Genomic DNA, 57,671 nt, shown 5'->3' on the forward strand with positions numbered 1-57,671 from the left:
TACGGTTCGATCAGGCCGGCCCGGATGGCGTAGCGGGTGAGTTCCAGGCGGTCTTTCAGGCCGAGCTTTTGCAGCAAGTTGGCGCGGTGGCGTTCGACGGTCTTGACGCTGATGAAGAGGATGTCGGCGATCTCCTGCGAGGTGTGGCCTTCGGCGACGAGTTTGAGGATCTCCTCTTCGCGGTCCGTGATGGCTTTGGCGGGGAGATTGGCGCCGTCCTTGGCACGGTCGAGGTAGTTGCGGATGAGGGCGTTGATTGCTCCGGGGTAGATGAAGGGCTCGTCGCGCATGGTGGCGCGGCAAGCTTCGACGAGGTCGCGGTCGGCGACGGATTTGAGGACGTATCCGGCGGCACCGGCTTTGAGGGCTTCGAAGAAGTACTGCTCGTTGTCGTACATGGTCAGGATGAGGATGCGCAGGTCTGGCTGGATGCGGGAGAGTTCGCGGGCTGCCTGCAGGCCGGTCAGGCGGGGCATGGCGATGTCGAGGATGGCCAGGTCGGGCTGTTCGGCGCGGGCCTTGTCAATGGCTTCGGCTCCGTCGCCGGCCTCGGCGACGACGGTCAGGTCGGGTTCATTGTCGAGGATGAGGCGTACGCCGCGGCGGACCAGGGCGTGGTCGTCGGCGAGCAGGATGCGGGTCTTCGTCGGCTGGGGCATGGTTACTCGCTCCCGTTGGGGACGGGCACGGTGAGGCGCACTTCGGTGCCTCCCTCGGGGCTGGGGCCGAGGGTGAGGTCGGCGCCGATGAGCAGGGCGCGTTCGCGCATGCCTCGGATGCCGGCGCCTTCGGGTGCTCCTTGGAGTCCTCGGCCGTCGTCCCGGATGCGCAGTTCGACCCCGGTGGGGGTGCGGCGGAGTGTGAGGTCCAGGTGTGTCGCGCGTGCGTGGCGGACGGTGTTGGTGAGGCTTTCCTGGGCGACGCGGTAGAGGACCAGTTCGACTTCTGCTCCGAGGGTGGGCAGGGGGGTCTCCAGCTGTCGCCGGGCGGTGAGTCCTGAGTGGGAGGGGATTTCAGTGGTCAAGGATTTGAGGGCGCTGACCAGACCGAGTTCTTCCAGGACGCCGGGGCGGAGTCTGCGGGCGATGCGGCGGATCTCGTTCAGGCTGTCGCGGGTGGTCTCCTGCACTTGGTGCAGTTCGGTCTGCAGGGACGCGGGGGCTTGGTCGGCTACGCGTTTGAGTTCGAGCAGGACTGCGGTGAGGGTCTGTCCGATCTCGTCGTGGAGTTCTTGTGCGATGCGGCGTCGTTCGGCTTCCTGTGCGGACAGGGCGCGGGCACTGCTGGTGGCCCGTTCGGCCTCCAGGCGGCCGAGCATGCTGTTGAACGTCTTGATCATCTCGGCGATCTCGCCGTGCCCGGCAGGTACCGGGCGGGGGCCGGGGCGCAGCAGGTCGATGGTGGCCATGGCGCGGGTGAGGCGTTGCAGGGGGGAAAGGCCGAGTCGGAGCAGAACGGCGTTGGCGATCAGCATCACGGCAAGCCCGGCGGTCAGGATCAGTGCTTCGGTCAGCAGTACCGGGGTGGAGACCGTGACGGGGCCGAGCAGGAGCAGGGCTGTCGCTGCGGTCAGCACCGCTGCGTTGAGCAGGAAGATCCGCCAGAACAATGGCACCGCGTACCGCCTCCGCTGAAGTCGTCTTTCGTCTCCACCACGGCCGCCCTCGCCCGGAGTGCCCGGGCGCAACCCCCGGTGACGCCAGAGGGCCTGGACGGCCGTCAGGAACAGCCTGGCGGTCGCGGGTGCGGGCGTCCATCGGTGACAGCCCCCATATGTGCGCCGGTGCACGGGCCGGCTGTGGGGGTTGGCCACCCGCCGAAATGGGTGCTGGCACTGATGGTGCCCTCGGCCGTGTGGAGGTGATCGTGGAATGGGCAGTGAACCGGATCCGGCGAGGAGGGGCCATGGCACACTCCGACGACGACGGGCCGCTGGCGGGACTCGGGAAGCAGATGGAGCGCAGTGATCCGCGGTTCGCCCATGCTCTGGACGCCGGGCGCCCGTGCCGCCCTCGGGAGTACCGTCGCGGACGGGCCTGGCTGACGCTGGCCGTCTCGCTCGCGATGTTGGTCACCGGCATGGTGCTGCCACATGGTCTGCTCATCGCGGCGGGCCTGGTCCTGGCGGGGATCGCGGGAAGCATGTTCGACCCGCCGCGGGACCACATCCGGCGTCACCGTCCGCACCCACTATGAGGCCCGCTGTCCCGCCCCGGTGAACACCGCACCGGGCGACGCCAGAGCCGTGTGTGTGTCGCTGCTGGCGCGGGACCGCACTCGTCGCAGGGGTCGTAGGTGCATCACATTGCTTGCAAACGTCCGGACATACCCAGGGAGAACGTATCCATCCGCACATGCCTGAACGATCGGCCTCCCCGTTTGCGAAGGTGGTGACCTGTGGGACACGCTGACACCCTGCTCGCCATGGGCGGCGCCTTTTTGGCCGCGGCCTTCCTGGCCCGTCTCGGCCGCCGCATCGGGCTGCCGACCATCCCGCTGTTCATGCTCGCGGGCATTCTGCTCGGCCCGCACACCCCCGGCCTGGTCCTGGTCGAGGACGCGCACGACTTCGAGATGCTGTCGGCGCTCGGGTTGGTGCTGCTGCTGTTCTATCTGGGCCTGGAATTCCACCTGGACGACCTCAAACGCGGCGGCAGGCGCCTGTTGGCCGCAGGGGGGATATACCTGCTGCTGAACGTCGGCGCAGGTCTCGGGTTCGGCATCGTCCTGGGGTGGGGTGCGCGGGAGGCTCTGGTTCTGGCGGGGGTCGTGGGTATCTCCTCGTCAGCGATCGTCACGAAGATCCTCATCGACCTGGGCCGCCTGGGCCGGCCGGAGACGCGCCTGATTCTGGGCGTCATCGTGGTGGAGGACATCTTTCTCGCCCTGTATCTCGCGGCACTCCAGCCGGTCATCAGCGGCGCCCACGGCCTTGCGGAAACGGTCCTGCAGACGGCCAAGGCATTCGGTTTCCTGCTGGTGCTCGCCGCGGCCGCCCGGTACGGCACCCGGCTGATCGGGCGCCTGATCGCGGTACGCGACAACGAGCTGCTGGTCATCAGCTTCCTGGGCGCTGCTGTCCTGGTGGCCGGTGTCTCCGAGGTTCTGGGTGTCGCCGACGCCATCGGTGCTTTCATGGTCGGCCTGATCCTCGCAGGTACCCCCTCCGGGCCGCGGATACGGGAACTGGTGCATCCTTTGCGGGATGCCTTCGCCGCGATCTTCTTTTTCGCTTTCGGGCTGGCCATCGATCCAGGGGACATCGCTTCCGTCGCCGCGCCCGTGGCTGCTGCCGCCGCCCTGACCATCGTCATGAACGTGGCCGCAGGGCTGTTTGCCGCGCGCCTGCACGGCTACGGCCCTGGGCCTGCCGCGGACATCGCCACTACGCTCCTGGCCCGTGGTGAGTTCGCGCTGATCCTTGGCGCCATGGCCGCCAGTGCAGGTCTCGACGGACGTCTCGCCCCGTTCATCGCCGGCTACGTTCTCGTCCTGGCCGTCCTCGGCCCCATCGTGGCAGGGCGCTCTCAACTGCTCGCTCGGGCTCTTCGGACCGTACGCGTCGTTCTGCCCAGCCGCCGGGCCCTTGCCCTGGCCGCAGCACGGGCCCCGTCGGCGGATGCGGCGCAAGAAGTAGCCGACGGCTCTGCGGTCCCCCCTCCTACCGGGCGACGTCAGGGCGGCTGCATCTCCGCCCGGCCAGCCGACGCCGCCGAAGCGGAACGGTAGCGCCGCGTATCCCCGGCCCGCTCCAGCCGAGGCTCTGCGACCGGACCGGACCGGACCGGACCGGACCGGACCTGGCCGCAGGGCGGCAGGCGGCATGGGGGTGGGCCGGGCTCCGTGCATCGGGCGGACACCCGTTACCCGTGCCTGTCCCGGGGTGTCGCCTACATGTTCGCCGGCCCTGGAAATGGGTGTCAGTGCGGATGGCGGCGGCCTGCGCGCCGCGTGACGATTGAGGCCAGGCCCTGCTCCTGGCGCCTACGGCGCCGGTTGATGGGGGGACGGCGTGCAGCGGAGAGGAGGCGGGGCGGGGAAGGACGGGCTGCTGCCATGAGCCCCGCCCAGAGGGGAAGCGCCCGTGGATGTCACTGCGTGGCTGGCCGTGGCGGTGTTCGCCGCCGTCTATATCCTGATCGCGACGGAGTGGGTGCACCGCGTCGCGGCGGCTCTCGGCGGCGCGGTGGTGATGCTGGTCATCGGAGCGACGGACGCCGAGCACGCGTTCTTCTCCGACGAGGCCGGTATCGACTGGAACGTCATATTCCTGCTGCTCGGCATGATGCTGATCGTCTCCGTCCTCAAGCGGACCGGCATCTTCGAGTTCATCGCGATCTGGGCGGCGAAACGGGCCCGGGGCAGACCGTACCGGCTGATGGTGCTGCTGACGGTGGCGACCGCGTTCCTGTCCGCCTGGCTCGACAACGTCACCACCGTCCTGCTGATCGCGCCGGTGACGATCCTGATGTGCACCCGGCTCGGGCTGCCCGTCGTCCCGTACCTCATCGCCGAAGTCATGGCTTGCAACATCGGCGGCGCGGCCACCCTGATCGGCGATCCACCCAACATCATGATCGGTTCGCGCGCCGACCTCTCCTTCAACGACTTTTTGATCCACATGACGCCGATCGCCGTGATACTGATGATCGTCTTCGTGCTGATGAGCCGGGTGCTGTTCCGGAGCGCGTTCCGCTACGACCCCGAGCGGGTCGATGCCGTCATGAAACTGCGGGAACGGGATGCGATCAAGGACGTCCGGCTGCTCATCGTCAGCGGTGTGGTGGTCGTGATCGTGATGGCCGGCTTCGTGCTGCACACCGCCCTCCATCTGGAGCCCTCCGTGGTGGCCATCAGCGGCGGACTGGTTCTCCTCGCCGTCTCCCGGCTGTCCCCCGCCGACGTCGTCAAGGACGTGGAATGGCAGACGCTGGCGTTCTTCACCGGGCTGTTCGTGATGGTCGGCGCGATGGTGCAGACCGGAGTGATCGGAGACCTCGGCCAAGTCGCTGCCCAGGCCACCGAGGGCGAACTGCTCGGCACCTCCATGGCCCTGATCTTCGGATCGGTCGTCCCCTCGGCCGTCATCGACAACATTCCGTTCGTGGCATCCGTCAGCCCGATCGTCTCCGAGATCGTCGCCTCGGCAGGCGGGACGGAAGAGGCCGGAGTGCTGTGGTGGTCCTTCGCGCTCGGCGCGGACCTGGGCGGCAACGCCACGATCATCGCCTCCTCGGCGAATGTCGTCGTCGTGGGCATCGCCGAGCGCAGCGGTCACCACATCTCGTTCTGGCAGTTCAGCCGCTATGGCCTGATCGTCACCGCCGTCACCGTCACCGTGTCGGCCCTGTATGTGTGGCTGCGCTACTTCGCCCTGGCCTAATCGTGATGGCCCGACAAAGAAGGAGGCGCCGATGCCACCCCGAACCCGTCGCCCCACCCGCCTGCCCCCGCCACACCCCGGCGCCGGTCCTGGGAAGGAGGGGCCGTGGCCCGCTTTTACGACGAACACCTGCGCGACCTCGAGGCACGGATGCAGCGTGACGACCCGCGCTTCGCCAAGGCTTTGGGATCTGGTCGACCGTGCCGTCCGCGCGAGTACCGGCACGGACGGGCCTGGCCGGTCCTGGCCATCGCCCTGGCATGCCTGGGCGTCGGTATGGCCCTTCCCCAGGGAATACTCATCGCAGTGGGCCTGGTCCTGGCCGGGGCCGCAGGACACCTGTTCGCCCCTCAGCGCGCACGGCCCCGAGGGAACGGTCCTCCCTCCACACGATGACAGCGGCCACCGGGCCACCGGAATCAGTACGGAGACACCCGGATGACCTTGCAGGAGCTGTACCTGACGCTGCTCATCGGCGGCACGGTACTGCTCGCCAGCATCGCCGCGGCCCGCACCGCCAACCGGATCGGCCTGCCCAGCCTGCTGCTGTTCCTGGCCGTGGGCGTCATCGTGGGGGAGGACGTGCTCGGCCTGGAGTTCGACGACGCCCAGCTCGCCCAGTCCCTGGGCACCGCGGGCCTGGCCGTCATCCTTGTCGAGGGTGGGCTGACCACCCAGTGGGCGGATGTACGGCGCCTGCTGGCGCCCGCCGGGGTACTCGCCACCGCAGGCGTGGCAATCTCGGTCGCCGTCACCGCCGCCGGAGCCCACCTGCTGCTCGGCATGGACTGGCACCTGGCGCTACTGCTCGGAGCGATCGTCTCCTCCACCGACGCCGCAGCCGTCTTCGCCGTCCTGCGAGCCCTGCCGCTCCCGCAGAAGGTCACCGGCCTGCTGGAAGCCGAGTCGGGTTTCAACGACGCGCCTACCATCATCCTGGTCCTGGTCTTCTCCACGGCCGCAGCCGACCTGCCCGACCCGGCGCACATCGCGGGCAACGTGCTCTACCAACTGGCCGTCGGCGCTGCCCTCGGCCTGCTCATCGGGCGCATCGGTGTCGCCGCGCTGCGGCACATCGCGCTGCCCGCCACCGGGCTGTACCCGCTGGCCACCGTGGGCTTCGGCATCATCGCCTTCGCCGCCGGCGGAGCCGCGAACGCCAGCGGCATCATCGCCGCCTACCTGTCCGGACTCGTCCTCGGAAACTCGAAGCTGCCGCACCGCGCCGCCACCCGCTCCTTCGCCGAAGGCACCGGTTGGCTCGCCCAGATCGGCCTCTTCGTCATGCTCGGCCTGCTCGTCGACCCCAGCGAACTGCCCTCCGCGGTCCTCCCGGCAATCGCCGTGGGCCTTGTCCTCCTATTGATCGCCCGCCCCGTCTCCGTCCTGGCCTGCCTGCTGCCATTTCGCACCTCCTGGCGCGAACAGGCGTTCATCTCCTGGGCCGGGCTGCGCGGCGCCGTGCCGATCGTGCTGGCCACCTTCCCCATCGTCGGAGGCGTGCCGGACAGCCGTGAACTGCTGAACATCGTCTTCGTCCTGGTCGTCATCTTTACCCTTGTCCAGGGCCCGAGCTTGCCCGCTGCCGCCCGATGGCTCGGTCTGGCCAGGACGGGCGCACTGCGCGATGTGCAGGTGGAGACGGCCCCCTTGGACGTCCTGGACGCCGACTTGCTCACCGCCGCCGTCCCCCAGGGCTCCCGACTCATCGGCGTGGCCGTCTTCGAACTCCGGCTGCCGCCCCCGACCGTGGTCACCTTGATCATCCGCGATGGCACCAGCATCGTTCCCCATCCCGACACCGTGCTCCGCGCAGGCGACGAACTGCTCCTGATCACCACCCCGGACACCCGGGACACCGCGGAACGGCGACTGCGTGCGATCGGCAGGCGCGGCAAACTGGCCCGCTGGCTCGGCGAACACGGAGACATCGAGTCGGCCGACCGGACCGGCACCACCTAACACCGGCTGTCCCGGGGCCGACCGGGTGGGGCAGTGGAGAATGCTGACCGTCACACAGCCAGCCCTCTCCAGTCGGCCGCCAGATGGAGAACCTCTCGCCCGAATACGCGATATTCCAGTGTGGCGCAGGTTCCTTCCGCTGACTCTGTTCCTGGTTTCCAGCGGCGCGAGTCTCCTACGGGCCGTCGACGTGCCCGAGATGGCCAACGTCGTCGCGTTTGCGCTGAATCTGGCCGTCATCATCGTGTCGCTGCGGGAGATCAGGTGGCGCCGACACCGGCGCACAGCTCACTTGCCGGCATGAGCGGATGCGTTGGTCGACAGCGGGGAGCCACCGCCAGAGTGCGATATTTCCCCGCCGAATTAAGTGCCGATCTGCACTACGTTACATTTGCACTTTTCCTCCTGGGCTAGAATCCTTTACTGAGCCATTACCCTCCATTGAGCGGGTGAGTGCTCATTTGGCGGGCTGACGACTGGCGGCCATCGGTGTCGGTGAGATGGGGGGGGCATGACATGGGTCGACGTATTCACGCCCTGGGCTGGCCCATCGCCAACCCGGCCTTCCGCTGTCCCGCATCACGTGCCCCCCGGGCGGTGCGCGTTGACAACGCCGCTCGCGACAGCGTGCCTGATGTCAGCAGCACCGGCTCCGGCCACCAGCGCCTCTGACGCGTAGGGGCTCCCGGACGCCTTCGCCTCCAAAACCCGGTTCCTGACGTCCCGTGTGCCCCGGGCCAGCCGGAGACCAGTGGCCTCGGCCGATCGCGATGAGCGATACCGAATTATTTCTGTGGGCAGGCGCTGATGCGCGCACGGCTACAGTCCCGCTCGATCCACCGAACCTGTCACCCGCACGTCCGTAACGCTTCCTTCTGGAGCACGTCATGGAGCACACAGCTCACGTCAGCAAGACCGCCCTGCCCGGGGTCGGCAGCCGCTACGACCTCGAGACCGATGCCGGTCAGCATCTCTCGGTCGTCGTGCACCAAGACGGGCGGCGCATCCTTGCCTTCCACGATCCCGAGGACGACGACAACTGCAAGGACTCAGCTCCCCTCGCGCCCCACGAGGCGACCGCGCTGGCCAAGCTACTCACCCCCGACCCCGTCGCCCACCTGCACCAGCACATCGAGATCGACCTGGTCACCGAGCACATCACCGTCACCAAGCGGTCGCCGTACGCCGGCCGCACCCTCGGCGCCACCCAGGCGCGCACCCGCACCGGCGCGTCCATCGTCGCCGTCCTGCGCCGCACCGCCGCCGTCCCGTCGCCCACACCCGATTTCCGCTTCGCCATCGGCGACACCCTGATTGTCGTCGGCACCCGTGAAGGCGTAGACGCCGTCGCCGAACTCATCACCGGAGGATAGAGGCCCGTGCACAACACCACTGCCATGCTCATCGAGCTCGGGGCAATCATCCTTGCCCTGGGGCTCCTCGGACGCCTCGCAGGACGTGTGGGCTTCTCCCCCATACCCCTCTACCTGCTCGCCGGACTGGCCTTCGGCCACGGCGGCATCCTGCCGCTGCAGGCGAGCGAGGAATTCACCGCCACCGGCGCCGAAATCGGCGTCATCCTCCTTCTGTTGCTGCTCGGCCTGGAGTACAGCGCCTCCGAACTCGTCACCAACCTCAAGACGCAATACCCCTCGGGCGCCGTCGACTTCGCCCTCAACGCCGCGCCAGGAGCCGCCGCCGCACTCATCCTGGGCTGGGGGCCGGTCGCCGCCGTCGCCCTGGCCGGCGTCACCTGGATCTCCTCCTCCGGCGTCATCGCCAAGGTCCTCGGTGACCTCGGCCGCCTCGGCAACCGCGAAACCCCTGTCGTCCTCGGCGTGCTGGTCATCGAGGACCTGGCCATGGCCGTCTACCTGCCCATCCTCACCGCCCTGCTCGCAGGGGTGAGCCTGGCCGGCGGCACCGTCACCCTGCTGATCTCGCTGGGCACCGTCGGCGCTGTCCTCTACCTCGCCCTGCGCCACGGCCGCCTGATCAGCCGCGCGGTCTCCTCCGACAACGCCGAAATGCTCCTCCTCGTCGTCCTCGGCCTGACCCTCCTGGTTGCGGGCGTCGCCCAGGAACTCCAGGTCTCCGCGGCCGTCGGCGCCTTCCTCGTCGGCATCGCGCTGTCCGGAGAGGTCGCCGAAGGCGCCAGCACCCTGCTCACGCCGCTGCGTGACCTGTTCGCCGCCGTCTTCTTCGTCTTCTTCGGCCTGAGCACCGACCCCGCCGACATTCCGCCCGTCCTCGTCCCTGCCCTGATCCTCGCCGTCGTCACCGCTCTCACGAAAATCGCCACCGGCTGGTACGCGGCACGCCGCGCCGGAATCAAGACCGCCGGACGCTGGCGCGCCGGAGGAACCCTCGTGGCCCGCGGCGAATTCTCCATCGTCATCGCCGGACTCGCCGTCGGCGTCGAGCCCCGCATCGGCCCCCTGGCCACCGCCTACGTCCTGATCCTCGTCATCATCGGCCCGCTCGCCGCCCGCTGGACCGAACCCCTCGCCCGCCGCCTCACCCACCGACCCACACCCCCGGCACCGGCCTCCGTCCCCGCAGCAGAACGCATGGACGCCGCACACACCAACAGCTGAGCAAGCCGCAGCAGAGGCGGCGCATGGCAGCGAACATGTCCCGCCCGTGACGACCGGCCGCGGTCCACGGTCTCGCTGGGTGAGTGACCGATCTGCAACGTGGGCCTGGACGGGCCACGGTCGCGATCGGCTCGCCCGGTGACCGTGGCCTCAAGGGGAGACACCTGGCAAGACCACCGGAGAAAGGGCTGTCAGCCCATCAAAGGATCGGGGGCACGTGGTAGCACAGGAGATACCCAAGGAATTTCTGGATGGCTATGGCCAGATCCTGGCCGATGCGTCCGCGACCGGCCGCCGTCTCAACCGAGATGAGCTGGGGGGTCACGCCGCGCGCTGGGTGCACACGCAGCCGAGGCCGGATACGGATGGCGTGCCCTGGTCCGCGAGCATCTCGCAGCCAGCCGAGCCGACTGGCCCTCCACAACCGACTTGGACAGCGTTCTCGGCGCCGTGGAACAGGCCATCGACGCCTTCGCGGAAGGCTATGAACAAGCGCAACGGCTGATCGTACGCCAGGAAGAGGCGGCCCGACGGGAGTTCATCAACGATCTCCTCCACGGGCGCGGAGACGCGGGGTGTCTCGCTGCCCGCTCCGAGCGGTTCGGGCTGCGCCTGTCCCGCGCTCACGCGGTCGCGGTGGCCGAAGGCCCGGCGAAGTACGACGAAACCGACCCCGTGCCCAGAAAGGTGGAGGCAAGCCTGTTCGCCCGCTTCGAAAGCCGCCGCATCCTGTTCACTGCTAAGGACGGCCGGATGGTGTGCATCACCCCGGCCGACCAGGACGACGTCCTCGTCTACTTCGCGAAGCAGGCGCACGCAGCGACCGACGGCGGACAGGTCGCCATCGGCCGGCCACGGCCGGGGGCGGGCGGCATCGGCCACAGCTACGAAGAAGCCCTCAACGCACTGGACGTCGCCCGCCGCACGGGCTTCGACGAGCCGCTGCTGCACGCCGCCGACCTGCTCGTCTTCCCCGTCCTGGCCCGTGACCGACAGGCACTGATGGACCTGGTGCACAGCACGCTCGGGCCGCTGGAGCAGGCCCGCGGCGGCCCACTACCGCTGATCAACACCTTGATCGCATATTTCGACGCCGGCTGCGTGGCCGCCGAAGCGGCCCGGACATTGTCGCTGAGCGTACGAGCACTGACCTACCGCCTGGAGCGCATCCGCACTCTCACCGGATCCGACCTCACGGACCCACTGCAGCGCTACACGGTGCAAACCGCCGTCATGGGTGCCCGGTTGCTCGACTGGCCGACCACCCGGCTCTGATCACGCTCACCGCATGCCCCACTCGCAGGACTGGTGGACCACCCCGGCCGCCGTACTGCCGCTGCCGCGACCATGGCGAGCATGTCCCAATAGCCCGCGAGACGCCCGACGAGCGATCAGTGCACCTGGCCCCGCCCACGCCGGGCGGCCACCCGCCAAGCCAGGTACAGGCCGCTCACCGGCCACGACACAATCAGCACGGCTAGGGTCAGCACACCGGCAGCCGGGTCCTGCTCAGTGTCCGCTCGCCATGCCCCACTGCGGAGCAGCACACGCGGCAGGCTCTTGGAGAAGCCGACCACGCCGCCGAGGTAGACCGCCGGCCTTGCGAGGGTGAGGATCACGCCCTGGCTGAGGATCACGGTCAGCCTTTCATCCGTATCGGTCAGGCTTTCCGGACCTGCCATCGACCCCTGAACGACGGCTTCCCGTGTTACCGGCAGTGGGTATGGACACGCACCCTCAGCAGGGCCGTTGCAACTCGACACGGCAACCGCTCCAAGCATCGACGTGTGCGCAGGGTACGCGGGGAGGGCGACGGCCGATGGGCGGTCCTGAGGACATCGCACGCCGCACAGAGGCACTGAAGCTCTGCCACATGTGGCCGCGGGAGTCCATGCAACCAACCCGCCTGCGCGGCGCGGCCCGACAGTGTGCCTGGTTGATCAGCGATGAGCGCTGGACTGTCAGGAAGCGCAGCAAGCCGAGGCGATCAGCGGAGCACTCTCGTGCACATATTCGAGCCCAGGCAGGCCAGCTGCGCTGAGCACCGGCACGGTCCCGAGCTCGGTGTGCGTGAGCTGCGCCGTGGGGTCGTCGAACAACGGCGACCGGCCCCTGGACGCCGATTGGCGCCGCGTCAGCGGGAGTGGCGAGGCGGCCCGCTGCTGGGAAGATTCCGCGCCGATGCCTGGCACCGTTGCCCTCACGCCCGCGCCAGCGGGGGTGACTCGGGCAACGCCTTGACCGCGGCGCGCACTTCGCCTCGGCCCCGCGCGAGCGGGGGTGATTCCTTGCTTGTTGTCGTGTCCGTCGAGGGCTCGGTCCGGCATCAGCGGAGTGATGCGGCCTGCCGCTCACTGGTTGCGCGCCGCCTGACTCTGGCTCACGCAAGGACGTACTTCCTCCTCCCCATTGATCGCCGAGGACAACCACTTTTGGCTCTGCGCAGCCGGGGTGCATCCATCAGCGCGGAGTGAGAGTCAGCACCCGCCGGATACGAAGCCGGCCACTGGCTGACAACCAACGAGAGCCCAGGTCACAGCCAACTTGTGAGGTCTGTGCCGAACCCGGAAGGGTTCAGCGCGAGACCTGGGCGCCGGGCGTCAGGGGTAGAAGACCAGGCGGGCTGTCTTGCGGGGTTGGGGGAAGTCGGGGTCGGTGGTCTCGGGGAGGTGGATCTCGGGGCCGAGAGTGAAGCCCGTGCGGCTCAAGCGGGTGAGGACCTTGTCATTGCGGGCGTCGGGTTCGCCGACGATGCGGTGGCGGTGGGGGGTTGAGAGGGCGTAGGTCAGGAGTACGGGGAACACGGAGCCGGTGAAGCCCGGTTCGGTGGCCGTGGGGGTGGGGCCGATGAGCAGGTGGATCCCGGTGTCGCCGGCCCGGACTGGGTAGCAGCGGCCTATGCGGTCGTCGGCCGGATCGTAGGTGTGGAACAGCGCGACGGGGGTGGCGTTCCGGCTGACCAGGTGGGCCTGGTGTGTGGGGTGGGCGTCCAGGTGCGTGTAGATGCGGTGGATTTGGGCGCGGCTCAGGTCGCGCATGCCCCAGAAGTGGGCCCGGGGCTGGGTGACCCAGTCGTAGATGAGGTCGATGTCCCGGGAGGGGTCCACTGGGTGGAGGCTGACGGTTCCGAAGCCGTCAACTGTCTGCTCGTGGACGGGGCTGGGGCGTGAGGTATCCATGGGGGCATCGTTGCGTGGGGGGATGGTGGGCCGGTCAACTGCGCTTCGAGCCGGGATCGCTAGCGTCGCGCTGAAGGCGGGGCCGATGACGGGCCCGCGGTTGCCGGCGTCGCTGCACTGGCCCTCTCGTCCGAGGAGCAGAACCTCCATGCATAATGCCCGCGTTCTGATCGACATGGGAGACGAAGCGGTCCGCCGCCTCGCCCGTCGCGGCTACACCCTGGACCTCGCCGCTCTCGAGGATCTCCAGTCGCGTCGCAACAAGAGCGTCCGGGCCGGTGACGAGCTGCGGTCCCGGGCCAAGCGTGTCGCCCGGGAAGTCCAGCAGGCCGCGAGGCGCGGTGCGGACATCGCGGAGCTCAAGGACACCGCGCGTACCGTCAAGGAGCAGGTCCGGGCCGTGGAGGCCGAGCAGGAGCGGCTTGGGCAGGAGCTGACCGAGCTGCTGCTGAGCATCCCGAACCTGCCGTCGGACGAGGCGCCGGACGGGGATTCGGAGAAGTTCGCGGTCGAGCAGCGCCGGGTCGGGGTGCCGCCCGTGTTCTCCTTCCGGCCGGCGGATCATGTCGACCTCGGTGAGGCCATGGGCATCCTGGACTTCGGCCGGGCGGCCAAGCTGTCGGGGAGCCGGTTCAGTGTGCTGCGGGGTGCCGGGGCGGTTGTGGAGCGGGCGCTGGCGACGCTGCTTTTGGACCTGCACACCGGGCGCCACGGTTACGTCGAGCACTCGGTGCCGTTCCTGGTCACCCGCAGGGCGATGACGGGCACCGGTCAGTTGCCTAAGTTCGAGGAGGATCTGTTTCGCACGGGTGTCGGCGACCGGGACCTGTTCCTGATCCCGACCGCGGAGGTTGCGCTCACCAATCTGTACGCGGACGAGATCATCCCGGCCGCCGAGCTGCCGGTCGCGCTGACGGCGCACACGCCCTGTTTCCGGTCGGAGGCGGGTTCGTACGGGCGTGACACGCGTGGTCTGATCCGCCAGCACCAGTTCTCGAAGGTGGAGCTGGTCCGGATCGTGGCACCGGAGCGGTCGCGGGCCGCGCTGGAGGAAATGGTCGGCCATGCGGAAGCGTGTCTGCGGGAGCTGGAGCTCTCCTACCGGGTCGTCACGCTCGCCGCGGGCGACACGGGTTTCTCCGCGCGGCTCACGTACGACATCGAGGTGTGGCTGCCCAGTCAGGAGACTTACCGGGAGATCTCCTCGGTGTCCGACTTCGGGACGTTCCAGGGGCGTCGCGCGGGTATCCGTACGCGTGACGAGAACGGAAAGCCCGTACCGGCCGCGACGGTCAACGGTTCGGGGCTGCCGATCGGACGGACGCTGGCCGCGGTGCTGGAGCAGCACCAGCAGGCCGACGGTTCGGTGCTGCTGCCCGCTGCTCTCGCCGCGTACGCCGGCTTTGGCCGGATCGCCCCGGACGGGACGTGCGCGCAGGCATAGGCGCACGGGTAGGGGCCGGTGCCCGTAGGCACCGGCCCGTGTCCGCCGGGGTTCAGCCGGTGGGCCGGAGCAGGGCGGAGCCGCCGTAGAAGGAGGAGACGCCTCCGTCGATGACGACGGCGGAGCCGGTCATGAACCGTGAGCCGTCGCTTGCCAGGTAGACCGCGAGGCCGACGAGTTCCTGCGGGGTGCCGAACCGGCCGGCCGGGACGACCGACAGGAACCGCTCGGACAGGTCGGTGTCCGTGACGAATCCGTGGGTGAGGTCGGTGTGCATCCAGCCGGCCGAGATGGCGTTGACGCGTACGCCGGCCGGGGCCCACTCGGCGGCGAGCGAGTGGGTCAGTGCGTTGACCGCCGCCTTGGACACCGCGTACGGCGCGTAGTTCGGCAGGCCGGCTTTGGCGGCGACCGAGGAGATGTTGATGATCGAGCCCTGGCCCCGTTCGACCATGGCGGTGCCGGCCGCCCGGCACACGTGCAGGACGGAGTCGAAGTTGAGCCGCATCTCGCGCTGCCATTGGTCTTGTGTCAGGTCCGTGAAGGGGCCCGCGCAGGTGATGCCGCCTGCGTTGTTCACCACGACGTCCAGCGGGCCCAGTTCCTTGACCGCCCGCTGGACGCTGTCGTCGATCTGCTCGGGATCCTCCACGTCGCACGTGAGCCTGACCGCTCGCCGGCCGAGCTTCTCGACCTCGGCGGCGACTTCGTCGAGCCCTTCGGCTCCGCGGGCGAGCAGTGCGACGTCGGCCCCTGCCATGGCGTATCCGATGGCGATCGCGCGGCCGAGGCCGCGCGACGCCCCCGTCACCAGGGCTGATTTGCCTGTGAGGCTGAACAGCGAGGAGGCCGAGCCCTGGCTCATCGAAGGAACTCCTCGATTTTGGACACGGTGTGCTTGAACTGCTCGAGCTGCGGCAGGTGACCGCCGTCGTCGACGAGCGCGAGGGTGCTGTCCTTGATGAGGCCGGCGAATTCGTCGGCGTAGACGGCGGGGGCGAGCCGGTCCTCGCGTCCCCACACCACCAGGGTCCGGGCCGCGACCCGGTGCAGTCGTGCCCGCAGGCCCCGGTCCGGGATCGGCCAGGTGAACTTGGCGGTGCAGCCCAGGGCCCAGACCATGCCCGCGGCGGCGGCCTGGGCGGCTTCGGGGTCCTCGGGGAACGCCAGGGCCGCCTGGGCCACTTCGCCCGCCGGGTCGTGGAAGAGCAGGTCGGGCAGCGCGGTGGGTGCCGCGGCTGCGAGGGCGGCGACCGGCGCGTCGTCCCGCCACAGGCCGAGGGGGGAGATCAGCACGAGCTTGCCGGGCAGGGCGGGGAAGTGTGCGGCCAGTTCCGCGGCCAGCATGCCGCCGAAGTCGTGCCCGACGACCACCGGGCTCCGAAGGCCCAGTTGCCGGGTCGCCTCCTCGAGGGCGAGCACCACGTCGGAGAGGTGGTCGATGGTGTGTACGGCGTCGGGGTCGCCGGGTGTCGTCCCCGGGAACTCGGGGGCGTACACGGTGTACTGCTCGGCGAGCCGGGCGACGAACGGGTCCCAGACCAGACCGGTCGAGCCGTGCAGGTACAGCAGCGGGGCGCCCTGGCCCGCTACCTTGAAGCGCAGCTTGAGCCGCCCGTCCCAGACCTCGACGGTCTCCTCGCGGAGCGTGCCCTGCGTGGAATCGGTGGTGGTCATGAGGCAACCGCCTTCCGTGCCGCGGCCGGTGTGCCGGTGGCGGGCAGGGGTGTGCCGCCCAGCCGCTCGGGCCACCAGTGGTGGCTGAATCCGTCGTCCTTCCACAGGGTGCGCAGGTGCGGCAGGACTTCGGTGGTGAACAGGTTGATGTTCTTGTGCACCAGTTCCTTCGGCATGGACCCGAATCCCAGCATCGCGTGCAGATTCCCGATGCCGTAGGTGCGGCAGTATTCGAAGAGCTGCTCGCGGACGGTGGCGGGGCTGCCCGCGATAACGGCGCCGGCGTCGGCGAGTTCGCGGAAACTGGCGGTGCGCATCCGGTCGAAGAGGCCGAAGTCGCCCGAGTCCTTCAGGAGTGCCTTCACGCCTTCGATGTGGATGCCGCCGGGCAGGGCGAGCTTTTCGGCGGGAATTCCGCCGAGGCCCTTGCGGTAGGCGTATTCGACGTGCGCACCGTATTCCTGTTCCGCGCGTGCGTCGGTTTCGCTGACTGCGATCGTCTGCAGGAAGCCCATGCGATACGGATTGCGCTCCAGGCCGAGTTCGTCGGCCAGGTCCCAGAAGCGGTCGAAGATGCGCTTTCCGGTGAGTTTGGCGCCGTTGAAGCCGAAGTAATTGAATCCGAATCCGCGCTCGAGGGTGAGCTGCATGGTCCGGGGGTTCCCGATTCCGGTGATCCAGACGGGGGGCTGCTCCTGGAGCGGCCGGGGCCAGATGTTCACCTGCGGGTACTGGCCGAACCGGCCGTTGAAGGCGAAGGGTTCGCGGTCGCGCCAGGCGCGCAGGACCAGCTCGAGGTTTTCGTTGAACCGCCCGCGGACCTCGATCGGGGGGATGCCGTTGTTGATGCTGGCGTCGTAGCTCAGGCCCACGGGGAAGCCGGCGAGGAGCCTGCCGCCGCTGATCACGTCGACCATTGCGTACTCTTCGGCCACGCGTACGGGCTCGCGCGACTTGCCCAGCGACCGTCCCATGGGGAAGATCGCGACGTCGAGGCCCTCGGCCTCGGTGGCGTACGCGAGGGTGCTGGCGACGAGGTTCGGGTTGGGCATCATGTCGTACGAGCTCTGCCCGTGCTCGGTGAGCGCGAGGCCGTCGAACCCCGCCCGTGCGCCGAACATGAGTTCGTCGAGATAGTCGCGCATCGACGTGTACACGCCCTGGTCGGTCGTCACACCGTAGGGAGTCGTACAGACGGAGTCGTGGTGCTTTTCGAAGTCCGGCGCGAGGTGCCGGTACGGCGCCTGCTCGAACAGAGTGACCTTCATCTACCCTCCAGCAAAACCGGGTTCACAAGCGGGACGGGCCGGGCGTCACAGCTGGGCCACCAGGACGACGGACTCGCCGCCGACGCTCCTGGTGGAGTGGCCCTTGCCCGTGATGTCCTCGACGAGGACGGTTCCGCCGGGCAGGAAGCGCCGCGCCTCGCCGTCGCTGACCGTCACCTCGAGCTCGCCCGAGACCAGCGTCATCACCTGGCGCCGGGGGGCGGGGTGGAAGTCGCCGAAGTAGCCGTCGGGGAGAAGCAGGTAGACGCTCGCCTTGGCTTCCACCGGGGTCGAGACGAACATCGAGGGAGCCGGCGGTGCGAAGTTGAGCTCCGCTGCCTCGGTCTTCTCGTCGGCGAAGTGGGACTCGCCCGCCTCGTCGGTGTACATCCGTGTGATGTCGATCTTGCGGGACTCGGTTCCCGGCATCGCTTTCTCCTTCTCAGAGGGCAGCTACTTGGGCCGCAACGCAACTGATGGGCCGGCAAGCCGGCCCATCAGGGCTGCGGAGAGGGCAGGATTCGAACCTGCGAGGGCCGAAGCCCTTCTTTGCCGAAACAAGGATCCGTTAGGCCACTACGGAAACCTCTCCAGGGCGGAGAGCGGAGAGGGCAGGATTCGAACCTGCGAGGGCCGAAGCCCTTCTTTGCCGAAACAAGGATCCGTTAGGCCACTACGGAAACCTCTCCAAGTGGGATCCGGCTGGTTGCTCCGGTTCCCGCTGTCCGCTGCCAGAACTATGGCAGGTGGTGCTGACACGAGGCTGATGGGCACCTGATGCCTTCCGGCGGCCGGCCCAATCGCTGTTCCGGATCTCTCCGTCAGCGCATTGTCAGCCGGGCATCAACTCCACTCTGCTTCAATCGACGCCGGTACCGGCATCTCAATACGCGACCGGCGGCGGAAGTAGGTGGGAGCAGATGACGGAATCGTTTACAAATCTACGGGAACTACCCAGGTCTGAACGGCTGGAAGCTCTTGAGGAAATAGTTGTCCGGGAGTTCAGGGACACGCTTTTGATGACCGACGACGAAGAGTTCCAGCTGTCGGAGAGCTTCTTCGACCTGGGGTTCACCTCGCTGCGGATCACCGAGGCGAAGCAGCGTCTCGAGGCGCGCCTGGATTGTTCGATCAGCTCCAACGTGCTGTTCAACAACCCGACCGCGCAGCAGTTGGTGGAGTACCTGATGAGCGATGTGCTCACCGATCTCTTCTCGGAGAGCGCGGACCGGGATGTCTGAACCTGGTGTGAACGACCACGACGAGCCCATCGCCGTCATCGGCATCGGTCTGCGTTTCCCCGGCGGGAACGACACCCTCGCCGGGTTCGAGGAGTTTCTGCGGGCCGGGCGCAGCGGCATCGGGCCGCTTCCCCGTGACCGCTGGGATGTCGACGCGTTCGTCTCCGAGGATCCCCGGGCGCCGGGGACGATCTCTGCGTCCGCGGGCGGATTCCTGGACCGGATCGACGAGTTCGACCCCCAGTTCTTCAACATCTCGCCCAAGCAGGCGCATTACATCGATCCCCAGCAGCGCATGCTGCTGGAGACCGCCTGGGACGCCCTGGAGGACGCGGGTGTCGATCCGGCGCTGACGCGTGACGGCGGCGTCTATGTCGGCGCCACGCCCTTCGACCAGGCGCTGGAGCTGGACTCCGTACCGTACGAGAAGCTCGACGGGGCGCTGGCCACCGGCATGGGGGCGTATCCGCTCTCCGGCCGGCTGTCGTACTTCCTGCGCTGGCGCGGCCCGAGCCTGACCACGGACACGGCGTGCGCGTCGTCGTTGACGGCGCTGCACATGGCTGTCGCCGGTCTGCGGGCCCAGGAGTGCGGTATCGCGCTGTGCGGGGGCGTCAACGCCCTGCACCACCCGCGGATCTTCGCGATCCTCTCGCAGGCTCAGATGCTCGCGCCGGACGGGCACTGCAAGACCTTCGACGAGGCCGCGGACGGGTACGCGCGGGCCGAGGGGTGCGGCGTCCTGGTGCTCAAGCGGCTGTCGGACGCCCGGCGTGACGGGGACACCGTGCTGACGCTGATCCGGTCCACCGCCATCGGCCACAACGGGGAGAGCGCGGGGCTGACCGCCCCCAACGGAACCTCGCAGGAATCGGTGATGCGCCGGGCGCTGGCCCGTGCCGGTCTGGAGCCGGGCGACGTCCAGTACGTGGAGGCGCACGGCACGGGAACCCCGCTGGGTGATCCGATCGAGATGGGGTCGATCAACGGGGTGTTCGGCGGTGCGCACCGCGACGGTCCGGGTCTGACGGTCGGCTCGGTCAAGTCGAACCTGGGGCACATGGAGCCGGTGGCCGGCCTGGGCGGCATCGTCAAGGTCGTTCTGCAGATGCGCAGCGGCCTGTTCTTCCCCCATCTGTACGAGACCCCGTCCGGGCGCATCCCGTGGGACACCTACCCGGTGAACATTCCCACGCAGTGCACCCCGTGGCAGGCGCCGGTCCGCCGGGCCATGGTCAACAGCTTCGGGGTGGCCGGTGCCATCGGCATCGCCGTGCTCGAACAGGCGCCGCCGCTGCCCGCCGCGGACGAGGTGTCCCAGGGGCCCCATGTGTTCACCCTGTCGGCGAAGAGCCGGACCGCGCTGAGCCTCCAGGTGGGACGCTACCGGCGCTTTCTCGCCGAGAATCCGGCGATCGGTGCGGCCGATCTGTGCCTGACCCGCAATGTGGGGCGCGCGCACTTCAACCACCGCCTGTCGGGTGTTGTTGGCGACAGCGGCGAGGCACTGGCGCTGCTGGAGCGCAAGGCGGCCCAACTGGCCGCGGGCGAGCGCACGTCGGGCGATCTGCGCAAGGTCGCGTTCCTGTTCACGGGCTCGGGTTCGCAGTACGTCGGGATGGGAGCGACGCTCTACCGCCGGTTCCCGGTCTTGCGTACGCACGTCGATGCGTGCGACGCCCTGTTCGCCCCGCATCTGGGCCGGTCCGTGCGCGACGTCATGCTGGGCACGGCCCCGGACGCCGAGGAGCGGCTCGCCGAGACGACGTACACCCATGCGGCGCTGTTCACGCTGGAATACTCGCTGGCCAAGCTGTGGCAGTCGTGGGGGATACGCCCCCAGGTGCTCATCGGGCACAGCGTCGGGGAGATCGCGGCGGCGACCGTGGCGGGCCTGTTCTCCCTGCGGGACGGCATCGCCTTCCTCGCGGCCCGGGCCCGGCTGATCCAGTCGGTCTCCGCGCCCGGCGCCATGGCCGCCGTCGCGGCGCCCGCCTCGGAGGTCGAGCCGCTGCTGGCCCATGTGGTGGATGTCGGGATCTGTGCGGTGAACTCCCCGCGCCAGTGCGTGATTTCCGGTGCGGCGGACGCGGTGGGCCGGCTCACCAAGGTTCTTGAGGGGCGCGGGGTGACGGTCACCGCGCTGCGGGTCTCCTCGGCGTTCCACTCCCCCCTGATGGAGGGGATCCTCGAGCCGCTGCGCGCGGTGCTCGGGGGCATCGAGTTCCACGAGCCGTCGGTCACCCTCGTGTCCTGTCTGACCGGCGAGGTCGCGGTGGGCAGCGAGCTGGCCACCGCCGACTACTGGGTGCGGCACGTGCGCGAGACGGTCGACTTCGAGGGTGGCATGCGCACGGTCGCCGCCCGGGGGCAGCACGCCTTCATCGAGATCGGGCCCTCCTCCGCCCTGGGTTCGCTGGCCAAGCAGTGCGTGCCGCAGGGCAAGCACCGCTGGCTCACCAGCCTGCGCCCGGCGGACACCGAGGGCAGGACGATCCAGCAGGCGCTGGCCGACGCGTACGCCGCGGGGCTGGCGGTGTCCTGGCCCGCGGTGCACGCCGGGGGGCCCGGGCGCCGGGTGCCGCTTCCCTCGTACGCCTTCGACCGCAAGCGCTACTGGATGCCCGACCAGGTCGGCAGGCACGGCACGGGGACGGCCCCCGCCACGCACCCGCTGCTGGGCACCGAAGTTCCCGTACCCGGACGAGGCGATGGTGTGCGGGAGTTCGTCACCCGGCTCGGCTCCCGCCGTCCCGCCTATCTCGCCGATCACACCTCCCGCGGCCGGCCCTTCGTTCCGGCGGGGGCCTACGCGGAGTCGGTCCTGGCGCTCATGGACGCGGTCCACGGCGACACCCGCAGGCCGATCGAGGACCTGCGCTTCCACGAGGCGCTGTTCCTGGGCGAGAACCCTGTGGAGGTGCGCACCCGTCTCATACCGCGGGCCGACGGCCGGGCATCGGTCGAGATCGTCAGCCGCACGGCGGCAGGCGCCCGGTTCGCCGAGCGGCTGCACGCCACCGCGGTGGTCGGGGCGCACGAGGGGCACGGGCCGGGGCTGAGCGAGCGGGGCCGGCAGTTGCGCGAGCGGGCCCTGGCGCCCGGCGCCCGGGGCCGGGTGCTCGGGGCCGGTGAGGTGCACGCGGCGTACGCGAAGGCCGGTCTGGAGTACGGCCCGCAGTTCACCCGGGTCCAGCAAGTGGTCCGCCACGGCACGGACCTGGCCCTGAGCGAACTGCACGGCGGGGACATCTCTGGCGCCGAGTTCATGCCGCCGCCGCTCTTCGACGCCGCCACGCACGGTCTGGCGGCCCTGACCGATGCCGAGCACACCTACATGTCGGTCGGTATCGCCTCGGTGCGGGTGTTCAAAAAGCCGCGCGCCGGGCTGCTGCGGGCCGTGCTGCGCATCAGGCCGGCGGACGACGGGGCGACCGCGTTCGCTGCCGACGCCCTGCTCCTGGAGGGCGAGGAGCCGGTCCTGGAGCTGGTGGGCATGGCCTTCAAGCGCCTGGCGGCGGCCACCGGCGGCGCACCGGCCGAGGCCGGGCACAGGAGGACCGGCGAGAGGACGACCGGCGAGAGCGAGAGGACGACCGGGCACAGGACGACCGAAGCGGCCGGGGCCGCCGGGCCACCCGCGTCGACGGCTGAGTTCGTCCGTACCGCCGTCGCACGCCTGTTGCGGATCGACGACGCCCAGGGCATCGATGCGGACACCGCCTTCCTCGATCTCGGTCTGGATTCGCTGGTGGCCACCGAGCTGCGTGTGCTTCTCGAAAGCGAGCTGCGCGTGCCGCTGCCGGCGTCGGTCGTCTTCGACCACCCCTCCATCGAGCAGCTCGTGGAGTTCCTGGAAAAGCGAAGTGTGAAGGAGCGGATATGAGCGGGACCATGGACCGGACGATCACCGCCAGGTCCGCCCGGCACGCACGCGAGAGGCCGGACGTCGTCGCGCTCGCCGTCGAGGGCAAGGAGGTGACGTACGCCCAGCTGCACCGCGAGAGCAACCGCTGCGCACACGCGCTGCTGCGGGCGGGGCTCGGCCCCGGCGCGCGGGTGGCGTATCTCGGCAAGGAGTCCGAGCACTACTACGAGCTCGCGATCGCCTGCGCGAAGAGCGGCACGGTCCTGGTGCCCGTCAACTGGCGGCTGACCAAGGGCGAGGTGGATCACGTACTGCGCGATTCCGGGGCCGAAATCCTCCTGGTGGAGCGGGAGTTTCTGCGGATCGCCGAACGGATGCGCGGCGAGCTGCCCACCCTGCGGACCATCGTGGAGATGGACACCGCCGCCGAGCGGGCCGCGGGATTCTTCAGCTGGAAGTCCGGTGCCCCGGACACCGATGTCGACCTCGTGGCGCTCCCCGAGGACCCGATCGCCCAGATGTACACGAGCGGCACCACCGGTCTGCCCAAGGGCGTGGTGCTCCCGCACAGATCGTTCTTCACCTTCATCGAGAACATGCAGCAGCACGGCGTGGACTGGATCGACTGGCGTCCCGAGGACCGCAGTCTGACCTGCTTCCCCGGTCTGCACGCGGGCGGCTACGCGTGGTTCATGCACTGCTTCAACGTGGGTGCCACCAGCGTCGTCCTGCGGATGTTCGTCGCCGAGGAGGTGGTGCGCCTCATCCGCGAGGAGGCGGTCACCACCGTGTGGGCGGCTCCGGCCATGCTCCAGATGATGCTGGACGAGAAGGACGCGAGCCTGGAGGGCTTCAGCTCCCTGCGCAAGATCGTCTACGGTGGCTCGCCGATCGACTACGAGCTGATGGTGCGCTGCATCGAGGAGTTCGGGTGCGAGCTCGTCCAGGCCTACGCGTCGGCGGAGACCGGCAGCTTCGTGACCTGTCTGACGGCGGCCGAGCACGTTCCCGGCAGCGCCCTGATGGCGTCCGCGGGCCGGGTGTGCCCCGGCAACGAGGTCAAGATCATCGATGATGACGGCAACACGCTGCCCACCGGGCGGATCGGGCGGATCTGCCTGCGCAGCCCCGCCCGGTTCACCGAGTACTTCAAGCAACCGGCGGCCACCGGCAAGATGATCGTGGGCGACTGGCTGCACATGGGGGACGCCGGGTACCTCGACGAGAACGGCTATCTGTTCCTGCGTGACCGGATCAACGACACCATCATCGTCGCGGGGCAGAACATCTACCCCGTCGAGATCGAGAACGCGATCCGCGAGCACCCCGGTGTCACCGATGTCGCCGTCTTCGGTGTGGCCGATGCCCGGTGGGGCGAGGCCGTGCGCGCCGCTGTGGTGCGCCGCGTTGGTCACCAGGAGCCGACCGAGCGGGAGCTGATGCTCTTCCTCAGAGGGCGGATCGCGGACTACAAGATCCCCAATGGGTACGCGTTCCTGGACTCCCTGCCGCGCAATCCGACCGGCAAGGTGCTGCGCCGGGTTCTGCGCGAGCAGTACGCCCCGCAGCCGGCCGGGGCCGGGCAGCGGTGACGCCGGGGGTGCGCGCGGGGCCGGCCGGGTGGCTTCGCCCCGCCGACCCCGATCCCGGGGCACAGGCGGCGCTGTTCTTGTTCCACTACTCCGGCGGCGGAGTGTCGATGTACAGCCGGTGGCCGTCCTTGGTGCCACCGAGCATCGCCTGCCGCCGGGTCCAGCTGCCGGGCCGTCAGGACCGCATCGGCGACCGGCCGTTCACCGCGATCGGCCCGCTCGTGGAGGCCCTGTGCGAGGTGCTCGCCCTGGACCTCGACGACCGGCCGTACGTCCTGTTCGGCCACTCCATGGGCGCGCTGCTGGCCTACCGTGTGGCTGTCGCGATGGAGCGGCGGGAGGCTGTCCCCTCCCCCGCGCTGCTGGGTGTCTCGGGCTGGGCGCCGGAGGGTTTCTCCATGCCCACCCGGGGCCTGGCCGAGGGCCCGGACGCGGGAATCGTCGAGCTGCTCCGGGAGCTGGGTTCGGTTCCCGACCATGCCCTCCAGTGGCCCGAACTGGCCTCGATGGTGGTGCCGGCGATGCGGGCCGACCTGGCCGTGTGCGCCGGCTACCGGGACGACGGCGCCACGGTCGGCTGTCCGCTCGTGGCCTACAGCGGCCGGGACGATCCGTACCTGGAGCCCGGCGCGATGCGGTCCTGGGAGGCGCGCGGCACCGCCTTCCTCGGAAACCGGGAGTTCCCCGGCGGGCATTTCTTCATCCATGACCAGGGCCCCGGCATCGCCGCGGACCTGGTGCAGCAACTGCACCGGGTCCAGTCGGCCTGACGGCCCTCGCACCAACCGGTACACCCAACCAGGAGGACATCATGCTGCCCAGCCCCAACAAGCTCGCGGAGCGCTACGTCGAACTCTGGAACCAGCCCACCGAGGAGCTGCGGCGAGAGGGTGTGAAGAAGCTCTACACGGAGGACGCCACGTACATCATGTACCGGCGCGACCCCTTCCACGGCCACGACGTCATCGCCGAGCAGATCACCTACACGTACAACATCTATTTCCCGCTCGGCTACCACTTCAAGTCGTCGTACAACGCCGTGGGGCACCACAACCTGGTGCGGTTCAACTGGGTGATGATCTCGGACGAGAGCGGCGAGGTGGAGATGGCCGGGCAGAACACCGTGGTGCTCGCCGAGGACGGCCGGATCCAGGCCGACTACCAGTTCCACGAGAAGATCCCGACCGCGTTCGTCTACAACGACGGCTTCGACGAGACGGGGCGGGTGACGCGGCCGGCCGACCCCATTGTTGTGCGTTCCTGACGACTCCCGGTGGCCACGCGCGCGTGGCCACCGGCCGTACTCCGACTGGAGATGTACTGTGCAGCGCCGAATACGCACTCTGCTCGCCGCCCTGTGTCTTGTTGCCCTGTCGCTGGTGTCTTTGCCGAGCGCATCGGCCGATGACGTTGCGTCGGGTGACACGATGGTGTTGCCGGGAGATGACTTCTACCCGGAGAGCATTCACTCCGCTGCGGACGGGACCCTGTTCGTCGGCAGTCTCGTCACCGGTGAAATCGTCCGGTTCCGGCCCGGCTCGAGGACGGCGGAGACATTTGTCCCGGCCGGCGTCAATGTCGGAACCGGAGGGATCCTGGTCGATGCGAAACGGGGCGTGCTGTGGGCCTGCGCCGTCGACCCGTCCTATCGCACGCCGTTCATGCTGCGCGCGTTCGGCCTCACCGACGGCGCCCTCAAGGCAAGCTACACCGTGCCGGGCCAGGGGATCTGCGCCGACATCACTCTCGCCCGCGGCGCCGTCTACGTCGCGGATGCCTCCAACCCGACCCTCACCCCCTACCGCGGGGCGCGGATGCTGCGGCTGACCACCCCCGACCCGCTGCGGGCGGCCGGCGGCACCCTCTCCGTGTGGTCACAGGACCCGAAGTTCACCGGCGACAGGGCCGCCCTGCAGATCGACGGAATCGCCTTCGACGGCAACGCCACGATCTACACCACCAACAACGACACCGGTGAGCTGCTGCGCGTGGGTATCGCGCCCGGCGGCTCGGCTCTGCCGGCGGTGGAAGTTGCTCTGAAGGACGGTCCTCTCGCGCTGCCCGACGGCATCCGCATGCTCACTGCCACCAGGCTTCTCGTCACCGAGCTGGGTACCAACCGCCTGCTGCGGGTCGATGTGACCACCGGGACCACGACCGTGGTCGCGGAGCGGTTGGGCGAACCCACGGCCGTGGCCGCCGGCTCGAAGCGCGGCACCTGGGTGTCCGAGGGGCAGGTGCTGCGTTTGCAGCAGAACATACCCCCGGTGCTGCCGTTCAGGATTCGCCGCGTATGAACCGGGTGGCACACACCCCATGAAAGCGGTGCGGGCGCGACCTCGTCGCGCCCGCACTGCTTTTGCCTCGCTGCCGGCTCTCGCGCCCGGATCTGCGGCCCGTGCGGGCATCGCAGCGGGGCGCGGATCGTCATCGCATGAGGACGAGCCGCGCCCCGTCGTCGTTGCCGGTGCCCCGGATGAGGACGGACTCCTCCAGCAGGACCGGGTCGTGTTCCAAAATGGCCTTCTCGTACCACCGCAGCATCGGGGACGGTTCGATGCCGAGCTCCTCGTCGAGGCGCCGCCGGAACTCCCGGTAGGTGCTGAGTGCGTCTATCTGGCGTCCCGAGCGGTAGAGGGCGACCATCAGCAGGCAGCAGAACTGCTCCTGCGCCGGGTTTTGGGCCGCCACCTCGGTCAGTTCGGAAATGATCCGGGCGTGCCCGCCCGTCCTCAGCTCGATGGCGTAGAGCAGTTCCAATGCGGACACCCGTGCCTCTTCGTACTTCGCCGTCGCGATCTGGCACAGGGGGCCGCCCACGACCGCGCCGAAAGCCGGTCCCCTCCACAGCGCGATGGCCTGCCGGAGGTCGGCGAGACTGCGGTGGGGGTCCTCACCGGCGTGCTTGCGGATGTTCTCGACGGAGTCCAGGAACACCTGGGCGTCCAGCTCGCCCGGCCGCAGGGTGAACTGGTAGCCGGAGACGGTGGTGGTGATGCGTGGTGCCGTGTCGGAGTCGACGCGTGCCAGGGTCCGGCGGAGCCGGCTGATCTGGGCCTGCAGGGCGTTGTGCATCTTCGTCGGTGGTGTGGTGCCCCAGAGCTCCTCGGCCAGGGATTCGATGGTGACCAGCCTGTTTCCGGTGGCCATGAACGACGCGAACAACAGTTGCTGGATGGCCCCCTTGGGCCGGGTGACATGGTTGTCGGTGCGGATCTCCAGGGGCCCGAGTACGAAGAAGTGCATGATCCCCCCGTGGGATGGGCTGGAACTGATTCGTGCCTGATGGACGCTATGCAGCGTGTGCTGCCCGGCTTGAGCATGACTAGATGATCAATGCCGGCAACCATGCTGCTCGAATGAGCAAGTGGCCCCCGAATGAGGAGAGTTGGCGTCGTGCGGGTCGTTACCGGGCTGTCTCGTGGCGGGGCTGCCGGGCGGACTTGAGCCCTTCGTGTACGAGCGGTGGCGGCGGCGGACGGGAGGTGCCCCGGGGCGGCTGCCCCCGGCGCACGGTGGGATCAGGCGGCAAGCGAAGGCTCCAGGCGGGCGGGGTCGAAGAGCCGGGCGGGGCGCAGCGCGCGCAGTTCCTGGCTCCACAGTTCATGGACGAGCAGGGCCCACACCGCGTCCGCTGCGGTCTGCGAGGGGTTCTTGAACTGGGCCGCGAGCAGGGACTGCACGGCGCCCGCGTCCAGCCGGCCCTCGCTGTCCAGCCGGCCCCGGGCGAGGGTGTCGCGGGCGAGTTCCATCAGCGCGGTGCCCGGCGCCAGCATCGTCGAGGCGGGTGAGGGGGCGGGCTGCCCGGCCCGGTGGACTATGGCTTCGCTCAGCAGGCCGAGACCGGCTTCGTGGAGCACCTCGCCGCCGGGCTTGCGCCGCACCGGCAGGCGCCGGGAGAACGCTGTCACCGAGGGCTGGAGGTACGGCATCCGGGCCTCGACGGCCCAGGCCGCGCTCAAGTGGTCGATGCGGCGCAGCTGGCAGGCGGGCAGCAGCCGGCCGGTCTCGAAGTCGAGGAGGGTTTCGAGCCGGTTGCCGGTGCTCGCGCGCAGCGAGCCGGCGAGGCGGTCGGCCGTGGCGCCGCGGGAGCGGAGGTAGTGCCGGTACTCGCGGGTGTACAGCGATTCCCGCAGCTGTCTCGGTACGGGGGCGAGTGCGTCGAGGTACGGGCCGATCCAGCCGTCGCCGTCCGGGGCCGCGGCGGCCCGGCGGACGCGGGCGGATCGGGCGAACAGTTCGTCGGCGCCCTCGGCGCTCAGTGCGACGGTGAACCCCGCGCCGCGGACCGCGCGAAAGAGCGCGTAGGTGCCGAGCGTGCCGGGGTCGGCGTGGGGCTGTCCGAGGTGCCAGACCGTGCGGGGCAGCAGTTCGGCGAGCTCCGCGGTGTCGATGACGACTTCGTGGTGCACCGCTTGGGTGCGCCGGGCGATGGCGCGTGCCAGGCCGCGTCCGGGGCCGGGCCGCTGCCCGTGGTGGGTGGCGTGGAAGCTGTGCAGGGGCGGGGCGCCGGTCTCTCTCAGCTGCCGGGCCGCGGTGGCGGTGAGCAGGCCGGCGCCGAGTCCGTCGGTGAACAGGGAGGCCACCGGGACGTCGGCGTGGGCGAGCCGGCGCATTTCGAGGCCCAGCACCGTGTCGACACCGGCCTCGCCGGTGACCTGTGAGGGCCGGGGCGGCGCGATCTGGCGGTGTGCGACGCGCAGGCCGCTGTGGCCCGCCGCGACCGCGGTGGCGGCCGGGGGCAGGGTCCTGATCCTCCGCAGGATCGTCCGGCCGTCGAGGGCGGCCCGGGTGCTCAGGTACTCGTCGAGCCCCGATTCGCGTTGTTCGGCGGGGACCTGGGAGAAGGCCAGCAGGCCGGGGAGTTCGGAGGCGAAGTGCACCTGCCCCGTCGGGGAGGTGTGGTGGTAGAGGGTCTTGATGCCCTGGTCGTCGGTGGCCAGGACCAGGCGGGGTTCGGTTCGCACATCGATCAGGGCGACGGCGAACATCCCTTCGAGGTGCTGGGCGAAGGACGTTCCGTACTCGGCGTACAGCGCCGGGAGCAGCGTGCCGTCGCACCGGTCGGCGAAGGCGTGGCCGCGGGCGCGCAGCCGGCGGCGCAGTTCGTGGTGGTTGTAGATCTCACCGTCGAAGACCGCGATGATTTTGGGCAGTTGGGGTGTCCGGTACGGCTGGCAGCCGCCCGTTGGGTCTGTCACCGCGAGTCTGTTGCAGCCCAGGGACCAGTTTTTGCCTTTGAGTACACCTATGCCGTCGCGCCCTCCGTGGACTTGGCGGCCGGAGACCGCGGCCAGTTCCGAACGGGCCGTCTGGGCAGCGAACGAACCGAAGATTCTGGACACGGGGCCACCTCCGTGGCCGTCGCTCGCCGTGGAAGAGCGACGGCTCGAGTCGAACCGGATCTTTTTGGTACGGGGGAACATGCCGCCGGGCCGCCCCGGTTTCGGGGCGGCCGGGCGTGCGGTCAGCGAGGTTCGCGGGCCGGCACGTCGCTGTGCCGCGGCCCTTCGGGCGGGGCGCTCGCAGCGGTGGCCGGGGACGGGGTGTCGAAGTCGGCGGGTGCGGCGGGGGGAAGGGCCTCGGGTTTGTCCGTACGGCTTCGGGGTCTGCTCCAGCGGTTCATCATCGGGGTCTCGACGGCGGTGTGCAGCAGCCAGGCGAGCCCGAGGCTGATGGCCAGGCAGGCCAGGATCAGGCCGGCCGCGGCCCAGGGCCCGAAGGTGACGCCGAAGCCGAGTTTGCTCCGGCCGTAGATGATGACCGGCCCGTGCACCAGGTAGAGGGCGAAGGACAGTTCACCCAGCCTGACCATGGTCCGGCTGCGGAAGGGGGACTTGTCCGCCGTCACGTCGGCGGCCGCGGCGGCGGGGATGAGCAGCGCGATCGGCACCAGGCACACCGCGACCGTCGCGTAGGCCCACGGGACGGCGGAGGAGGCGAGGTAGGCCGCGAGGGCCAGCAGGCCCGCGGGGAGCAGTGGGAGGTTGATCCAGCGGCCGGACAGCACGATGCGGGCCATCAGCATGCCGAGGACGAATTCCAGCATGCGCACCGGGGGGAGGGCGTAGACGAACCAGACCTGCCAGATCGAGGCGGGGAAGGGGAATTCTCCCGGTGCGGCGGCCATGTGCTCGCCGGGCAGGGCGAACTGTGCGACGACCGCCACGCCGACGACGGCCGAGACCACCGCGCCCGCCCACATCCACAGCCGGGCCGGGTCGATTTTCTGGAGCCGGCGGTACAGCAGCGGGAAGCAGAGGTAGAACAGGATCTCGCAGGAGAGCGACCAGCTCGGCGGGTTGATGCTGAAGATCGTGTCCGTGCGGGGTATCCACGTCTGGACCAGCAGGAGGTTGGGCAGCCACTGCTGCCAGCGTGCCGTGGCGCCGACGACCAGGACCATCATCACGACGAACATGACGATGTGGTTGGGGTACATCTTGACCGCCCGGCGCCGCCAGAACCGGCGGGGTGTGTCGGTGGGCCGGGCCGCCCAGGTCAGGACGAATCCGCTCAGTACGAAGAAGAACGACACGCCGACCCAGCCGGCCTGGCTGAAGGCCGTCTCGAACCATGTCGCGATGTCGCCGCGAAAGGGGCTCAGCGGCGGCGTGGTCTGGGAGGAGTGGAAGAGGAACACCAGCAGCGCGGCGACGAAGCGCATGCCGGTGAGCGACGGCAGCCGGGAGTGCGCCGCCTGTGCGGTGTCGAGCGGGAGGCGTGGAGCGCTACGGGTCATGATGGTCTTCCCTGGGGGATGCGTGGGAAGGAGCCGGCAGAGGCCGTCGCGTGGGCGAGGGCTTCGCGGATCTCCGTGACGGTGCGGTCGACGTCCGCGGCAGTGGTTCTCCAGGAGGTGACGGAGATGCGCATCGCGGCGCGTCCGCCCCAGGTCGTCGCGCCGAACCAGCAGACGCCGCCGGCCTGCAGGCGGGCGATCACCTCGCGGGTGACGGTGTCGTCGTCACCGAAGCGCACCAGCACCTGGTTGAGCACGACGTCGTTGACGATCTCGACGTGCTTCTCGGCGCCGAGCTGCTCGGCGAAGCGGCGGGCGTTGGCGCAGCACTGGTCGATCATGTCGGCCACTCCGGTGCGGCCCAGGCTGCGCAGCGCGGCCCAGACGGGCAGGCTGCGCGCCCGGCGGGAGAGCTCGGGAACCCACTCGATGGGGTCGCGCTCCCCCGGTGTTCCCGCCGGCAGGTAGTCGGCACGGGTGTGGAGCATGGAGGACTGGTGCGCCGCGGGGTGGGCCACGAAGACCAGCCCGCAGTCGTAGGGCACGTTCAGCCACTTGTGTGCGTCGGTCGCCCACGAGTCGGCGCGCTCGGCCCCGGCCACCAGGTGGCGCAGGGTGGGGCTGGCCGCTGCCCACAGGCCGAAGGCGCCGTCCACATGGACCCAGGCGCCGTGGCGGTGCGCGATGTCGCAGATCTCGCCGACGGGGTCGACGGCTCCGGAGTTCACGTCGCCGATCTGCGCGCAGACGATCGTGGGGCCTTGGCAGCCGGCGAGGACCCCGGCCAGCTCCTCGGTGCGCAGCCGGCCCTCGGCGTCCGCGGGTACCACGTGCAGTTGGTCGGTGCCGAAGCCGAGCTGGCGCAGGGCCAGGTCGATCGTCAGGTGGCGCTGTTCGCCGACGACCACATGGATCGTGGGGGCGCTTTGCAGTCCCCGGCGTTCGACGTCCCAGCCGATGTCGGCGAGGACCTTGTGGCGTGCCGAGGCGAGGGCGGTCACATGGGCCATGGCGCAGCCGGTCGGGAAGCCGACCGACACTCCGGCGGGCAGGCCCAGCAGGTCGATCAGCCAGCCTGCGGCGACGTGCTCCGCGGTGGCCACGGCGGGGCCGAGGTCGAAGATTCCGCTGTTCTGGTCCCAGGCGGTGGTGATCCAGTCTGCGGCGATGGAGACGGGCAGTGTGCCGCCGACGACGTAGCCGAAGTAGCGCGGGCCGGAACTGGCGACCACTCCGCCTTCGTCCGCCGCCCGGCTCAGCAGGTCGAGGGTCTCGGCGGGCGGGGTCGGCCCGGTGGGGAGCGGCCCGCCGAGCAGTTTCGTCAGCTCGGCCGCCCCGGCGGTGGCACCGACGCGGCGCTCGGCCAGACCCTCCAGGTAGCCCACGGCCCGCTCGGCCGCGTACGCCAGGAATTGCCTCTCCTCATCATTCATTTCACCGAAGGTAAGGCATATTGCTGACCGGCCACTGACGATGTTTTCTTTCCGTCCACCGGGTCTCCAGGGTCAGTTGAGTGTCAGTCCGGCGTCAGTCGAGTGCTGACATACTCGATTTCCGTCGGTGATCATCTCCTGTCCAACCCCTCAGGTACCGACCTCACAGTCCAAGGAGAGTGCGGCGTTGCGAGTCCTTAGTTCCGCGCGCGATGCGTGCGAGAAATTTCATCCGGGTCTATTGGCTGCGCTCGAGGCGATTGAGCTGGCGGAACGCGAGTCGGCCGACAGCCAGGTGGTGGAGATCTTCCGCTCCCATTCGGGCCCGGGGCTGCTCGTGCCGTCGGAGTTCGGCGGGCAGAACGCCGGCGCGCTCGACGCGATGCGCGCCCAGCGCGCCCTGGGGTCGCTGTCGCCGTCGCTCGGTGTGGCCACGGTCATGCACCACTTCACGGTGGCCATGCTGTTCAGTCTCGCGCGGACCGCCGACCGTCTGAGCCCCGCGCAGACCAAGCTCCTGGAGGCGATCGCGGCGGACAGCCTGCTGCTGTCGTCGGCCTGGGCCGAGGGGCGTACGGATCAGAACATCCTGCTGCCGTCGGTGGTCGCGGAGCGGGTCGGCGACGGCTTTCGGGTCAACGGTGAGAAGAAGCCGTGCAGTCTGTCCAGGTCGATGGACCTGCTGACCGCGAGTGTCGCGGTCACCGACGACGAGGGAAACGGCAGCCTGGCGCTGCTGCTGATGCCGGCCGACTCCCCCGGTATCACGGTCGAACCGTTCTGGTCCTCGCCCGTGCTGGCGGCGGCGCAGAGCGACCTGGTGCGGCTCAAGGACGTCGAGGTGCCGGAGAAGTACGTCATCAGCAGCACGCCGGAGGACCAGGCGCGGCTCGACGATCTGCAGACGGCGGGCTTCACCTGGTTCGAGCTGCTGGTGACGTCCGCGTACACCGGCGTGGCTGCGACGCTCGTCTCGCAGGTTTTCGCCGCGGGCCGGGGCACCGGGGGCGACCGGGCGGCTCTCGGGGTGAAGTTGCAGGCCGCCGTGGATCTGCAGGAGGGTGCTGCCCGCGCGATCGACTCGGGCACGACGGGCGACGAGGTGGTCGCGGCGGTCCTGGTGGCCCGTTACGCGACGCAGGACCTGCTGGCCGCCGCGGTGGACAGCGCGACGGAACTTCTCGGAGGCATGGCGTTCGTCCGCTCCCCCGATGTCGCCTATCTGGCCTCGGCGGTACGTGCGCTGGCGTTCCACCCGCCGTCCCGCGCGAGCCTGTCCACGGAATTGGTCGAATACTTCGAGGGAAATCCGCTGCGTCTGTCCTGACTGTCCATTCACCGGCCACGTAATGACCTACGGAGGAAATCGTGGACCAGAAGAACCCGTTCGAGACGCCGAATACGTTCCGACTGCACCGGGCGGAGTACCTCGTAGGATTCGCGCTGTCGATCGTCCTCATCGTCATCCACTTCGGTGAGATCCGCTGGCTTCCGTTCCTGGTGCTGTTCGCGTACATCGACCTCATCGGCTACATACCCGGCGCGATCGCTTTCCGCCGGAGCCCGGACGGACGTATTCCCAAGGTGTACTACGTCCTCTACAACACCATGCACAGTCTGATCACCCAGGCCGTGGTGGTGGGTTTGTGGCTGTGGCTGGTGGGACCCGAGTGGGCGCTGCTGGCCATTCCGTTCCATGTGCTCGGGGACCGGGGCCTGTTCGGGAACTTCCTCAAGCCGTTCGGGCTGCCCTTCGAGCCGGTCGCCGAGCCGCTCTACGAGCGGATCGTCACCAAGATGGAGCTGCAGGCCGGGGTCTTGGGCGCCCGGGAACGCGTGCCGGCGCCGGCCGCGCAGCACGGCCCGCCGGCCACGCCCCGGGGGGCCGAGCTTTGAGTCCCCGCTCCCCCGCGTCCGGCGGGTTCGCCACCGCAGGGAGCGGGCAGGCCACGGGTGCCGAGGCACGCAGGCACGCGCTGCGCCGCTTCGCTTCCGGGGTCACGGTGCTGACCGTCAACTACGAAGGGCTGCGCCACGGCACCACCGTGAGCGCCGTGGTGCCCATCTCCCGTGACCCGCTGGTCCTGGGCGTGTGTCTGCGGGCCTCGTCCGGCCTGACGGCTCTGGTCCGGCAAGGGGGCACATTTTCGGTCAATATCCTGTCCAGCGAACAGGCGGCTGTGGCACGCCAGTTCGCCGCTCCGGGCCGGGGCCACGGTGATGCCCAGTTCGCCGGGGTCGGCTGGAGCACGGACCGTCTCACCGGTGCACCGCTGATCGACGGCTGCCTGGCGCACCTGGCGTGCTCCTTCACCGGGTGCCAGCGGATCGGTGACCACGACCTCATCACCGCCGAGGTGCTCGCCGGACTCCCGGCGGCCGGCGACCCGTTGCTCACGTTCGCCGGGCAGCTGCGCCAGGAGGGGCCCTCGGCCCTCGGCGTCACCACCGCCTGAACCGCGACAACGCGACAACGCGACAACAAGGAGTGAACCGCGATGGCCGAACAGATACCTCTCGAGGCGGACTGGGAGAATGCCCCCGGGCTGCTCGACGGAGCCGGTTCGCTGGCCCTGACCGTGGATCAGTGCAATCTCGCGTACTGGTTCTCCGCCGTGGCCCAGGGAACTCTGCGGAACCGCCCGTTGGGGTACGACCCCTCGGTGAGCACCCCGGACTACATGCGGGAGCCCGGCCCGCTGCGCGAGGCGCTGCGGCTCGAGCTCGCGTACCGGGCGCTCGACGAGGAGGCCGCGACCCGGGTACTGGCCGACTACGTGTCCACCGCGCCCGGGATCCCGGAGCTGGAGTTCTTCTCGACCCAGCTGCTGGACGAGGCACGGCACCACATGATCTTCCGGGACCACCTGTTGAACCTGGGGGTGGCGAAGGACGAGCTGATGCCGTGGATCCGCGAGGTCGGGGCGGACTACGAGAAGCAGATCCTGCGCCCGATCAAGGAGTTCGCCCAGACCGTGACGCGGGACGAGGGCGACTTCATCGGCGGTGTCGTCGCGTTCGCCATCATCATCGAGGGCGTGCTCGCCGCTTCCACCGAGCTCAGCGAGCGCAAGTGGGGTGTGCTGGACCCGGTCGCCGGCGAGATCGCGCGCGGCGCGGCGATCGACGAGATCCGCCACCTGGCCGTCGGCAGCTCGCTCGTGCGCGAGCATCTGATCGCGCACCCCGAGGACCGGCCGCACATCATGGAGATCCTGCGCCGCGGCCGTGAGCTGTGGGGCGAGATCAACGACCGCGAGTTCGTCATGCACCGTGAGGAGCTCTTCCAGGAGGGCATGCTCCAGCACCGGGAGCTGCTGCGTGATTTCGAGCTCTTCCCGGGCCTCCTGCTGCTCGATACCACTCCGCAATCCCGCTGGGACCTCGCGGCGCGCTGGAATGACGAACTGGCCGAATCTCGTCTCAAGTACATGGGGATTCCGGAAGCAATCGATCTTCTGCGTGCACAGGCTCCGCGAATCCTGTAGACATCTCTCCGGCAGTTTTCACGGTCACATCGCGACCATCAGCCGCTGTTCAGTGTTCGAAAGAAAGTACTAGGAGGCACCAGTGACTCTGCAAATCGGCAACGTCTGCGTCGACACCAAAGACCTTAAGCGCGCTTCTGATTTCTGGCAGGCCGTGACGGGCTACAAGGTGTCGTCGAACGACGAGACGACCGTGTACTTCGAGGCTCCTCAGAGCGGAGCTGCGGGCCTGTCGGTGCAGCTGGTCCCGGAGCCCCGCAAGGACAAGAACCGCCTGCACATCGACTTCTTCACCGGTGACCTGGACGGCGAGGTCAAGCGCGTCAAGGATCTCGGTGCCACTGAGGTCGAGAAGTATGACGGCTGGGTTGTCCTGAGCGATCTCGACGGCAACCAGTTCTGTATCTGCGCTGCCTGAATCTGGCGGTGAGCATCACACGGCGGGCCGGAATGCCATACCGGCCCGCCGTTGCTTTTTTGTGAATTCAAGTGATACTCCACCGAAACTCGAGGAACGGTGGGGGTGCGTCGAGAGAACCGAGAACGAGGGCGTGCACGATGACGGAGCATGGATTCGCACTTTTCGACACGGCGCTCGGCCGGTGCGGGATCGCCTGGAGCGCAGACGGCGTCACCTGCGTACAGCTGCCGGAGGCCGAGGAGAGCCGGACCCTTCAGCGCCTGGCGGGCGCTGCTCCCGGCGGGGCGCAGTGCGCGCCGCCGCCCCGGGTGCGCCGTGCGATCGCCGGCATCGTGCGGCACCTGCTCGGCGGGCCGGGCGCGCTGGCGGCCGTCGAACTCGACATGTCGGGCGTGCCGCCCTTCCGCAGGCAGGTCTACGAGGCCGTGCGGACCATTGCTCCGGGCGAGACGCTCACCTACGGGGCCGTCGCGCAGCGGGTCGGCCGGCCGGGCGCCGCGCGCGCCGTGGGCCGGGCGCTGGGCCACAACCCCTTCGCGCTGCTCGTGCCGTGTCACCGGGTGGTGTCGGCGGGCGCCGGGCCCGGCGGGTTCTCGGCGAACGGGGGTGTGGCGACGAAGCCCGGGCTGCTCGCGATCGAGCGTGCCCGCCCGGGCGGCACGCCGGCGCGCTCCGGCGCCGGACCCGGGGCCGGGTCGGTGTTCGCCTTCGACGCGGCTGTGGCGGTCGCCTATGTACGGGCGTCGGATCCGGGGCTCGCCGGTCTCATCGACGAGGTCGGGCCGTTCGCCATGCCCCTCAACGCGGGGGCCACCGTCTTCGGGATGCTCGCGGAAGCGGTCGTCTACCAGCAGCTCACGACCAAGGCCGCGGCGACGATCTTCGGCCGGGTCCGTGCGCTGTTCGCGCAGACGAGCCAGGGGCTGCTGCCCGAGCAGGTGCTGAGCGCGTCCGACGAGCAGCTGCGCGGCGCCGGGCTCTCCCGGGCGAAGGCGGCGGCGCTGCGCGATCTCGCCGAGCGGGTGGACTCGGGCAGGCTCCCCGACCTGGAGGCGATCTTGGCGATGGACGACGAGGCGGTCGTCGAGTGCCTGACCTCGGTGCGGGGCATCGGCCGGTGGACGGCGCAGATGTTCCTGATGTTCCGGCTGGGCCGTGCGGATGTGCTGCCGCTGGGCGACTACGGCATCCGCAACGGCTTCGCGCTCGCGTTCGGCAGGACGGATCTGCCCGGGCCGGCCGAGATCGAGGAGCGCGCCGCCCTGTGGCGCCCGTACCGCACGGTGGCGTGCTGGTACCTGTGGCAAGCGGTGGAGCGCGCCAAGCGGGGGCCGTCGGCCTGAGCCGGCAGCCCCCGCACGCGGCGGGCGGGGACGCGGCCGCGCTCACCCGCCCGCGGGGCCGGGCTCCGCCGCGCCGAGCAGCGCTTCGAGCTCGGCGAGCGCCTCGTTGGCGGCGCGGCCCGCCGCCGCGTCGTCGGGCGCCGCGGCCACGGCCCCGAACAGTTCGAAGACCTGCTGGCCCGCGGACTCGATCCGGTCGGACATCGTGCTCCTCCTTGAGGCTGTGCATCGGGTGAGCGCTGTGCGGGGCGCCGTTGTCAGACGGCGTTGCACGCGCGGAAGATGTGCACCAGGGCGGGGATGCTCGCCCCGTTCTGGAAGGCGACGTACTCGGGCAGCACGAGGTCGGGGGCCCACTTCTCCTTGTAGGCGAGCTGGGTCTGGGCCGGGTACACGCCCTCGCCGTACTTCCACAGGTGGCCCATGAACCAGTGGAAGGCCCGGCTGTGCCCCGGCAGCTGCGGCGCCGCGTCCAGCGCGGTGAAGGGGGTGAATCCGAAGTGCAGCCAGCGCGCGCCCTCCGACATGAAGGTGTCGATGGCGGCCTTGTTGATCGCCTCCATCACCCCGGGCGGGGAGTCGGGGAGGCGACGGGTGAGGTCGTGGAGCCAGCCGGGCCTCGAACCGTAGACGGGTGAGTAGGTGATGTATCCGGTGAGCCTGCCGTCGAGCACACCGACGAACAAGCGGCGCAGCGGCTGGTAGGGACCGCCGTACTCGCCCACGAGGAACTCCAGCGGTTTGGCCGCCTCGCCCTTGGTCCCGAGCCAGCTCGTGTCCAGCTCCTGCATCCGGTCGTACCAGTCGCCCAGTGGCACCTCACTGATCTGCAGGCCGCTGCGCAGCGAGCGGGAGATTTTGTTGCGCAATTGCATGAACGCGGTGCCGCGCAGGTTGAACGATTGAAGGTCCCTGGCGAATGAAGAGCCCAGCTGATTGACCGTGAATCCCTGGTCGAGGTAGGGGCCGGCGTCGGCACCCTGAAGTTGCACGGACACGATCTCGCGCCCCTGCTCACGTGCGAAGGCGACGAAGTCCGCCAGCAGTCGCGACCGGGATCCGGCGGGCGCGAACACCCCTCCGAATTGCACCAGGAAACGCCCCGTCGCCCGGTAGACGATAACCCCGGGTGCATTCTCGGACTGGAAATAACTATTTCCGCTGTTGAGTGCGAGGAAAGCGCTCGGGTTATCCGCGACGGTATATTTCTGAATAGCTTCCAGTGCGATGTCGGCCTCTGTCGCGACTTCAGTCATTCTTGCCTCCATTCACGTCGGGCCATTGGTTCTTTCAGTTTTCCATTAGTTATCGCACAGCAGTTGAGGCATCTGCAAGGCTTTCCGCGTTCGAACATGGTCAGTTATTCGTCAGCGGCATGTCAGACACATTGATCTACCGTTGCTCCCGTGAGGCTCGAGCGTAAATAAAACGACGCCCGGGCAATCCTCGAGCGAAACTCTCCACAGAAGGCAGAAGTGCATGAGCCTGGGTACGGCTGATCATTCCTCTGCGCAGCCGGCAGACCTTGATCCGGCTTCGCTGGTCGCCACGGCACGTCGTATCGCGGACCCGGAGGAAAAGGTGCCCTTGCGTTTTCTGGACGACCTGGGGCGGCTGACCGGCTCCCTGGACACCGAGGCGCGGCTGCACACGCAGGGCCGGGTCCGCGCGCGGTCGGCGCTCGTGGCCTCGCTCGTCTCGCAGATCCGTCTCGCACGTCTGAGGGCCGCCGACCCGGGCATCGGCGACGTTGCTGTCCGCCCGGTGTTCATCACCGGTCTGCTGCGCACCGGGACCACGTTCCTGCAGCACTTGCTCGCCCAGCATCCGGACCTGCGCTCGCCCGCGCTGTGGGAGACGATGGCGCCGGCCTCCTCGAAGGAGCCCGGTGAACTGGTCGCCGCCTGTGAGGCGTACATCGACGAGTACTACCGGGCGGCGCCGGACTTCAGGTCGATCCATCTGCTGCGGGCCCGGCTGCCGGAGGAGTGCCACCGGCTGACGGCCAACTCCTTCCGCCACTCGATCTACGCGCTGCGCTACCGCGTCCCCTCGTACGCCCGCTGGCTGCGCGAGCAGTCCATGGCGCCGGCCTACGCCTTCCACAAGGAACAGCTCCAGTGCGTGCTGCGGCGGCGCGGCGGCAACCCGGTCCTGCTCAAGTGCCCCTCGCACCTGTGGCACCCCGACGACCTGGCCCGGGTCTACCCGGACGCCAAGGTGGTCCGGCTGCACCGCTCCCCGTCGGTGGCGGTGCCCAGCGTGTGCAGCCTCACCGCGACCGTGCGCGGCGCGCGCTCCGGCCAGGTGGACCGCGAGGAGATCGGCCGGTACTGGCTGGACTACGCGTCCCAGGCGCTCAACACCCTGCGGCGCGGCGGGGGTCCGGCCGCGGGCGGGCCGCTCGACCTGCGCTTCTCGGACGTCGTCAAGGACCCGCTGGGGGCCGCGGAGCGCGTGTGCGACTACATCGGCGTGCCGCTGACGGCCGAGGCCCGGCGGCGCATGACGGCCTTCATGGCCGCGGAGAACGACGCGACGACCGGCCCTCACGCCTATGCGCCGGAGGACTTCGGGCTCACCGGGCGGGCCATCGAGGAGCGGTTCGCGCCGTACCTGACGGAGTTCGGTTTCTGAAATGCGTACCGACACAGGAGGACACTGAAGTGACGACCGACCGCACCACACACGAACAGCGCGCCCGCGCCGACATCGAGGCCGTCAACCAGCACGCGGGCAGCAACCCGGTGCGCATCGGCATCGTCACCCCCCTGAACGAGCCCGGCGACGGCACCGCGGGCGAACTGGTGGTGCGCGGTGCGCGCCTGGGCGCGGAGTACGTCCGCGAGCACGGCGGCGTACGCGGGGGCAGGCAGGTCGAGTTCGTCCTCTACGACGACCAGGCCACCGCCGCCCAGGAGGGCATGGCCAGGTCCTCGGCCGCCCAGATGGTCAAGCTCGCCCTGGTCGACGACGTCGTGGCCGCTCTGGGGCAGTGGCACTTGCGGACGACTCCGTCGGTCGTCGACGTGGCGAGCCGCTACGACGTGCCGATCTTCGTCGAGAACGGGCACAGCCTCATCACCGCGCAGAAGCGGCGCAATGTCTTTCGTTCGTACTTCTCCATCGCCGACCGGGTGCCGGTGATGCTGGACTTCGCCGCCGCGGCCGGGATGCGGCGCATCGGGCTGATCGCCGCGGACACGGTCTTCGGCCAGCAGATGGCCGACACCCTGGTCGAGTACGGCACGCAGCGCCACAACATGGAGTTCCTGCGTTTCGACTTCGCCCAGGACGACACCACCGACTTCCGCGAGCAGCTGCGGGCCATCAAGGAGTTCGGCCCCGACCTCTTCATCAACGGCGCGGTGATCAAAACCAACTACATGATCGTCGAGCAGGCCATCGAGGTGGGCCTGCGGCCGCAGACCCCGATGATGGTCACCTTCGGCTTCCCGCTGCGCTCGGAGGACTTCTGGCGCCTGTCGGGCAAGGCCGGGGTCGGCACGATGTGGCCGGGCATGCGCTACCGCCCGTCCTGGGAGGGGCTGACCGACATCGGCCGCTGGTTCATCGACCGCTATGTGCAGCGCTACGGGACCTTCCCTCCGGACACCGCGCTGACGCATTTCACCGATGTCACCATCATCGCCGCCGCACTCGACGCGGCCCGCTCGGACAGCCGCGAGGATCTCCTGGACGCGCTGGAGGCGATGGAGTTCCCCACCTGGCAGGGGCGGCTGCGCTTCGAGCGAGGACCGGCGCACTGGCATCACAACGCCCCGGAGCTGGCCCTGCTGCAGTACCAGGAGTACGAGCAGAGCTTCGACGACTCGGCCATCATCCATCCGCCGCAGACCGCGACCGCCGCGTATCTGCCGCCGTCGGCGAGCTGAGCGGACCCAGGCCCGCCCCCGCCCCCACCCCCTTCTGCTACTTGCTGCCTGTTAGCTGCCGAGGAGACTCAGCGTGACGACATCCGTGACCACCGACCGCACGCAGGCCGTGCCCACCGTGGCGCGCACTGTGGCGGCCAGCCTGCGCGAGCACGGCGTCGACCGGGTGTTCTGCGTGGCGGGGGAGAGCTATCTGCCCGTTCTCGACGCCCTGTACGACATGCCGCAGATCGATGTGGTGACCTGCCGGCACGAGGGGTCGGCCGCGTTCATGGCGCTGGCCGACGCCAAGCTGGCCGGGCGGGCGGGTATCTGCCTGGTCAGCCGGGGGCCGGGGGCGGCGAACGCCGCCGTCGCGGTGCACGCCGCGGCGGAGGACGGCTCCGCGCTGGTCCTGCTGGTCGGCGGGGTGCCGACGTACGAGGCGGATCGCGAGCCGTTCCAGGACCTCGACCTCGGACGGCACTTGGGGGCCATGGCGAAGGCGGTGTGGACGCTGCGGGAACCGGGCGCCGCCGCGGAGTTCGTGGCCAGGGCCGTGCGCACGGCCGAATCCGGCACCCCCGGTGTGGTGGTCCTGGCCGTGCCCGAGGACGTGTGGCCGCTGCCCGACCCGGTCGGCGTCCCCTCACGGCGCACCGACCCGGGCCGGTCGGTTCCCGACGCGGACGCCGCCTCGCGGATCCAGGAGCTGCTGGGAGACGCCCGCCGGCCGCTGCTGCTCGCCGGTGCGCGTCTGGAGGGCGAACAGGGCCGTGCGCTGCTGCGCGCGGTGGCCGAGCGGCACCGTCTGCCGGTCGTGACGAGCAACAAGAACCAGCACCTGCTGTCCAACCGGCACCCGTCCTACGCCGGCCATCTGCACAACTCCACCCAGGCCGGCCAGCTCGCCGCCCTGGACCGGGCCGACCTGGTGCTGGCGGTCGGCACCCGGCTCGACAACGTCACCACCAGGCGCCGCCGCTTCCCGGCGGCGCCCGAACCGCACCAGCCGCTGGTGCACATCCACCCGGACGCCGGACGGATCGGCCTGTTCCACCGGCCCGCCGTGGGCGTCGCCGCGGACCCCGTGGCGTTCCTGCGCCAGCTGGCCGGCTGGCCGGCCTGCGATCCGGACGGCGGACGCGACCGGTGGACGGCCCAACTGCACGCCATCGAGACGCAAAAGGCCCAGTGGCATCCGCTGGAGGCCGGTGACGGGGTGGTGTTCGGAGCTGTCGCGGCGGCGCTGGACGATCTCACCGGCGGTGAGGTCACCGTGGTCGTGGATTCCGGCACCTTCACCAGCTGGACGTACCGTCATCTGCGCTTCGGTGACCGGGGCCGGCTGCTCGGTATCACCTCCAGCTCCATGGGGTTCGCCGTCGGCGCCGGGGTGAGCGCCGCGCTGCGCGCCGCCGGCACACCGACGGTGGCCGTGGTCGGCGACGGCGGGTTCCTGATGAACGGCGGCGAGCTGATGACCGCCTGCGAGCGCGGTCTGCCGCTCGTCTACATCGTCGCGAACAACAACAGTTACGGCACCATCCGCCTGCACCAGGACAAGGACTTCCCCGGCCGGACGATCGCCACCGATCTGGCGAACCCGGACTTCGCCAAGCTGGCCGAGTCCTTCGGCGCGCTGGGCCTGAGCGCGCACTGTGCGGCGGACGTGCGCCCCTGCCTGGCCAAGGCCCTGGCCCACGGCGGCCCCGCGGTCCTCGAGGTGCGCACCAGCCTGGAACACGCCGGCCCCCACCGGCGGGCCGGCGGGCCGCCGGCGGCCACGGCACCCCGACAGTGACCGGAAGCGGAGACCACACCTGTGCGAAGCCACGACTCGATCCTCGACCTGATCGGCGACACCCCTCTGGTACGGCTGCGGCGCCTGGGCGAGGGCCTGGCGCCGACGATCGTGGCCAAGCTGGAGTCCTTCAACCCCGGCGGCTCGGCCAAGGACCGGATCGCGCTGCGCATGGTCCTGGCCGCGGAGGAGGCCGGGCGGCTGCGCCCCGGGGGAACCATCGTCGAGCCCACCTCGGGCAACACCGGCGTGGGCCTGGCGCTCGTCGCGCAGCAGCGCGGCTACCGCTGCGTGTTCACCTGCCCCGACAAGGTGTCGCCCGACAAGATCGCGGTACTGCGGGCGTACGGCGCCGAGGTGCGGATCTGTTCGTCCCGGGTGGCGGTGGACCACCCCGATTCGTACCGGAGCACGGCCGCGCGGCTGGCCGCCGAGCTCCCCGGGGCGTACTCCCCCAACCAGTACGCGAACCCCGCCAACCCCGATTCGCACTACCGCTCCACGGGCCCCGAGATCTGGTCGCAGACCGGCGGCGCCGTCACCCACTTCGTCGCGGGCGTCGGCACCGGCGGCACCATCTCCGGCACCGGGCGCTATCTCAAGGAGGTCTCCGCAGGGCGGGTGCGGATCGTCGGCGCCGACCCCCAGGGTTCGGTCTACTCCGGCGGCGGAGGCCGGCCGTACGCGGTGGAGGGAGTCGGGCAGCCGTCCCTGCCCGGCTCCTACGACCCGGCAGTCCCCGACGACATCATCGCGGTGTCCGACCGCGACTCGATCGCTGTGACCCGGCAACTGGCCCGCGAGGAGGGCATTCTCACCGGCGGGTCCGGGGGCATGGCAGTGGCCGCGGCGCTCGCTGTGGCCCGTACCTGCGGGCCCGACGACATCATCGTCGTCCTCATCCCCGACTCGGGCCGCGGATACCTCTCGAAGATCTTCAACGACGACTGGGTGGAGCGTTTCGGCTTCGCGGACCAGCCGGGCACCGGAATCAGGATCCGCGATCTGCTGGCCGGCCGCGCACAGAGCCGGCCGCTGGTCTTCGTCGACCCCCGCGAGAGCGTGGTCAACGCGGTGAAGCTGATGCGCGAGCGGGAGCTGACGCATCTGCTGGTCGCCTCCGCGCAGCCACCGGTGCGGCTGGCGGAGATCGCCGGTGTCCTGACCGAGAGCGCCCTGGCCGAGCGGCTCGTCAAGGGCCTGCTGGAGCCCGACGACGAGGTCGGCGCACACATGTGCGCACCGCTGCCGCCCATCGGGGTGGGGCAGTTGGCAAGCCGGGCGATGCCGGCTCTCGGCGACGCGGGTGCCGCCGTGGCGGTGGACGGCGGCCTGCCCCGGGCCGTGGTCACCGCCCGCGACATCGTGGCCCTCCTTGCGTGACCGGCACGGACAGCAGTCGAGACACAAGCCGAGAAGAGGACAACGATGACCGACATCCTCACCTACGAGAGCCCCGACGGCGTACGCGGCTGGCTGGCGTACGACAGCTCGGCCGGCCCCCTGGCGGCGGGAGGATGCCGTATGCGCCCGGGGATGAGCGCACAGGAACTGAGCGCCCTGGCCGAGCGGATGACCCTCAAACAGCGGGTCCTGGGGCTCAACGTCAACGGTGCCAAATGCGGGATCGACCACGCCCCGCGCGGGCCGGGCGCCGAGCAGGCCCTGAGCGGATTCCTCGGCTTCTTGCGCGAGGAACTGTGCAACCGGTTCAGCATGGGCTCGGACATGGGCACCGACTTCCAAGAACTCCAGCGGCTGGCCGCCGCCCAGGGCATTCCCTCCGTCAAGTACGCCATCAAGACGGCCCAGGGCCTCACCGACGACCAGTTCTTCACCCGCATGGCGCGCCTGGAGGACCGCGTGGGCATGCTGACTTTAAGCCGGCGGCGGGCGGGCCACGTGCTCGCGCACTGCGCGATCGCCGCCGCCCGGGCGGCCGGGGCCGGCGGACAGATCTCCGCCTCCCTCCAGGGGTTCGGAACCCTGGGCCGGGCGGCCGCGTACACCTTCCTCGACGAGGGCGTACGGGTGACCGCGATCGCCGACGAGCACGGCTGCATCGGGGACCCCAAAGGGCTCGACCTGGCCCGGCTGCTCAACAGCCACCCCCAGACGCCCGTCCCCGACCTCGGCGCCGACCTGCTCCTGCCGTCCGGCGACGCACTGTTCGACGTACCGGCCGATGTGCTGGTCCTGGCCGCCGGGGCGGACGCGATCGGCGCGCAGCGTGCCGCGGCCCTGCCCTGCCCCGCGGTGGTGGTGGGCGCCAATCACGGGCTGAGCGAAGCGGTGGAGCAGATACTGCACACCCGCGGCGTGCTCGTCGTGCCCGACTTCATCGGGGGCATCGGCGGATCCGCCTCGATGGAGGTCTTGTTCGGCCCGCGGACCGTGCCCACGGCCGCGCAGGTGCTCACCAGATCCGCGTATCTGGCGCGCGAGCTGGTGGACGACCTGACGGTCACCGCCCGCAGCAACGCCGAGACACCCCGCCGGGCAGCCCTGCGCCTCGCGGCCCGCTCCACGGTCGACCCGGACGGGGCCGCCTACGGCCACTGCCCCTACCTCACACCCAGCGGCGTCTGACCCTGTCCCACGCCCGCCTTGCAGCTGCTCGAAGGGAAAGACGATGACCACGCACGCACACCCCGAGACCTCCCTGGCACCCTGTACGCACGAACGCGGCCACATCACCGACTCCCGGTTCTACGGCAACCGCTACGCCTCGCCCGACAGCCGCCGCATCTTCTGCGACGTCTGCCGCAACCAGCGCTGGCTGGACATCGAAGCGGCACTGGCCCTGGCCCAGGCCGAACTCGGCATGATCCCCCAGGACATGGCCGAGAAGATCGCCGCCACCGCCGCCCGCGCCGTCGAACTCATCGACCTCGACCGGGTACAGCAGGAGATCGAACGCTCCGGGCACTCCCTCGTCGGCCTCCTGCGGGTCTTCGAGGACGCCTGCGGCCCCGATGCCGGGCAGTTCATCCACTACGGAGCCACCACCCAGGACATCCAGGACACCGGACAGAGCCTGGAGATCCGCGACGTCCTGGACACCCTGGAAGCCCAGCTCGCCTCCCTGATCACCGCGCTGGCCGACATCGCCGAGCGGCACGCGGAGACCGTGTCGCTGGGCCGCACCCACGCACAGCCCGCACTGCCCATGAGCTTCGGCCTCAAAGTGGCCGGCTGGACCGACGAACTGCTGCGCCACCACGGTCGGCTCCGGCAGTTGCGCAGCCGCGTCCTGGTGGCGCAGCTGTTCGGCGGTGCGGGGACCATGGCCTCGTTCGGTGTGCAGGGCCCCGCCCTCCTGGAACGGTTCGCGCTGCGCCTGGGACTGGGGGTGCCGACGACCGGCTGGCACGCGGCGCGCGACAGGCCCACCGAGTTCGTCAGCACCCTGGCCATGATCACCGGCACGTTCGCGCGGATCGCGGACGAACTGCGCACCCTGTCCCGGCCGGAGTTCGGCGAAGTAACAGAGGCGTGGAAACCGGGCAAGGTCGGCAGCAGCACCATGCCGCACAAACGCAACCCCGAGCGCCTGGAGCAGGTCGTGGTGATGGCCCGGCTCGCCGGTGCGCAGGTCGGCGCCGCCCTCGCCGCGCTGATCGGCGACCACGAGCGCGACGCACGGGCCCTGCGGATCGAATGGGCCTGCATACCCGACGTCGCGCACTACTGCCTCGCCGCGTGCACCATGCTGCAGGAGAGCGTCACCGGACTCGTCGTCCACGAACTGCGCCTGGCCCACAACACCGCGGCCATCGCCGACCATGTGATGTCCGAACGGCTGATGCTGGCCCTGGGCGAGCAGATCGGCAAGCAGCACGCCCACGAGATCGTCTACGAGATCACCCAGCAGGCCCAGGAACAGGGACAGCTGGTACGCAGCCTCATCGACGGACACGAGGCGATCCGCGGGAAGCTGACCGAGACCGAACTCGACGCGATCTTCGATCCGGCGAGCTACCTGGGAGCCTCCTCGGTACTCACCGCACGCACCGTGGCCGAGGCCCGCAAACTGCTCGCCACGAAGGATTGCGTATGAGGCCCGGGGGCCGGGACGGCCGGTCAGCCGCGACCCGGCACAGCACCCCCGTTGACCTGAATGATCTGACCGGTGAGGAACCCCGCACCCGGGGAAGCCAGATGCACCACCGTGGCGGCGATCTCCTGCACCGTGCCACCACGGCCCATCGGAACCTGCCGGGCACGGCCCGCGTGAAACTCGGGCGACATCCGCTCACTGTAGAACTCGGTGTCCTGGACGTACCCGGGCGCGATCACGTTGACCGTGATGCCCCGGGGCGCCAGCTGCAGGGCCAGCTCCCAGGACCACGGGTGCAGGGCGGCCTTCGCACCCCCGTAGGTGGCGGGCCCGCGGAAAGCCGCAACCGAACCGACCGTGACGATCCGCCCGCCGGGGCTGCGCAGCGCGGGCACGAGCGCGTGGGTGAGCAGCACGGCAGGCAAAACATTGCCCGTGACGTTGGCGAGCCAGTCCTCACGTACCGCTTCGAGGTCCGTGGGCGGATACGGGGCGAAGTTGCCGCCGGCGTTGTTCACCAGCACATCGACCGGGCGCCCGGCCGACGTGATCTCCTGCGCCGCCCGCTCGACCTGCGCGGGCACGCTGAGGTCGGCCACAACCGCCCGGGCCCGTGCGGTGGCCAGGCCGGCGTTGAGTTCGCCCGCCGCGGCCGCAAGACGCTGCGCACGGCGCCCGATCATCACCACGTCGGCGCCCTCGGCGACCAGAGCCGCGGCCACCGCCCGCCCGATGCCGGTCGCCGCACCGGAGACCACTGCAAGCATGCCCATGATGTGAACCCCCCTCGGCCGGCCCGTCACCGACACCGGCCCCTACGGGCCGGCCGGTGCTCCGCACAGTCTGCGACCCCCTCCTCGAACAGGGCTCGAGGATGAGGCGCTACCTCAGTACCTACGCCGCCCTGGTGCTCCTGCCGGTGGCGGGGGCCGTATGCACGGTCCTGTGGCTCACGGGCAGCACGAGCAGCAGCAACCCGCCGGCGCCCGCCGCCTTGGGCGGTGAGCTGATGTACCGGCTGCTCGTGGCGAGCTCGGTGGTCGTCGCCGTCGCGGCACTCGGCGGGGCCGCGGCCCGCCGCTGCGGCCAGCCCGCGGTGGTGGGAGAACTGGCGGCCGGACTTGCCCTGGGGCCCTCGGTGCTCGGCGCCCTCGCACCCCAGGCACAGGAATGGATATTCCCGGTGTCCATCCTGCCGCACCTGGACACACTCGCCCAGTTCGGCGTCGTGTTCTTCATGTTCCTGGTCGGGGCCGAACTCCCCTCCGGGGCACTGCGGCGCAGCGGTCCGGCCGGATTCGTCATCGGGCACGCCTCGATCGCACTGCCCTTCCTGACGGGCCTGGTCCTCGCCTGGTGGCTCTACCGGCACTACCCGCCCACAAGCGCAGGCCTGGTGCCGTTCCTGCTGTTCACCGCCCTGTCCCTGTCCATCACCGCGTTTCCCGTACTGGCACGGATCCTGTCCGAGCACCGGTTGCTGCGCACTCCGCTGGGCGCGACCGGGATGACCGCGGCCGGGGTCGGCGATGTCACCGCCTGGGCACTGCTGGCCGTCGTGATCGCCACCGTGCGCGGCACCTCGCTCCTCGCGGCCGCACTGGCGATCGTCTTCGTCACCGCCTTCGCAGTGATCATGCTCGGGGTGGTGAAGCCGCTGGTCGCCTGGGCGGTACGGCGGGCCGAGAACGGCCGGATGTCCCGGGTGGGCCTGTGCGCGGGCCTCATCTGCCTGATACTCGCCGCCGCGCTGGCCACCGACCGCATGGGAGTCCACGCGATCTTCGGACCCTTCATGGCCGGCGTGATCATGCCGCGGAACTCGCCGTTGATCAAAGATCTGACCAGCAGGATCCAGGGCATCACCGTGTGGTTCATGCTCCCGCTGTTCTTCGTCACCATCGCCCTGCGCACCGAGTTCGGGGCACTGAACAGCCCCGGCGCCTGGTGGACGTGCCTGCTCATCACCGTCGTGGCCGTCGTCGCGAAAGTAGCCAGCGCGAGCGCCGCCGCGAGCGCGATCGGCGGCCATACCCGGCGCGAGGCCCTGGCACTGGGCGTCATGATGAACTGCCGGGGCCTGACCGAACTCGTCGTGCTCAACCTGGGCGTCGAGCTGGGTGTGCTGGGCCCCGAACTGTTCGCCATGTTCGTCTGCATGGCCCTGATCACCACCGCCATGACAGGTCCGCTCCTGCGCCGGGTACTGCCCCGCCCCGCCGAAACCGAGCCCGGGCCCGGATCCGAGCCGGGGCCGTACGACGACGGCGATCCGCCACCACCCTCCAAGGGAGTGAACCAGCATGCTGCCTCCTTCCAGTGATTTCGAACCACCCACCGCACCACCACAGGCAGACACCCGCACCCGGCCAACCAGCACCCGGCCGACCGGCACGGGGTCAGCCGGCACGGGACCGGCCGACACAGGGCCGACCGACACGGGGCCAACTGGCACAGGGCCGACCGGTACAGGGCCGACCGGCACGGGACCGGCCGGCACAGGACCAGCCGACACCCGGCCGAGCGACACCCGGCCGAGCGACACCCGGCCAACCAGCACCGGGCCAACCATCACGGGGCCGGCCGGCGCGGGGCATCTCGCCGCCCTCGAGGCCGAGGCGATCTTCATCCTGCGCGAGGTCGTCGCCGAGTGCGAACGCCCCGCCCTGCTGTTCTCCGGCGGGAAGGACTCGATCGTGATGCTCCGCCTCGCCCAGAAGGCCTTCGCACCCGCCCGGCTCCCCTTCCCCCTGCTGCACGTCGACACCGGGCACAACTTCACCGAAGTACTCGAGCTGCGCGACAAACTGGCGGCCGAGCTGGAAGCACGGCTCGTCGTGGCCCACGTACAGGACCACATCGACTGCGGCCTGGTGAGCGAACCACCGTCCGGCATGCGCAACGCGATCCAGACACCCGTTCTGCTGGACGCGATCGGAAAACACCGCTTCGGCGCACTGTTCGGCGGCGCCCGCCGCGACGAGGAGAAAGCCCGGGCGAAAGAACGCGTCGTCAGCTTCCGCGACGAGTTCGGCCAATGGGACCCCAAGGGCCAGCGGCCCGAGCTGTGGTCCCTCTACAACACCCGCATCAGACCCGGGGAATCGATCCGGATCTTCCCCCTGTCCAACTTCACCGAACTCGACATCTGGCACTACATCGCGAGCCAGGAAATCGAGCTTCCCTCGCTGTACTACGCCCACGAACGCACCGTGGTCGACCGCGGCGGCATGCTCTACGCGGTCCACGAAGTCCTGCCCGCCCGCCCAGGCGAGAAGCCCTTCACCGCCCGGGTGCGCTACCGCACGATCGGTGACGCCTCCTGCACCGCCGCCGTACCCTCCGACGCCACCACACCCGGCGCGGTGATCGAAGAAATCCTCAACACCCGCCTGACCGAACGCGGGGCGACCCGCGGCGACGACAAAGTCAGCGAGTCCGCCATGGAAGACCGCAAACGCGAAGGGTACTTCTAGTGAACATGCTGAGATTCGCCACCGCGGGATCGGTGGACGACGGAAAGTCCACCCTCATCGGCCGCCTGCTGTACGACTCGAAATCACTCTACGACGACCAACTCGCCGCCGTCCAAGCCCTGTCCGCCGTACGGGGCGACGACTACACCGACCTCTCCCTGCTGACCGACGGACTACGGGCGGAACGCGAACAGGGCATCACCATCGATGTCGCCTACCGCTACTTCTCCACCCCCAGACGCAAATTCATCATCGCCGACACCCCCGGCCACACCCAGTACACCCGCAACATGATCACCGGGGCGTCCACCGCCGACCTGGCACTGATCCTCGTCGACGCCCGCAAAGGGCTCGTGGAACAAAGCCGCAGACACGCCTACCTGTGCACCCTCCTCGGCGTCCCCCGGCTGGTGCTGTGCGTCAACAAAATGGACCTCATCAACTTCGACCAGAACCGCTTCGAACAGATCCGCGCACAGTTCGCCGACCACGCAGAACAACTCGGAGCACGCAACGTCACCGCGATACCCGTATCCGCCCTCAAGGGCGACAACGTCGTACACCCCTCCCCCCACATGCCCTGGTACGACGGCCCACCCCTGCTCACCCACCTCGAAGAAACACCCACCACCCCCGCCCACAACAACACGGGCGCACGCCTGCCCGTCCAGTACGTGATCCGCCCCCAGTCCACCCGCATCACCGACTACCGCGGATACGCCGGCCAACTGGCATCAGGAACACTGCGCCCCGGCGACCCCGTACTCGTCATGCCATCCGGAGCCACGACCACCATCACCAGAATCGACGCACCCGACGGCCCCGTACCCCAGGCCCGTACCGGCATGTCGGTAACCGTCCAACTCGCCGACGAACTCGACATCTCCCGCGGAGACCTCCTCTGCCACCCCCACGACACACCAACAGTGACCCGCGAACTGAACGCCCTCGTATGCTGGATGGACGAAACCACCCCCCTCACCCCGGGCCGTAAAACCCTGATCAAACACACCACACGCACCGCACGCGCCGTGATCGACACACTCGACTACCGCCTCGACGTGAACACCCTCACCAAAAACCCGGCACAAACCCTGACCGTCAACGAGATCGGAAAAATCACACTCCACACCACCACCCCCCTGATCTACGACCCCTACCACCACAACAAAACCCTCGGCGGAATCATCCTCATCGACGAACACACCAACCAAACAACCGGAGCAGCCATCCTCACCTAACCAACCCACCCACCACCAGCACCAGCCGGCCCACCCGTGGTGCGCACGTGTCCGGAGCGGGGAGGGTGACGTCAGTTTCGTCGCGGCGGATCCGGCAGGGCCAGACACACACCGCTTCAGTAGCCGGCCGTTCAGACAGGGGTCCGCGACGCGATCAACCGATTGGTGAGCTCTACCGTGGCCAGGTACCACCAGAAGATCCAGTCGAGGAACGCTTCGTCGTACTCGCGTTGCTGACCGGCATTGCGGTGTCGTAGGTCGAAGCTGTTGGCGATCTGGAAGAGGGCGCCTTCGTCCTTCTTGTGGAGGTGCTCTTTGATCAGCGCACGGCGTTCCTCGAGGATGCGGGCGAGGTTGAAGATCGCCGATCTCTTGCTCTCAGCCGATGTGTCACGTCCTCGGAAGAGCGCGATGGCGTGGCGAACGCCGGCGGTAGTGTCGGGCGGGCTGTCATTGAGGGCGCGGTGCACCAGCTGGCTGCGGGCATCGTCAGTGACGGCGACCAGGCGCCCGAGGTCTTCGCCTTCGGCGGCAAGTTCGTACTCGATGCCAGCCGAGCGCAGCAGCTGGTTGACCTTCCACCGGTACAGGAGGCGTGCCGGGCCGTTGTGGAACTCCGAGTGGTGCCATCCGCAGCCGCTGTAGGAGTGGTAGCGCCGCATGCGGGGGCGGCTCACCAGGTCGTGGAACACCTCGATCAGCCCGTAGAAGGTGTCTTCGTCCCACGTCTCCGGTGTCAGAGGCCACAGATCAGGGATGCCAAGGCGCCTGTCGATCACCTCGGAGGCGTCGGGCAGCTCGCTGTGATCGTCGACGCATTCTCGCCGAACACCTCAGCCAGGTAGCCCTTGTCCTCGAACTCACCGACGATCCGTGCGAAGTCACGCCGTGTGTCCCGTGGGGTGCTGCCGTCATGCGACAGCCCATTGCCGCGGCGCTGCGGCCAGTAGGGCCGGGGGGCTGCCGCATGCGGCAGTTCCCCGGCCCGGTGAACCACTCCCGTTTGCCCATCCCGGTCCGGCTGCCCCAGCCCGGGGTGGTGGACGACCAGGGGTCGTCCGTAGGCGCATCGCGGTCTGGCAGCTCCTCGAAGTCCGCGACCGCGGTGGTGCCGGCCAGAGCCTCGGTGATGAGCCAGGTAGCTCGGTCTACCCATGATGAGTCCGAGGTGTGATCCGAGGCGCGAAGGATGCGCTCGCCTTCGGCGCGGGTAGACGGATGCGAGTATGCCTTGTCGGCGATGACCCGATCCGGCCGCGACCGGGGACGCCCCGGCCCCAGCCGGGGCACCCGGATCGCCTCCAGTAGCGGCACCAACTGCGGGTTGTCACCGGCCTGTCCGGGCGTCAGCAGGATCGACTGTGGACGGCCGCGCCCGTCCACAGCCAGGTGCACTTTGGTACTCAACCCGCCGCGGGATCGTCCCAGTGCCTCGCCGCCGACCGGCGCAACCGGCCACGTGCCGCAGCCCCCTTTTTTTCGGGCCCCTGCCGCATGCTGATGGGCCCGGACGATGGTGGAGTCGACCGACACCGCCCACTCGATCGTCCCGACCGCGTCATCGTGCGCCTGGACCTGGGTGAGGATCCGATCCCAGGCCCCATCCGCCGTCCACCGGCGCAGCCGCTCATGGCAGGTCTTCCACGGCCCATACCGCTCCGGCGGATCCCGCCACGGCGCACCCGTGCGTACCTTCCACAAGAGCCCGTCGATGACCTGGCGATGATCCCGCCACCGGCCACGACGCCCGTTGGAGCGCGGCAACAGCGGCATGATCCGCGCCCAGGCCGCATCGGTCAACTCACCACGACGAATCATCCGACCATCATCGAACCCCGACCTACCCCATGTCCTCAAAGGGCGTTCGGGCCCAGCCAGGGTCAGCGACGCGGCCTGTCCGATACCGCGCCTGATCATTTTCAGGCGGCTCGGCTGACGTCCAGCCGTTCGGACGACGGCTCGTATCCAGCTGCCCTGTAGGCGGCGACGGCGGCAGCGTTCGAGGTCGGGGTGCTGACGAGTGCGCTTGATGCACCCAGTTCACGCAGCGCCGCCGCAGCGGCGACGCTGATCGCCGTCCCGTGGCCGCGACCGCGATGGTCGGCGTGCACGCCCACCGGCTCCAGCAGGCCGGGCCTGCCGGGCCCGGCCGACCAGACCGTCGCCGCGGCCACCGCGTTGTCCTGGTCGTCGTAGCCGATCAGGCAGCGGGCGTCGGCATAAACCGGCCCGGCCGCGAGGACGTGCCAAATCTCCTCGGTGAACGCCGGGCTGCCGAACGCCGAGCGATGCACTGCGGTCCGCACCCCCGCCGTCTCCGGACCGGCTACCTCGATCCGCAGGCCGGAGTCCTTCACCGGCTCGGCGAGGTCGTGGCGCAGCGGCGTCCACGGCTCGTCCAGAATCCAGCCCGCCTCCAAGAGGACCTCGCGGAGCAGGGCGCCGTTGGGATTTCGAGGCCGACCTTCCCGGGCGGCAGGACCCCGCGCTCCGGATCATCGAGGTCCGCCAGCAGCTGGCGCGCCAGATCACCGTCCTGTCGCAGATCCGGCGCGGTCGTCAGGCGCAGCACATCAGGGTCGTCCAGGAATCCGACGGCAATGATCCGTCCGTCCACGCTCCAGGTGCGGACGGCCGCGGCCAGCCTCTCCGCGCCCAGCGCCCAGGCCCAGCCGAGGTCTCCCGGATGGAGTTGCAGCGGCGTGCGGTCGTCCTGCCATAGGCGGAGGGCACCCACCACCCCGGTCAGCCCATCGACGCCGGGCTCGTTCAGAACGATCGTCATGTCCCGCATCTCACACCATCGCGGCGACCGGCCGCACCTGGTTTTACTCAGCCAGTCAGATCGACCGGACATCCCCTAGTGACCTGAGTCGGAGATTCGTCGTTGGTTGGGTATGAGTCGTCCGGGTCCGAAGATTCCGCCGTTGTCTGTCACTGATACCCAGCGGGCGGTGCTGGAGGGCTGGGTGCGTCGCCGGACGACGGCCCAGGCTCTGGCCCAGCGGTCGCGGATCGTGCTGGAGTGCGCCGAAGGACACTCGATCATGGAGGTGTCCCGTCGGCTGCAGGTCACTGCGGACACGGTCCGCACCTGGCGGCGGCGCTTCCTCGAACGTGGCTTGGACGGCCTGTCCGACGAACCCAGGCCCGGTGTCCCACGGAAGATCACCGACGCCGATGTCGAGCGGGTCATCGTCAAAACGCTGGAGGAGAAACCGAAGAGCGCGACCCACTGGTCGACCAGGTCGATGGCGGCGGCCACGGGAATGTCGCAGTCCGCCGTCTCGCGGATCTGGCGGGCGTTCGCCCTGGCCCCGCACCGGTCGCAGACGTTCAAGCTGTCCACGGACCCGCTGTTCATCGACAAGGTTCGTGACGTGGTAGGCCTGTATCTCGACCCGCCGGAGAAGGCCCTGGTGCTCTGCGTGGACGAGAAGTCGCAGATCCAGGCCCTGGACCGGTCCCAGCCGGTCCTGCCGATGGTGCCCGGCGTTCCCGAACGCCGCAGCCACGACTACGTCCGGGCCGGCACCACCACCCTCTTCGCTGCCCTCGAGGTCGCCACCGGCAAGGTCATCGGCTCCCTCCACCGCCGCCACCGGGCAGCGGAGTTCAAGAAGTTCCTGACCAAACTCGACAAGGAAGTCCCAGCCGATCTCCAGGTTCATCTGATCCTGGGCAACTACGCGACCCACAAGACGCCCGCCATCAAGAAGTGGCTGCTGGCCCATCCGCGGTTCCACCTGCACTTCACGCCGACCAGCGCGTCCTGGCTGAACCTGGTCGAGCGGTGGTTCGCCGAGTTGACCCAGAAGAAGCTCAAGCGCGGCGTCCACCGCTCCGTCCAGGCCCTCGAACGCGACATCCGATCCTGGCTCGCCGACTGGAACGAGCACCCCAGACCGTTCGTCTGGACGAAGAGCGCAGACGAGATCCTCGACAAAGTTGCGGCCTACTGCCACCGAATCTCTGGTTCGGATCGTTAGCTCGCTGCGGGTTCCTTCATCCGGTCAGCGAAGCGATTCAGTCCGGGCGACGAAGCGGGCGAGCTCCTCGGCGGCGCCGCGGGGCAGACTGGCCGCCGCTGCCTCCGGCAGGGCCATGATCACGGTGCGCAACCGTGTCGCGAGGTCCGGGAACAGGGCCCAGGCCGACGCCGGAACGTTCACAGCGGCAAGCAACAGGTCTCCCTCGTAGAAGTAGGCGTCAAACATCGGCTCCTCAAGCAGCAAGCGCACTGCGAGGGGAAGAACGTAGGACAGTGCCACCTGCTGGGAGATGAGGGTGCGTAGATCCGCCGGCCCAAGTTTGCCCAGCGGAACCTGGCGTAGCTCATGCACCCTGCGCACCAAACGGGTTGCATCAGAGCCAGCAGGCGCCCAGCGAGGCGGGTCCAGCTCATCGAGCGTGCGGTCGAGGTGCAGCAGACGATCCATAGGGTTCATTGTTGCCGGAACAGGAAGGGAATCTCTGACTCAGGCCACTAGTAGGGCTTTGTTAGGTGTCTTGTCTGGGCTCCGGCCTGGTGGTTCCCTGCGGGCATGAAGGCATATGAACTCCCCGCGTGCCGCTCCTGGTTGGAGGACTTCGCGGGGGAGGTGTTCACGCCGCTGGCCCGTGTGGATCAGCGGGTGAAGGGCGGGCTGTATCTGCGTGGCCTGCTGCTGGACGGGCGACGGAAGTCCATGCAGCCCATGGCCGAACGCCTCGGAGTGGATCACCAGCAGTTGCAGCAGTTCATGACGACCTCGACCTGGCCGGTGGAAGCGGTCCGGGCACGGCTGGCCCGCCGGGCGGTGGCCGTGGTGCGTCCGCAGGTGTGGGTCGTGGACGACACCGGTTTTCCCAAGGACAGCGCGTCCTCGCCCGGCGTGACCCGTCAGTACTTCGGGACGCTGGGCAAAGTCGGCAACTGCCAGATCCCAGATCAATCCCAACAACAAGGTGTCCAACCCGCTCCGCACCAGCGGGTCGGCATGGTCGCGGAGGGCCTCCCACCGCTCCCCCGCCCAGAAATGCGCCTTGAACGAGCCGCAGGTGCGCAGGAACTCGTAGACGGCGAAGTAGACGCCGTCCGGCCCTCGCGGCCATTCCCAGCCGCCCCTGACCGCCGGTGCGCCGTGGTCCCACAGCCCTGTCTCGTCGGCGTACCACGCATCCCTCAACCGCGACAGCCGCTCCCGAGGTGGCACCTCCCCCATCCATGACCAGTCAACGATCAACACAGTGATGTCCAGTCCCATGAACGTGAGGTTACTGATCACCCGGACAGGCAGTACCGGTCGTCGACAGCCGTACCGGTTCCTGGCGCCAACTGTGTAGCCCGGCCTAACAACCTGACTGCCCAGTCAAGGCTGACCGGACGAGCGATCTGTGAGGACGTCCGGGAGAAGCTTGCCGCCGCGGTGGTCGCCAGGCTGACGAGGGAGGTGATGGCCCTCGATGAGGAGATCGCCGAGACCGACGCCCTGATCGAGGGCCGGTTTCACGACCACCCGCACGCCGAAGTCATCCTGAATATGCCCGGCATCGGACCCGTCCTTGGGGCCGAGTTCATTGCCCATACCGGCGGCG

46 protein-coding genes, 2 tRNA genes and 6 pseudogenes (1 of these 54 running past the window's edge) are annotated in these 57,671 nt (G+C 69.4%); 33 read left to right on the forward strand and 21 right to left on the reverse strand.

What is annotated here, in order from left to right; genetic code table 11:
- Both AC1P0E_RS00005 and AC1P0E_RS00010 read right to left on the reverse strand, forming a co-directional pair.
- On the reverse strand, positions 1–659 hold a 659-nt coding region (locus AC1P0E_RS00005), incomplete at its 3' end, for a response regulator transcription factor (RefSeq protein ID WP_482740059.1).
- A gap of 2 nt (positions 660–661) precedes the next feature.
- Positions 662–1,615 carry a HAMP domain-containing sensor histidine kinase gene (locus AC1P0E_RS00010; RefSeq protein ID WP_482740060.1) on the reverse strand — a complete coding sequence of 318 codons (954 nt, stop codon included), beginning with the start codon at positions 1,613–1,615 and terminating at the stop codon, positions 662–664.
- 290 nt (positions 1,616–1,905) lie between these two features.
- Between AC1P0E_RS00010 and AC1P0E_RS00015 the strand changes: the two genes are divergently transcribed.
- From AC1P0E_RS00015 to AC1P0E_RS00050, 8 genes and pseudogenes are all read left to right on the forward strand, one after another.
- Positions 1,906–2,196 (forward strand): DUF3040 domain-containing protein, encoded by a 291-nt coding sequence (locus AC1P0E_RS00015; protein ID WP_482740061.1) that lies wholly within the window; start codon positions 1,906–1,908, stop codon positions 2,194–2,196.
- A 201-nt stretch (positions 2,197–2,397) separates the two neighbouring features.
- The gene (locus AC1P0E_RS00020; protein ID WP_482740062.1) at positions 2,398–3,729 is read left to right on the forward strand and encodes a cation:proton antiporter; all 1,332 of its coding nucleotides are present in this window, start codon (positions 2,398–2,400) and stop codon (positions 3,727–3,729) included.
- 355 nt (positions 3,730–4,084) lie between these two features.
- The gene (locus tag AC1P0E_RS00025) at positions 4,085–5,383 is read left to right on the forward strand and encodes an ArsB/NhaD family transporter (protein ID WP_482740063.1); all 1,299 of its coding nucleotides are present in this window, start codon (positions 4,085–4,087) and stop codon (positions 5,381–5,383) included.
- Between the two features lie 105 nt (positions 5,384–5,488).
- A complete protein-coding gene (locus tag AC1P0E_RS00030; protein WP_482740064.1) occupies positions 5,489–5,779 on the forward strand; it encodes a DUF3040 domain-containing protein in 291 nt (96 codons plus the stop codon).
- A gap of 42 nt (positions 5,780–5,821) precedes the next feature.
- Complete coding sequence (locus AC1P0E_RS00035) at positions 5,822–7,345, forward strand: potassium/proton antiporter (RefSeq protein ID WP_482740065.1); 1,524 nt, start codon at positions 5,822–5,824, stop codon at positions 7,343–7,345.
- A gap of 887 nt (positions 7,346–8,232) precedes the next feature.
- The gene (locus tag AC1P0E_RS00040) at positions 8,233–8,718 is read left to right on the forward strand and encodes a cation:proton antiporter regulatory subunit (protein WP_482740066.1); all 486 of its coding nucleotides are present in this window, start codon (positions 8,233–8,235) and stop codon (positions 8,716–8,718) included.
- Positions 8,719–8,724: 6 nt separating this feature from the next.
- Positions 8,725–9,942, forward strand: coding sequence for a cation:proton antiporter (locus tag AC1P0E_RS00045; protein ID WP_482740067.1), 1,218 nt, complete (start codon positions 8,725–8,727; stop codon positions 9,940–9,942).
- A 217-nt stretch (positions 9,943–10,159) separates the two neighbouring features.
- Positions 10,160–11,217: pseudogene (locus AC1P0E_RS00050) on the forward strand (PucR family transcriptional regulator).
- Between the two features lie 116 nt (positions 11,218–11,333).
- Here AC1P0E_RS00050 and AC1P0E_RS00055 read toward each other — a convergent pair.
- Entirely contained in the window at positions 11,334–11,624 is a 291-nt protein-coding gene (locus AC1P0E_RS00055; RefSeq protein ID WP_482740068.1) for a hypothetical protein, read from the reverse strand.
- 918 nt (positions 11,625–12,542) lie between these two features.
- Positions 12,543–13,121: a GNAT family N-acetyltransferase gene (locus AC1P0E_RS00060; protein WP_482740069.1), complete on the reverse strand. Its 579-nt coding sequence runs from the start codon at positions 13,119–13,121 to the stop codon at positions 12,543–12,545.
- Positions 13,122–13,269: 148 nt separating this feature from the next.
- On the opposite strand from AC1P0E_RS00060, the gene serS reads away from it, so the two are divergent.
- Positions 13,270–14,565 (forward strand): serine--tRNA ligase, encoded by a 1,296-nt coding sequence (gene serS, locus AC1P0E_RS00065; protein ID WP_482740070.1) that lies wholly within the window; start codon positions 13,270–13,272, stop codon positions 14,563–14,565.
- Between the two features lie 52 nt (positions 14,566–14,617).
- On the opposite strand, the gene AC1P0E_RS00070 is transcribed toward serS, so the two are convergent.
- From AC1P0E_RS00070 to AC1P0E_RS00095, 6 genes are all read right to left on the reverse strand, one after another.
- Entirely contained in the window at positions 14,618–15,430 is an 813-nt protein-coding gene (locus AC1P0E_RS00070) for an SDR family NAD(P)-dependent oxidoreductase (protein WP_482740071.1), read from the reverse strand.
- Positions 15,427–16,242, reverse strand: a complete 816-nt coding sequence (locus tag AC1P0E_RS00075) for an alpha/beta fold hydrolase (RefSeq protein ID WP_482740072.1) — start codon at positions 16,240–16,242, stop codon at positions 15,427–15,429. The genes AC1P0E_RS00070 and AC1P0E_RS00075 overlap by 4 nt, the downstream gene beginning before the upstream one ends.
- Positions 16,239–17,510, reverse strand: coding sequence for an LLM class flavin-dependent oxidoreductase (locus AC1P0E_RS00080; protein ID WP_482740073.1), 1,272 nt, complete (start codon positions 17,508–17,510; stop codon positions 16,239–16,241). Before AC1P0E_RS00080 ends, AC1P0E_RS00075 begins: the two co-directional genes overlap by 4 nt.
- Before the next feature lie 45 nt (positions 17,511–17,555).
- Complete coding sequence (locus AC1P0E_RS00085) at positions 17,556–17,939, reverse strand: cupin domain-containing protein (protein ID WP_482740074.1); 384 nt, start codon at positions 17,937–17,939, stop codon at positions 17,556–17,558.
- Positions 17,940–18,016: 77 nt separating this feature from the next.
- Positions 18,017–18,102: transfer RNA gene (locus tag AC1P0E_RS00090), tRNA-Arg, on the reverse strand.
- An 11-nt stretch (positions 18,103–18,113) separates the two neighbouring features.
- Positions 18,114–18,199, reverse strand: a tRNA-Arg gene (locus AC1P0E_RS00095).
- 330 nt (positions 18,200–18,529) lie between these two features.
- On the opposite strand from AC1P0E_RS00095, the gene AC1P0E_RS00100 reads away from it, so the two are divergent.
- The 6 genes from AC1P0E_RS00100 to AC1P0E_RS00125 all read left to right on the forward strand — a co-directional run bounded on the left by AC1P0E_RS00100 (position 18,530) and on the right by AC1P0E_RS00125 (position 26,508).
- Positions 18,530–18,751 (forward strand): acyl carrier protein, encoded by a 222-nt coding sequence (locus AC1P0E_RS00100; protein ID WP_482740075.1) that lies wholly within the window; start codon positions 18,530–18,532, stop codon positions 18,749–18,751.
- Positions 18,744–22,637 (forward strand): type I polyketide synthase, encoded by a 3,894-nt coding sequence (locus tag AC1P0E_RS00105; RefSeq protein WP_482740076.1) that lies wholly within the window; start codon positions 18,744–18,746, stop codon positions 22,635–22,637. The genes AC1P0E_RS00100 and AC1P0E_RS00105 overlap by 8 nt, the downstream gene beginning before the upstream one ends.
- On the forward strand, positions 22,634–24,211 hold the full coding sequence (locus AC1P0E_RS00110) for a long-chain-fatty-acid--CoA ligase (RefSeq protein ID WP_482740077.1): 1,578 nt from the start codon (positions 22,634–22,636) through the stop codon (positions 24,209–24,211). The genes AC1P0E_RS00105 and AC1P0E_RS00110 overlap by 4 nt, the downstream gene beginning before the upstream one ends.
- An 8-nt stretch (positions 24,212–24,219) precedes the next feature.
- On the forward strand, positions 24,220–24,981 hold the full coding sequence (locus AC1P0E_RS00115; RefSeq protein ID WP_482740078.1) for a thioesterase II family protein: 762 nt from the start codon (positions 24,220–24,222) through the stop codon (positions 24,979–24,981).
- Positions 24,982–25,022: 41 nt separating this feature from the next.
- Positions 25,023–25,475: a nuclear transport factor 2 family protein gene (locus AC1P0E_RS00120; protein ID WP_482740079.1), complete on the forward strand. Its 453-nt coding sequence runs from the start codon at positions 25,023–25,025 to the stop codon at positions 25,473–25,475.
- A 163-nt stretch (positions 25,476–25,638) separates the two neighbouring features.
- Positions 25,639–26,508 (forward strand): NHL repeat-containing protein, encoded by an 870-nt coding sequence (locus AC1P0E_RS00125; protein ID WP_482740080.1) that lies wholly within the window; start codon positions 25,639–25,641, stop codon positions 26,506–26,508.
- Between the two features lie 130 nt (positions 26,509–26,638).
- Here the strand turns inward: AC1P0E_RS00125 and AC1P0E_RS00130 are convergent, their stop codons facing one another.
- From AC1P0E_RS00130 to AC1P0E_RS00145, 4 genes are all read right to left on the reverse strand, one after another.
- Positions 26,639–27,457, reverse strand: a complete 819-nt coding sequence (locus AC1P0E_RS00130; protein WP_482740081.1) for an AfsR/SARP family transcriptional regulator — start codon at positions 27,455–27,457, stop codon at positions 26,639–26,641.
- Positions 27,458–27,732: 275 nt separating this feature from the next.
- The gene (locus tag AC1P0E_RS00135) at positions 27,733–29,556 is read right to left on the reverse strand and encodes an asparagine synthetase B family protein (protein ID WP_482740082.1); all 1,824 of its coding nucleotides are present in this window, start codon (positions 29,554–29,556) and stop codon (positions 27,733–27,735) included.
- 122 nt (positions 29,557–29,678) lie between these two features.
- Positions 29,679–30,953: an acyltransferase family protein gene (locus AC1P0E_RS00140; protein WP_482740083.1), complete on the reverse strand. Its 1,275-nt coding sequence runs from the start codon at positions 30,951–30,953 to the stop codon at positions 29,679–29,681.
- A complete protein-coding gene (locus AC1P0E_RS00145) occupies positions 30,950–32,386 on the reverse strand; it encodes a pyridoxal phosphate-dependent decarboxylase family protein (protein WP_482740084.1) in 1,437 nt (478 codons plus the stop codon). Before AC1P0E_RS00145 ends, AC1P0E_RS00140 begins: the two co-directional genes overlap by 4 nt.
- A gap of 241 nt (positions 32,387–32,627) precedes the next feature.
- Here AC1P0E_RS00145 and AC1P0E_RS00150 point away from each other — a divergent pair, with 241 nt between their 5' ends.
- The 6 genes from AC1P0E_RS00150 to AC1P0E_RS00175 all read left to right on the forward strand — a co-directional run bounded on the left by AC1P0E_RS00150 (position 32,628) and on the right by AC1P0E_RS00175 (position 37,638).
- A complete protein-coding gene (locus tag AC1P0E_RS00150) occupies positions 32,628–33,713 on the forward strand; it encodes an acyl-CoA dehydrogenase (RefSeq protein ID WP_482740085.1) in 1,086 nt (361 codons plus the stop codon).
- Between the two features lie 41 nt (positions 33,714–33,754).
- On the forward strand, positions 33,755–34,282 hold the full coding sequence (locus tag AC1P0E_RS00155) for a hypothetical protein (RefSeq protein WP_482740086.1): 528 nt from the start codon (positions 33,755–33,757) through the stop codon (positions 34,280–34,282).
- Entirely contained in the window at positions 34,279–34,842 is a 564-nt protein-coding gene (locus AC1P0E_RS00160) for a flavin reductase family protein (protein ID WP_482740087.1), read from the forward strand. Before AC1P0E_RS00155 ends, AC1P0E_RS00160 begins: the two co-directional genes overlap by 4 nt.
- A 42-nt stretch (positions 34,843–34,884) precedes the next feature.
- Complete coding sequence (locus tag AC1P0E_RS00165; protein ID WP_482740088.1) at positions 34,885–35,874, forward strand: ferritin family protein; 990 nt, start codon at positions 34,885–34,887, stop codon at positions 35,872–35,874.
- Positions 35,875–35,956: 82 nt separating this feature from the next.
- Positions 35,957–36,292, forward strand: a complete 336-nt coding sequence (locus tag AC1P0E_RS00170) for a VOC family protein (protein WP_482740089.1) — start codon at positions 35,957–35,959, stop codon at positions 36,290–36,292.
- 140 nt (positions 36,293–36,432) lie between these two features.
- Positions 36,433–37,638 carry a methylated-DNA--[protein]-cysteine S-methyltransferase gene (locus tag AC1P0E_RS00175; RefSeq protein WP_482740090.1) on the forward strand — a complete coding sequence of 402 codons (1,206 nt, stop codon included), beginning with the start codon at positions 36,433–36,435 and terminating at the stop codon, positions 37,636–37,638.
- A 42-nt stretch (positions 37,639–37,680) separates the two neighbouring features.
- Here AC1P0E_RS00175 and AC1P0E_RS00180 read toward each other — a convergent pair whose 3' ends face one another.
- A complete protein-coding gene (locus AC1P0E_RS00180; protein WP_482740091.1) occupies positions 37,681–37,842 on the reverse strand; it encodes a hypothetical protein in 162 nt (53 codons plus the stop codon).
- Positions 37,843–37,895: 53 nt separating this feature from the next.
- Entirely contained in the window at positions 37,896–38,894 is a 999-nt protein-coding gene (locus AC1P0E_RS00185) for a bifunctional lysylphosphatidylglycerol flippase/synthetase MprF (RefSeq protein ID WP_482740092.1), read from the reverse strand.
- Positions 38,895–39,117: 223 nt separating this feature from the next.
- Between AC1P0E_RS00185 and AC1P0E_RS00190 the strand changes: the two genes are divergently transcribed.
- The 6 genes from AC1P0E_RS00190 to AC1P0E_RS00215 all read left to right on the forward strand — a co-directional run bounded on the left by AC1P0E_RS00190 (position 39,118) and on the right by AC1P0E_RS00215 (position 47,377).
- Positions 39,118–40,275 carry a sulfotransferase family protein gene (locus AC1P0E_RS00190; protein WP_482740093.1) on the forward strand — a complete coding sequence of 386 codons (1,158 nt, stop codon included), beginning with the start codon at positions 39,118–39,120 and terminating at the stop codon, positions 40,273–40,275.
- A 29-nt stretch (positions 40,276–40,304) separates the two neighbouring features.
- Positions 40,305–41,534 (forward strand): ABC transporter substrate-binding protein, encoded by a 1,230-nt coding sequence (locus tag AC1P0E_RS00195; RefSeq protein ID WP_482740094.1) that lies wholly within the window; start codon positions 40,305–40,307, stop codon positions 41,532–41,534.
- A 73-nt stretch (positions 41,535–41,607) separates the two neighbouring features.
- Positions 41,608–43,317, forward strand: a complete 1,710-nt coding sequence (locus AC1P0E_RS00200; RefSeq protein ID WP_482740095.1) for a thiamine pyrophosphate-dependent enzyme — start codon at positions 41,608–41,610, stop codon at positions 43,315–43,317.
- A gap of 21 nt (positions 43,318–43,338) precedes the next feature.
- A complete protein-coding gene (locus AC1P0E_RS00205; RefSeq protein ID WP_482740096.1) occupies positions 43,339–44,700 on the forward strand; it encodes a pyridoxal-phosphate dependent enzyme in 1,362 nt (453 codons plus the stop codon).
- Positions 44,701–44,745: 45 nt separating this feature from the next.
- Complete coding sequence (locus tag AC1P0E_RS00210; protein WP_482740097.1) at positions 44,746–45,906, forward strand: Glu/Leu/Phe/Val dehydrogenase dimerization domain-containing protein; 1,161 nt, start codon at positions 44,746–44,748, stop codon at positions 45,904–45,906.
- 43 nt (positions 45,907–45,949) lie between these two features.
- Positions 45,950–47,377 (forward strand): class-II fumarase/aspartase family protein, encoded by a 1,428-nt coding sequence (locus AC1P0E_RS00215; RefSeq protein WP_482740098.1) that lies wholly within the window; start codon positions 45,950–45,952, stop codon positions 47,375–47,377.
- 23 nt (positions 47,378–47,400) lie between these two features.
- Here the strand turns inward: AC1P0E_RS00215 and AC1P0E_RS00220 are convergent, their stop codons facing one another.
- Positions 47,401–48,150 carry an SDR family NAD(P)-dependent oxidoreductase gene (locus tag AC1P0E_RS00220; RefSeq protein WP_482740099.1) on the reverse strand — a complete coding sequence of 250 codons (750 nt, stop codon included), beginning with the start codon at positions 48,148–48,150 and terminating at the stop codon, positions 47,401–47,403.
- A gap of 56 nt (positions 48,151–48,206) precedes the next feature.
- Here AC1P0E_RS00220 and AC1P0E_RS00225 point away from each other — a divergent pair, with 56 nt between their 5' ends.
- The 3 genes from AC1P0E_RS00225 (at position 48,207) to AC1P0E_RS00235 (ending at position 52,094) form a co-directional block, all read left to right on the forward strand.
- Positions 48,207–49,700 (forward strand): cation:proton antiporter domain-containing protein, encoded by a 1,494-nt coding sequence (locus tag AC1P0E_RS00225; protein ID WP_482740100.1) that lies wholly within the window; start codon positions 48,207–48,209, stop codon positions 49,698–49,700.
- A 247-nt stretch (positions 49,701–49,947) separates the two neighbouring features.
- The gene (gene cysD / locus AC1P0E_RS00230) at positions 49,948–50,853 is read left to right on the forward strand and encodes a sulfate adenylyltransferase subunit CysD (RefSeq protein ID WP_482745602.1); all 906 of its coding nucleotides are present in this window, start codon (positions 49,948–49,950) and stop codon (positions 50,851–50,853) included.
- 5 nt (positions 50,854–50,858) lie between these two features.
- Positions 50,859–52,094, forward strand: a complete 1,236-nt coding sequence (locus AC1P0E_RS00235) for a sulfate adenylyltransferase subunit 1 (RefSeq protein WP_482745603.1) — start codon at positions 50,859–50,861, stop codon at positions 52,092–52,094.
- Positions 52,095–52,225: 131 nt separating this feature from the next.
- Here AC1P0E_RS00235 and AC1P0E_RS00240 read toward each other — a convergent pair.
- The 3 pseudogenes from AC1P0E_RS00240 to AC1P0E_RS00250 all read right to left on the reverse strand — a co-directional run bounded on the left by AC1P0E_RS00240 (position 52,226) and on the right by AC1P0E_RS00250 (position 54,879).
- Positions 52,226–53,285, reverse strand: a pseudogene (locus tag AC1P0E_RS00240) (hypothetical protein).
- A pseudogene (locus AC1P0E_RS00245) lies at positions 53,277–53,912 on the reverse strand (IS5 family transposase); the annotation flags it as partial. The pseudogenes AC1P0E_RS00240 and AC1P0E_RS00245, both read right to left, overlap by 9 nt.
- Positions 53,913–54,013: 101 nt before the next feature.
- Positions 54,014–54,879 (reverse strand): annotated as a pseudogene (locus AC1P0E_RS00250) (GNAT family N-acetyltransferase).
- A gap of 112 nt (positions 54,880–54,991) precedes the next feature.
- Here AC1P0E_RS00250 and AC1P0E_RS00255 point away from each other — a divergent pair.
- Positions 54,992–56,083, forward strand: coding sequence for an IS630 family transposase (locus AC1P0E_RS00255; protein WP_482740101.1), 1,092 nt, complete (start codon positions 54,992–54,994; stop codon positions 56,081–56,083).
- A 24-nt stretch (positions 56,084–56,107) separates the two neighbouring features.
- On the opposite strand, the gene AC1P0E_RS00260 is transcribed toward AC1P0E_RS00255, so the two are convergent.
- Positions 56,108–56,533 (reverse strand): contact-dependent growth inhibition system immunity protein, encoded by a 426-nt coding sequence (locus AC1P0E_RS00260; protein ID WP_482740102.1) that lies wholly within the window; start codon positions 56,531–56,533, stop codon positions 56,108–56,110.
- A gap of 105 nt (positions 56,534–56,638) precedes the next feature.
- Between AC1P0E_RS00260 and AC1P0E_RS00265 the strand changes: the two are divergent.
- Both AC1P0E_RS00265 and AC1P0E_RS00270 read left to right on the forward strand, forming a co-directional pair.
- Positions 56,639–57,019: pseudogene (locus AC1P0E_RS00265) on the forward strand (transposase); the annotation flags it as partial.
- Positions 57,020–57,484: 465 nt separating this feature from the next.
- A pseudogene (locus AC1P0E_RS00270) lies at positions 57,485–57,671 on the forward strand (transposase) (its annotated part continues 331 nt past the right edge of the window); the annotation flags it as partial.

It is taken from the genome of Streptomyces sp. TRD_SC_5 (assembly GCF_056836825.1).

Coding starts and splice junctions, on each gene's coding strand:
- AC1P0E_RS00015 (WP_482740061.1), top strand. CDS start 1,906: ATGGCACACTCCGACGACGACGGGCCGCTGGCGGGACTCGGGAAGCAG.
- AC1P0E_RS00035 (WP_482740065.1), top strand. CDS start 5,822: ATGACCTTGCAGGAGCTGTACCTGACGCTGCTCATCGGCGGCACGGTA.
- AC1P0E_RS00040 (WP_482740066.1), top strand. CDS start 8,233: ATGGAGCACACAGCTCACGTCAGCAAGACCGCCCTGCCCGGGGTCGGC.
- AC1P0E_RS00055 (WP_482740068.1), bottom strand. CDS start 11,624: ATGGCAGGTCCGGAAAGCCTGACCGATACGGATGAAAGGCTGACCGTG.
- AC1P0E_RS00060 (WP_482740069.1), bottom strand. CDS start 13,121: ATGGATACCTCACGCCCCAGCCCCGTCCACGAGCAGACAGTTGACGGC.
- serS (WP_482740070.1), top strand. CDS start 13,270: ATGCATAATGCCCGCGTTCTGATCGACATGGGAGACGAAGCGGTCCGC.
- AC1P0E_RS00070 (WP_482740071.1), bottom strand. CDS start 15,430: ATGAGCCAGGGCTCGGCCTCCTCGCTGTTCAGCCTCACAGGCAAATCA.
- AC1P0E_RS00075 (WP_482740072.1), bottom strand. CDS start 16,242: ATGACCACCACCGATTCCACGCAGGGCACGCTCCGCGAGGAGACCGTC.
- AC1P0E_RS00080 (WP_482740073.1), bottom strand. CDS start 17,510: ATGAAGGTCACTCTGTTCGAGCAGGCGCCGTACCGGCACCTCGCGCCG.
- AC1P0E_RS00085 (WP_482740074.1), bottom strand. CDS start 17,939: ATGCCGGGAACCGAGTCCCGCAAGATCGACATCACACGGATGTACACC.
- AC1P0E_RS00100 (WP_482740075.1), top strand. CDS start 18,530: ATGACCGACGACGAAGAGTTCCAGCTGTCGGAGAGCTTCTTCGACCTG.
- AC1P0E_RS00105 (WP_482740076.1), top strand. CDS start 18,744: ATGTCTGAACCTGGTGTGAACGACCACGACGAGCCCATCGCCGTCATC.
- AC1P0E_RS00110 (WP_482740077.1), top strand. CDS start 22,634: ATGAGCGGGACCATGGACCGGACGATCACCGCCAGGTCCGCCCGGCAC.
- AC1P0E_RS00120 (WP_482740079.1), top strand. CDS start 25,023: ATGCTGCCCAGCCCCAACAAGCTCGCGGAGCGCTACGTCGAACTCTGG.
- AC1P0E_RS00125 (WP_482740080.1), top strand. CDS start 25,639: ATGGTGTTGCCGGGAGATGACTTCTACCCGGAGAGCATTCACTCCGCT.
- AC1P0E_RS00130 (WP_482740081.1), bottom strand. CDS start 27,457: ATGCACTTCTTCGTACTCGGGCCCCTGGAGATCCGCACCGACAACCAT.
- AC1P0E_RS00140 (WP_482740083.1), bottom strand. CDS start 30,953: ATGACCCGTAGCGCTCCACGCCTCCCGCTCGACACCGCACAGGCGGCG.
- AC1P0E_RS00145 (WP_482740084.1), bottom strand. CDS start 32,386: ATGAATGATGAGGAGAGGCAATTCCTGGCGTACGCGGCCGAGCGGGCC.
- AC1P0E_RS00165 (WP_482740088.1), top strand. CDS start 34,885: ATGGCCGAACAGATACCTCTCGAGGCGGACTGGGAGAATGCCCCCGGG.
- AC1P0E_RS00175 (WP_482740090.1), top strand. CDS start 36,433: ATGACGGAGCATGGATTCGCACTTTTCGACACGGCGCTCGGCCGGTGC.
- AC1P0E_RS00180 (WP_482740091.1), bottom strand. CDS start 37,842: ATGTCCGACCGGATCGAGTCCGCGGGCCAGCAGGTCTTCGAACTGTTC.
- AC1P0E_RS00185 (WP_482740092.1), bottom strand. CDS start 38,894: ATGACTGAAGTCGCGACAGAGGCCGACATCGCACTGGAAGCTATTCAG.
- AC1P0E_RS00190 (WP_482740093.1), top strand. CDS start 39,118: ATGAGCCTGGGTACGGCTGATCATTCCTCTGCGCAGCCGGCAGACCTT.
- AC1P0E_RS00210 (WP_482740097.1), top strand. CDS start 44,746: ATGACCGACATCCTCACCTACGAGAGCCCCGACGGCGTACGCGGCTGG.
- AC1P0E_RS00215 (WP_482740098.1), top strand. CDS start 45,950: ATGACCACGCACGCACACCCCGAGACCTCCCTGGCACCCTGTACGCAC.
- AC1P0E_RS00220 (WP_482740099.1), bottom strand. CDS start 48,150: ATGGGCATGCTTGCAGTGGTCTCCGGTGCGGCGACCGGCATCGGGCGG.
- AC1P0E_RS00235 (WP_482745603.1), top strand. CDS start 50,859: ATGCTGAGATTCGCCACCGCGGGATCGGTGGACGACGGAAAGTCCACC.
- AC1P0E_RS00255 (WP_482740101.1), top strand. CDS start 54,992: ATGAGTCGTCCGGGTCCGAAGATTCCGCCGTTGTCTGTCACTGATACC.
- AC1P0E_RS00260 (WP_482740102.1), bottom strand. CDS start 56,533: ATGGATCGTCTGCTGCACCTCGACCGCACGCTCGATGAGCTGGACCCG.